Source organism: Acinetobacter celticus (assembly GCF_001707755.1).
GTDB lineage: Bacteria > Pseudomonadota > Gammaproteobacteria > Pseudomonadales > Moraxellaceae > Acinetobacter > Acinetobacter celticus.
Window position 1 is genome coordinate 1 of the sequence record NZ_MBDL01000004.1, and the last position, 49,698, is coordinate 49,698.

Annotated in this window: 44 protein-coding genes; 21 read left to right on the forward strand and 23 right to left on the reverse strand. The window is 39.4% G+C overall.

All coding sequences use genetic code 11. The annotated features are described in order from the left end of the window. Nucleotides 1-209: 209 nt before the first annotated feature. From BBP83_RS03730 to hutC, 9 genes are all read right to left on the reverse strand, one after another. Nucleotides 210-1,442 (reverse strand): hypothetical protein, encoded by a 1,233-nt coding sequence (locus BBP83_RS03730; RefSeq protein ID WP_078055391.1) that lies wholly within the window; start codon nt 1,440-1,442, stop codon nt 210-212. Nucleotides 1,443-1,675: 233 nt separating this feature from the next. Further along, a complete protein-coding gene (locus tag BBP83_RS03735; protein ID WP_245669708.1) occupies nt 1,676-3,268 on the reverse strand; it encodes a BCCT family transporter in 1,593 nt (530 codons plus the stop codon). Between the two features lie 493 nt (nt 3,269-3,761). Beyond that, nucleotides 3,762-5,282, reverse strand: a complete 1,521-nt coding sequence (locus BBP83_RS03740; protein ID WP_068886078.1) for an HAL/PAL/TAL family ammonia-lyase — start codon at nt 5,280-5,282, stop codon at nt 3,762-3,764. Nucleotides 5,283-5,564: 282 nt separating this feature from the next. Then, nucleotides 5,565-6,836 (reverse strand): Glu/Leu/Phe/Val family dehydrogenase, encoded by a 1,272-nt coding sequence (locus tag BBP83_RS03745; RefSeq protein WP_068886079.1) that lies wholly within the window; start codon nt 6,834-6,836, stop codon nt 5,565-5,567. Nucleotides 6,837-6,918: 82 nt separating this feature from the next. Continuing rightward, nucleotides 6,919-7,842: a formimidoylglutamase gene (hutG, locus tag BBP83_RS03750; protein WP_068886080.1), complete on the reverse strand. Its 924-nt coding sequence runs from the start codon at nt 7,840-7,842 to the stop codon at nt 6,919-6,921. 49 nt (nt 7,843-7,891) lie between these two features. Further along, the gene (gene hutI / locus BBP83_RS03755) at nt 7,892-9,097 is read right to left on the reverse strand and encodes an imidazolonepropionase (protein WP_068886081.1); all 1,206 of its coding nucleotides are present in this window, start codon (nt 9,095-9,097) and stop codon (nt 7,892-7,894) included. Nucleotides 9,098-9,262: 165 nt separating this feature from the next. Beyond that, the gene (hutU, locus tag BBP83_RS03760) at nt 9,263-10,936 is read right to left on the reverse strand and encodes a urocanate hydratase (protein ID WP_068886082.1); all 1,674 of its coding nucleotides are present in this window, start codon (nt 10,934-10,936) and stop codon (nt 9,263-9,265) included. 206 nt (nt 10,937-11,142) lie between these two features. Beyond that, complete coding sequence (locus tag BBP83_RS03765) at nt 11,143-11,727, reverse strand: HutD/Ves family protein (protein ID WP_068886083.1); 585 nt, start codon at nt 11,725-11,727, stop codon at nt 11,143-11,145. Next, nucleotides 11,724-12,479 carry a histidine utilization transcriptional repressor HutC gene (gene hutC, locus BBP83_RS03770; RefSeq protein WP_068886084.1) on the reverse strand — a complete coding sequence of 252 codons (756 nt, stop codon included), beginning with the start codon at nt 12,477-12,479 and terminating at the stop codon, nt 11,724-11,726. Before hutC ends, BBP83_RS03765 begins: the two co-directional genes overlap by 4 nt. Before the next feature lie 515 nt (nt 12,480-12,994). Here hutC and BBP83_RS03775 point away from each other — a divergent pair. Further along, nucleotides 12,995-13,705, forward strand: coding sequence for a glycerophosphodiester phosphodiesterase (locus tag BBP83_RS03775; RefSeq protein ID WP_068886085.1), 711 nt, complete (start codon nt 12,995-12,997; stop codon nt 13,703-13,705). Nucleotides 13,706-13,769: 64 nt separating this feature from the next. Here the strand turns inward: BBP83_RS03775 and BBP83_RS03780 are convergent, their stop codons facing one another. Further along, on the reverse strand, nt 13,770-14,297 hold the full coding sequence (locus BBP83_RS03780) for an META domain-containing protein (RefSeq protein ID WP_078055392.1): 528 nt from the start codon (nt 14,295-14,297) through the stop codon (nt 13,770-13,772). 189 nt (nt 14,298-14,486) lie between these two features. Between BBP83_RS03780 and BBP83_RS03785 the strand changes: the two genes are divergently transcribed. The 5 genes from BBP83_RS03785 (at nt 14,487) to BBP83_RS03805 (ending at nt 18,733) form a co-directional block, all read left to right on the forward strand. Continuing rightward, a complete protein-coding gene (locus tag BBP83_RS03785; protein ID WP_068886086.1) occupies nt 14,487-15,650 on the forward strand; it encodes an acyl-CoA desaturase in 1,164 nt (387 codons plus the stop codon). A gap of 110 nt (nt 15,651-15,760) precedes the next feature. Then, nucleotides 15,761-16,090, forward strand: a complete 330-nt coding sequence (locus BBP83_RS03790; protein WP_068886087.1) for a DHCW motif cupin fold protein — start codon at nt 15,761-15,763, stop codon at nt 16,088-16,090. Between the two features lie 78 nt (nt 16,091-16,168). Then, complete coding sequence (locus BBP83_RS03795; protein WP_068886088.1) at nt 16,169-17,614, forward strand: protein adenylyltransferase SelO; 1,446 nt, start codon at nt 16,169-16,171, stop codon at nt 17,612-17,614. 91 nt (nt 17,615-17,705) lie between these two features. Next, nucleotides 17,706-18,311 carry a L,D-transpeptidase family protein gene (locus tag BBP83_RS03800; protein ID WP_068886089.1) on the forward strand — a complete coding sequence of 202 codons (606 nt, stop codon included), beginning with the start codon at nt 17,706-17,708 and terminating at the stop codon, nt 18,309-18,311. A 44-nt stretch (nt 18,312-18,355) separates the two neighbouring features. After that, nucleotides 18,356-18,733, forward strand: coding sequence for an MmcQ/YjbR family DNA-binding protein (locus BBP83_RS03805; protein ID WP_068886090.1), 378 nt, complete (start codon nt 18,356-18,358; stop codon nt 18,731-18,733). Nucleotides 18,734-19,200: 467 nt separating this feature from the next. Here the strand turns inward: BBP83_RS03805 and BBP83_RS03810 are convergent, their stop codons facing one another. From BBP83_RS03810 to baeS, 4 genes are all read right to left on the reverse strand, one after another. Then, nucleotides 19,201-20,556, reverse strand: coding sequence for an amino acid permease (locus BBP83_RS03810; protein ID WP_068886091.1), 1,356 nt, complete (start codon nt 20,554-20,556; stop codon nt 19,201-19,203). A 180-nt stretch (nt 20,557-20,736) separates the two neighbouring features. After that, a complete protein-coding gene (locus BBP83_RS03815) occupies nt 20,737-21,243 on the reverse strand; it encodes a GNAT family N-acetyltransferase (protein ID WP_068886092.1) in 507 nt (168 codons plus the stop codon). A 98-nt stretch (nt 21,244-21,341) separates the two neighbouring features. Next, complete coding sequence (locus BBP83_RS03820; RefSeq protein WP_068886093.1) at nt 21,342-22,028, reverse strand: response regulator; 687 nt, start codon at nt 22,026-22,028, stop codon at nt 21,342-21,344. Nucleotides 22,029-22,038: 10 nt separating this feature from the next. Continuing rightward, a complete protein-coding gene (baeS, locus tag BBP83_RS03825; protein ID WP_068886094.1) occupies nt 22,039-23,712 on the reverse strand; it encodes a sensor histidine kinase efflux regulator BaeS in 1,674 nt (557 codons plus the stop codon). 135 nt (nt 23,713-23,847) lie between these two features. On the opposite strand from baeS, the gene BBP83_RS03830 reads away from it, so the two are divergent. The 4 genes from BBP83_RS03830 to BBP83_RS03845 all read left to right on the forward strand — a co-directional run bounded on the left by BBP83_RS03830 (nt 23,848) and on the right by BBP83_RS03845 (nt 29,607). After that, nucleotides 23,848-24,462 carry a hypothetical protein gene (locus BBP83_RS03830; protein WP_068886095.1) on the forward strand — a complete coding sequence of 205 codons (615 nt, stop codon included), beginning with the start codon at nt 23,848-23,850 and terminating at the stop codon, nt 24,460-24,462. A 295-nt stretch (nt 24,463-24,757) separates the two neighbouring features. Continuing rightward, nucleotides 24,758-26,560 (forward strand): acyl-CoA dehydrogenase C-terminal domain-containing protein, encoded by a 1,803-nt coding sequence (locus tag BBP83_RS03835; RefSeq protein ID WP_068886096.1) that lies wholly within the window; start codon nt 24,758-24,760, stop codon nt 26,558-26,560. Between the two features lie 192 nt (nt 26,561-26,752). Continuing rightward, entirely contained in the window at nt 26,753-28,534 is a 1,782-nt protein-coding gene (locus BBP83_RS03840) for an acyl-CoA dehydrogenase C-terminal domain-containing protein (protein ID WP_068886097.1), read from the forward strand. A gap of 575 nt (nt 28,535-29,109) precedes the next feature. Beyond that, nucleotides 29,110-29,607, forward strand: coding sequence for a phosphate-starvation-inducible protein PsiE (locus BBP83_RS03845; protein WP_068886098.1), 498 nt, complete (start codon nt 29,110-29,112; stop codon nt 29,605-29,607). A 37-nt stretch (nt 29,608-29,644) separates the two neighbouring features. Here the strand turns inward: BBP83_RS03845 and BBP83_RS03850 are convergent, their stop codons facing one another. The 4 genes from BBP83_RS03850 to BBP83_RS03865 form a co-directional block, all read right to left on the reverse strand. Continuing rightward, nucleotides 29,645-30,121: an RcnB family protein gene (locus BBP83_RS03850; RefSeq protein WP_068886099.1), complete on the reverse strand. Its 477-nt coding sequence runs from the start codon at nt 30,119-30,121 to the stop codon at nt 29,645-29,647. A 430-nt stretch (nt 30,122-30,551) separates the two neighbouring features. After that, nucleotides 30,552-31,004, reverse strand: coding sequence for a dUTP diphosphatase (gene dut / locus BBP83_RS03855; RefSeq protein ID WP_068886100.1), 453 nt, complete (start codon nt 31,002-31,004; stop codon nt 30,552-30,554). 30 nt (nt 31,005-31,034) lie between these two features. Then, entirely contained in the window at nt 31,035-33,074 is a 2,040-nt protein-coding gene (locus tag BBP83_RS03860; RefSeq protein ID WP_068886101.1) for a UvrD-helicase domain-containing protein, read from the reverse strand. A gap of 125 nt (nt 33,075-33,199) precedes the next feature. Next, on the reverse strand, nt 33,200-33,850 hold the full coding sequence (locus BBP83_RS03865) for a YiaD family glycine zipper/OmpA-like lipoprotein (RefSeq protein WP_068886102.1): 651 nt from the start codon (nt 33,848-33,850) through the stop codon (nt 33,200-33,202). 247 nt (nt 33,851-34,097) lie between these two features. Between BBP83_RS03865 and BBP83_RS03870 the strand changes: the two genes are divergently transcribed. The 6 genes from BBP83_RS03870 to BBP83_RS03895 all read left to right on the forward strand — a co-directional run bounded on the left by BBP83_RS03870 (nt 34,098) and on the right by BBP83_RS03895 (nt 38,637). Further along, entirely contained in the window at nt 34,098-35,024 is a 927-nt protein-coding gene (locus tag BBP83_RS03870) for an acyltransferase (protein ID WP_068886103.1), read from the forward strand. A gap of 17 nt (nt 35,025-35,041) precedes the next feature. After that, a complete protein-coding gene (locus BBP83_RS03875; protein ID WP_068886104.1) occupies nt 35,042-36,100 on the forward strand; it encodes a hypothetical protein in 1,059 nt (352 codons plus the stop codon). A 121-nt stretch (nt 36,101-36,221) separates the two neighbouring features. Next, nucleotides 36,222-36,941 (forward strand): septum site-determining protein MinC, encoded by a 720-nt coding sequence (gene minC / locus BBP83_RS03880; protein ID WP_068886105.1) that lies wholly within the window; start codon nt 36,222-36,224, stop codon nt 36,939-36,941. Nucleotides 36,942-37,005: 64 nt separating this feature from the next. Next, entirely contained in the window at nt 37,006-37,818 is an 813-nt protein-coding gene (minD, locus tag BBP83_RS03885; RefSeq protein WP_068886106.1) for a septum site-determining protein MinD, read from the forward strand. A 1-nt stretch (nt 37,819) separates the two neighbouring features. Then, nucleotides 37,820-38,092 carry a cell division topological specificity factor MinE gene (gene minE / locus BBP83_RS03890; RefSeq protein ID WP_068886107.1) on the forward strand — a complete coding sequence of 91 codons (273 nt, stop codon included), beginning with the start codon at nt 37,820-37,822 and terminating at the stop codon, nt 38,090-38,092. Between the two features lie 257 nt (nt 38,093-38,349). Further along, nucleotides 38,350-38,637, forward strand: a complete 288-nt coding sequence (locus tag BBP83_RS03895) for a PA4642 family protein (protein ID WP_068886108.1) — start codon at nt 38,350-38,352, stop codon at nt 38,635-38,637. A 66-nt stretch (nt 38,638-38,703) separates the two neighbouring features. Here BBP83_RS03895 and BBP83_RS03900 read toward each other — a convergent pair whose 3' ends face one another. Continuing rightward, complete coding sequence (locus BBP83_RS03900; protein ID WP_078055394.1) at nt 38,704-39,606, reverse strand: AEC family transporter; 903 nt, start codon at nt 39,604-39,606, stop codon at nt 38,704-38,706. A gap of 102 nt (nt 39,607-39,708) precedes the next feature. Between BBP83_RS03900 and BBP83_RS03905 the strand changes: the two genes are divergently transcribed. Both BBP83_RS03905 and BBP83_RS03910 read left to right on the forward strand, forming a co-directional pair. Beyond that, a complete protein-coding gene (locus BBP83_RS03905) occupies nt 39,709-40,596 on the forward strand; it encodes a LysR family transcriptional regulator (protein ID WP_068886110.1) in 888 nt (295 codons plus the stop codon). 90 nt (nt 40,597-40,686) lie between these two features. Next, on the forward strand, nt 40,687-41,235 hold the full coding sequence (locus BBP83_RS03910) for a hypothetical protein (protein ID WP_068886111.1): 549 nt from the start codon (nt 40,687-40,689) through the stop codon (nt 41,233-41,235). A gap of 40 nt (nt 41,236-41,275) precedes the next feature. Here BBP83_RS03910 and BBP83_RS03915 read toward each other — a convergent pair whose 3' ends face one another. Further along, nucleotides 41,276-44,377 (reverse strand): DNA translocase FtsK, encoded by a 3,102-nt coding sequence (locus BBP83_RS03915; protein ID WP_068886119.1) that lies wholly within the window; start codon nt 44,375-44,377, stop codon nt 41,276-41,278. 251 nt (nt 44,378-44,628) lie between these two features. On the opposite strand from BBP83_RS03915, the gene trxB reads away from it, so the two are divergent. The 3 genes from trxB (at nt 44,629) to BBP83_RS03930 (ending at nt 47,241) form a co-directional block, all read left to right on the forward strand. After that, nucleotides 44,629-45,582, forward strand: coding sequence for a thioredoxin-disulfide reductase (gene trxB, locus BBP83_RS03920; RefSeq protein WP_068886112.1), 954 nt, complete (start codon nt 44,629-44,631; stop codon nt 45,580-45,582). An 86-nt stretch (nt 45,583-45,668) separates the two neighbouring features. Continuing rightward, entirely contained in the window at nt 45,669-46,400 is a 732-nt protein-coding gene (gene aat, locus BBP83_RS03925; RefSeq protein ID WP_068886120.1) for a leucyl/phenylalanyl-tRNA--protein transferase, read from the forward strand. Nucleotides 46,401-46,425: 25 nt separating this feature from the next. Continuing rightward, nucleotides 46,426-47,241, forward strand: a complete 816-nt coding sequence (locus BBP83_RS03930; protein ID WP_068886113.1) for an arginyltransferase — start codon at nt 46,426-46,428, stop codon at nt 47,239-47,241. A gap of 43 nt (nt 47,242-47,284) precedes the next feature. On the opposite strand, the gene rimI is transcribed toward BBP83_RS03930, so the two are convergent. The 3 genes from rimI to BBP83_RS03945 all read right to left on the reverse strand — a co-directional run. Next, entirely contained in the window at nt 47,285-47,743 is a 459-nt protein-coding gene (rimI, locus tag BBP83_RS03935) for a ribosomal protein S18-alanine N-acetyltransferase (protein WP_068886114.1), read from the reverse strand. 118 nt (nt 47,744-47,861) lie between these two features. After that, the gene (locus tag BBP83_RS03940) at nt 47,862-48,743 is read right to left on the reverse strand and encodes a metal-dependent hydrolase (protein WP_068886115.1); all 882 of its coding nucleotides are present in this window, start codon (nt 48,741-48,743) and stop codon (nt 47,862-47,864) included. Nucleotides 48,744-48,955: 212 nt separating this feature from the next. Next, nucleotides 48,956-49,698: EF-Tu C-terminal domain-related protein (locus tag BBP83_RS03945; RefSeq protein WP_245669709.1), on the reverse strand; the 743-nt coding region annotated here is incomplete at its 5' end.

Genomic DNA, 49,698 nt, shown 5'->3' on the forward strand with positions numbered 1-49,698 from the left:
AAGTTGNAATGTCATNCCGCTAAATAATAAATAGATTTTTTTTTATTAAAAAAAAAACCGCCATTAACGGCGGTTTTTTTATGATCTCAGCACAAGAATAGAACCAATAAAATATGAACAAATAAAATACAAAAAATCTTATTTTAAATGACTCAAGCCATCTTTAAAATTCGATACTTTTTATTACAACCTATTTTATTCATCATTTTTTAGAAATAATAACCGATATTAATATTCAATTGATTCTCCCATTGGTTACTTCCGCCAGATGCTAGGCTTTGTCCATAATCGCTACCACCAATATATGGATTGTTTTTTCCAAACAACCATTCTGATGCGATATAAAAATTCTTCTTATAGGTAAATGCAGACCCAACAACAAACTGATTAGAATTCAAAAAGTCTTTTTTATCTTTATCATAATAACTATAATGAACATAAACATTAAAATCATTAATATCTTTAATATTTAATTCCGGAATTTTGTAATTTAAATCGGCACTATAAATAACACCTTTATTGGCAACATTAAACTCCCCATCATAAGAACCAAATGTCGTTTGATCATATGGAGTATCAATATGATTAAATAATGTTATTAACTTCAAACCAACACGATCATTATTAACTCCATAATGTAAGCCATAAATTTTTCGACTAGCATTATCATCTTTTTTATTTTCAGCATCTAATTTTGAATAATACCCTGATATGCCATAATTAGCAGTCCAGTCTTCATTTTTTTGTGTGTAGTTATATTGCAAAGCAACAGCATCCTGCTCTTTATATTGCGTACCATTTTCTAAAGACTCATTTGCAGAAACAATTACATTTGAATAATACGCACCATTAGTTGTCCCTTTACCTTTCCAAGCATTCGCAAAATAATAGCCGAGTAATACTTCAGAATTTTCATTCTTATAATTATATTTTAGACCAACGCGATATAAATCTTCAATACCTGCAATATAAGCAATAGATTCGATTACAGTACTTGTATAATACGGTTGAAAACCAATTGGCACCTGATTCAAACCAAATTGCACCGCTTGCTTGTCATCAACGGCATATTCGACATAGGCTTTTTTAGGAAAACTGATGTCACCAATATGGTCTGTATAATCGTAAGGATATGCACCACCTAAAATACGATACTCAAAACTTCCTGATAACTTTTCATAACTAAAATCCGTATTCAAAATTAAAGTATCAAAACTTAATTTACGTATATCTCGGTCTGGATCAAAATCAAAACGAGCCCGTATAGCCCCTCCAAAATCAATATGATTTTTCTTTACCTCAGTTTCATTCATATTTTCATCTGCATAGCTATAGCCCGCAGACATAAATAACAAAGAACATAGTAATAGAGGTACAGATTTAAGCTGACGCTGGGCTAAATCCGATGATTTTACTTTAGCTGTATCATGTTGAATGTCCATATTCTTCCCTTAAATATCTCGGTACACATGTATATTTTGATAACACTTATCCCTTCGAATGAATCGAATGAGTTTTAAATGAAATTTTTCTTAATAAATAATTTTTGCCTGAAGGGCAAAGCTAAAAGTTTACTGACATATATGGTTTATTCCTTTAAATAACCCCCTAAAAAAAGGGGGCGAGGAATTATGCAGAAAGCCTATAATCTAGATTAAGTAAAATATGTTGATCATTACTCAACAGGTTTATCGTAGAAAAAGGTTTTGACAATTGAAACCAGTTGCAACATAAAGATAAAGAGAACGCAGAATCCACCACAAGCAGCTAAATATTTAATGCCGTTAATACCCTGCTCACCGCCACCAAATGCACTCATGATAATCGCAATTGAACCGATTAAAATACCCCAGATAATACGTTGGTATCCTGGTGCTTCTTCTCCAATCGGCACGTTTTTAGTACACATTCCAGCAATCGTAGTGGTCATACTATTTGCAGCAACGGCATAAGCAAACAAACTTAAAACCAGAATCAGTGGAACAATCACCACACCTAATTTAAATGGCAGGTGTTGTAAAAATGCCCACAAACCAGATACAGCGCCATTATCTTTAATCACTTGTACTAAATTCACCGCACCACTTTCTTGTAAAAATAATGCAGTCCCCCCCCAAATAGCGAACCAGACTAAAGCAAAACATGAAGGTAAAATCCAGTTGATAATAATGAATTCTTTAATGGTACGACCATAAGAAATCATCGCTAAGAAAAGGCCCATTAATGGCGCATATGCAATCCACATTGCCCAGTCAAATAATGTCCACCACTGCGTTAATGCTTCTCCACCAATATCACCAGTGTCTAAGCCCCATAAGAAGAAGTTATCCAACCAAATTGCCATGCCAGCAGTGGATGATTTCAGAATATAAATTGTAGGGCCAGTAATAAATAATAAAATAAGTAAGAAGTATAAAACCTTAGATTTAATGCTTGCTAAAACCTTAAAGCCCTTATCCAAGCCTAAATATGATGAGAAAGTAAATAAGAAGGTAGTGAATACCCCTAATGCGACACATAAAGTTGTTGTAATCTGAATGCCATACGCAATTTTTAAACCTGTTGCAACAACGGTTAACCCTGTACCTAAGCCAGAAGCTAAACCCAGCACAATTGCCAGCGTTGCAAGAACATCAATGACGTCAGCCACAATTTTATTTTGCGCATACTTACCCAACAATGGCTCGAGTGTTGCCGAAACAGATAAGCCTCTTTTTTTATTGAAGTACATATAAGCTGCAATTAAACCCGACAAGGTATACATTGCATAAGGAATGAAACTCCAGTTATAAAATGAGCGACCCAGTGCCCAAATTGCAGTCGCATGGGTATTTGGTTCGACACCAATTTTATTGAGTTCACCATAAATATTACCAAAGTAAATCAACGGTTCATTTGCACCATAGGTAATTAAACCGGTTGCAATACCACTACTCAGTGCCATCGCGAACCATCTACCAAAACTCATACTTGGCTTCGCATCTTTACCACCAATACGAATCTGACCGAACTTAGACACCAATAATGTTCCCACTAAAATCAGTGAGACCATGGCAACAATTTGATATAGCCAACCAAAATTTTGTAAAGACCAATTAAAAAATAACTTCGTCAGCGAGATCAGATCTTCACTATGAAAGATACCTAAAATTGCGGTAGAAGAAACCAATAAAAACATGGGAATAAACACCCCCCAACGTACTGTTTTCATCTCGTTTGAAACACCGTCCAAACGTTCTGTTTCCATCTCTTTTGAAACATCTTCCATATACTCATCCTTTTGTATCTATTAGGAGTTAAGTCCATTAAAAATTGAGTTATGTGCAAATAAAATTCCGTTATCTGCATTCTTAGCATGGATTATTATTTTTAAAATCAATCAAATATGGCAATAGCTCAACTTCCCACTGGTAAGGAATTTTTAAGAACTACCTAATATTTTTATGATTTCTATGCAAATTCATTCATCCATCCATGTAAGAAATGATCATCTTGTAGCACATAAATCACATTACATGATTGAACATGTATATACAAGCTGAGTGCGTAAATTTTCTCAAAAAAAAGTTGCCCTTTTTAAACGGTTTTATAGTTTTATTTTTTCTTTTAAGTGGAAAAATAAATATATATTCTTAATTCGATCCATTTCGAATAAAAATTAAAATAGAATCTTAAATCTATATTCATAGAGGATTGAAGCCGAGTTGACTATTTCGACTAAAATAGTCAACTCAAAAATTATAAAAAATGAAAACCTTTATTTAGTTTAATGGACCTATTCTATTTTCCACAATCTCAATAAGTGTTCCATCATGAATAATATTTTTTATTGTATTAATAAAACTATAAATATAGGTATCATGACTTGGAATATTAATACTTTTACCCAACACATTAATAATTTCCTGACATGCTAAGCTTCGCTTTTTCTCTTTCGATAAAAATTGATGGCTATAATATCCAGATAACAACTCAATCGCTAAAATAAACTCTAATTTATCAACAATAGATAATGCTTTCTTAGAAGCATTATATCCCATCGCAACATAATCCTCCTGATTACCACAGGTAGGCGTATTATCGGTTGTTGCTGGATGAGATAATATTCTCATATCATTGAGTAATCCCACCTGAGTATATTGTGGGATCATCAAGCCAGAATTTAATCCTGGCTCTTTAATTAAAAAATATGGAAACCCAGACAAACTACCATCAACTAATCGGTTATTTCTACGTTCTGACATTTTCGCTAAATTCGTTGCAGCAATCGCTGCCGTATCCATGGCTAAACCCACATAAGATGAATCCGGATTACAGGCTGAAATAATCTCTTGCTCATCTAAGTCATGCCATACAATTGGATTATCACAACAAGAATTCATCTCAATTTCTATCGTGACAACCGCATCATTAAAGATTTTTTTAACCGCACCATGCAATTGTGGAATACAGCGTAAAGACAACGCATCCTGCAATTTCGTTGGATGTTTTTGCAAAGCAAATTCTGAATCTTTTAATAAACGGCGAATGTTAGATGCGGTTTGGCTTTGTTCTGGATGTGGTCGTACCTGCATCACTCGCTCATCAAACGCGACTAAAATTCCTTCAAGCGACTCTAAGGTCAGTGCAGCAATAATATCGGCAGATTTAGCCGCTTTTTGCATATCATAAATCGCTAAAGCAGCAAGTGCTGTAGTTGAGGTTGTGCCAGAAATTAACGCTAGACCTTCTTTTGCCAATAATTGAATTGGTTGAATAGCGACAGCCTGTAAAACTTCACTTGCTGCCTGTAATTGACCTTGATAAAAAATTTGACCGTGCCCCATTAAGGTCAATGCAAAATGTGCTTCTGGCGCTAAATAACCAACCGAGCCTTCTCTTGGCATCCATGGGATAAGATTTAAGTTCAAAAACTGACGGATTGTGTCCAACACTTCAATCCGAACACCACTGTAGCCTTGTCCTAAGTTTTGCAGGATCATGAGCATACAAGCACGAACCTGTTCTTCAGTGAATGGTTCACCAACGGATACCGCGTGGGACAAAATTAAATTCTTTTGGAGTTCAGCCGTTTGCTCTAGTGAAATTTTTTCTGAACATAACACACCAAAGCCGGTGTTGATACCATACATTAATTGATCACTTGCGATCATCTCTTCTAAAACTTCTCGCGATTTTTTAACCCGAGAAATATAGTGTTCCGAGAATACAACTGATTTTTTAAAACGGGCAACGTGAATAAATGTGTTTATATCAATTTTATCGCCTAGCATAATGTCCATATTTTGCTCTTACTTTCCAAGTTGTACGTTTTAATTACAGTCATTCATCAATAATCGCTATTGATCTAAAATATCGAATAAAAAAGAAATGCTGAAAACGAAATAGAATAATCAGTCTGTATAAAAGAGGGTGTGATTATAAATAATATAAAATACTAAAATTCATTTTTAAATAGGGTAAAAAGATTGCACTTTTTACCCTATTTTAATCACCAGTCTGTTTGTTTTCACTCACTCTATCTTGTGTAAAAATAAATAAAGTGAGTGATCCAAATCAGATATTTAGCCTGGGAAAATCCCGCGATCTTGACGTGCTTTCAAAATACGGTCACATGCTAAAATATATGCAGCAGTTCTTAAGCTACACACTTTGTCTTCTGCAGTTTGCCATACATCATGAATCGCTTTAATCATGAGTGCGTCTAAGCGTTGGTTCACTTCTTCTTCTGACCAGAAGAAATTTGCCATCCCTTGAACCCATTCAAAGTAACTCACTGTTACACCACCAGCATTACAAATCACATCGGGTACAATCGTCACGCCACGTTCAAGCAGAATATCTTCAGCTGCTGGGTAAGTCGGGCCATTTGCGCCTTCTAAAACCAATTTAGCAGTTAAATTCTGTGCTCTTTCTGGAGTAATTTGTCCTTCTAATGCAGCAGGGATCAAAATATCCATGTCTACAAGCCAAAACTCATCATTGCTAATTTCTTTAGCGCCAGCAAATCCAGCCACACCTTGATGCTGTTCTAAATGTAATTTTAGAGCCTCAACATCCATACCTTCTGGATTATGAACCGTTCCAGTATGATCTTGAATAGCAACAATTTTAGATTGAGCATCAGCAAATAAGTAAGCCGCTTCACTACCTACATTACCAAAACCTTGGACTGCAACTTTGGCATCTTTTAAAGGCAGTTGAATTTTTTCTGCAACTTGTTGACCTGTAATAAACACACCACGACCAGTAGCTTTTACACGCCCTAAAGAACCACCTAAATGAATCGGCTTGCCTGTTACAACGCCCATTACCGTATGGCCTTGACCAGACGAGTAAGTATCCATAATCCAGCCCATAACACGTGGATTTGTGCCAACGTCTGGAGCAGGAATATCTTTTTGTGGCCCAATAATATGGCTAATTTCACTGGTATAACGACGTGTTAAACGTTCTAGCTCGCGAGCTGATAATGTTCTTGGATCAACACGTACACCACCTTTCGCGCCACCAAACGGTAAATTCATCACTGCAGTTTTAATGGTCATCCAAGCGGATAATCCCATAACTTCATTTAAGTCTACATCTGGATGATAACGAATGCCGCCTTTACCTGGACCACGTGAAAGATTATGTTGAACACGATAACCTTCAAAATGACGGATTGAACCATCATCCATCACGATAGGAACATCGACAATCAAAGCACGCTTAGGACGCTTTAAAGTATCAATATATTCTTCAAGATGATCTAAATAGGGTGCTACACGATCAACTTGTGCTAAATAAGTTTGCCATGCACCATTACTGTCATCGATATACGATAAATTAGACATTATTCAACCTTAATGAATTTACAATCTGTTCAACTTTATAAATCAAACATCTGTTTAAATATGATTTACTACCTATTTAACTTTATAAATCAAATATGTAGTTAAATATAATATACGCAGCCAATTTCGCTGTTTTGTGATCCAAATCAAATATTGGATTACACTCCGCAATATCCAGTACTTTAATTTTTTCAGAGCGCTTAATCAATTGCAAAATTGGATCAAAGACCGTTAAATCGATGCCTTTTACAGCAGGCGCACTCACACCAGGTGCAATGCTTGAACTAAATACATCTAAATCAATCGTAATATATAAATAATCCACTTTTTCAATAAAACGACTGACTTTTTCAAACACGCTTTCGATTTGTAAAATATGTACATCACGATCGTAAATATATTCACAATTCAAACGATCTGCTGTTTCAAATAAAAATTTGGTATTGGCATGTTTGGCTACACCAATACATAAATAATGAAACGGCTTTGCATTTTGCTCAGACAATTGTGCAGCTTGTAAAAATGGCGTACCTGATGATGCCTGCTCAGCTTCTCTGAGATCAAAATGCGCATCAAAATTAATAATACCAATGTTTTTTTCAGGTTCATGTTTCTGCAAATATTGAAATAAACCACTGAAGCTTCCAAAAGCCACTTCATGACCACCACCCAAAACAATTGGATGTTGACCTTGTGCCAAAGATTGCGCAACTTGATCTGCTAAACGCGCTTGCGCTTGCTCTAGCAAACCATTTTCACAAATCACATCACCATAATCAGCAATACTGATGGGTTGATGCACAGGTAGATTAGCCAGTTGTTTACGAATCGCATTGGGTGCATCGGCCGCGCCAATACGCCCTTTATTTCGTTGTACACCTTCATCGGAACTAAATCCAATCAGGGCAAAATTCGCCGAATCTGATTGATTCATAATTTGAAAAATACGTCGATGGTTGACTGCTGTACCATCATTTCGTCCATTCCAATCAAATGTACTGGTCATTTTAATTCTCTACTCAAATCTTTCGTCCACATTGTTCAACTCTGTATGGTTAAACGCTGATCTCTTGACCTTGATAAACAATGCGTTTCGATAAATCACCACCGAGCCAATAGGTCAATTCAGATGGATGTTCAATCTCCCACGCAATAAAATCAGCAACTTTGCCTTGCACTAAACTGCCATGCGAATCTTGCAGACCCAAAGCATGTGCCGCATGGATGGTCACCCCTGCCAACGTTTCTTCAGGTGTTAGACGGAATAACGTGCTACCCATATTTAACATCAGACGTAAAGACAACACTGGCGACGTGCCTGGATTCAAATCTGTTGATAATGCAATACGCACCTGATGTTGTTTCAAAAGATCCATCAGCGGTAATTTAGTTTCTCTTAGGAAATAAAATGCACCAGGTAATAACACCGCCACGGTGCCTGAGGCAGCCATCGCTTTAACATCATCTTCGGTGATGTATTCAAGATGATCTGCTGACAATGCTTGATAACGTGCTGCGAGGCTCGAGCCTGCTAAAGAAGATAATTGCTCTGCATGTATCTTCACCGGCAGGTTTAAACTTTGTGCTGTTTTAAATACCCGTTCAACTTGCTCTGGTGAAAATGCTAAATATTCACAAAACGCATCAACAGCATCAACCAAACCTTCTTGATGTAGCTTCGGCAACATTTCAGTGCAAATGTGTTCAATGTAAGCATCACTTTGCTCGTGATATTCTGGTGGTAAAGCATGGGCAGCGAGACAGGTACTTTTAACGGTAATGGGTAGACGTTGACCAATTTCACGAATAACGCGCAGCATTTTTCTTTCATTAATATAATCAAGTCCATAACCCGATTTAATCTCGATAGTGGTAACACCATCTTTGAGCAGGCTTTTGACTCGTCTTAATGCGCTATTAAGTAATTGTTCTTCTGTTGCTTCACGGGTTGCACGTACTGTGCTGGCAATCCCGCCACCTTGGGCCGCTATTTCTGCATAGCTGACACCTTGTAATCTTTTTTCAAATTCGACACTACGGTTGCCACCAAAAACACTATGCGTATGACAATCAATAAAGCCTGGTGTTACCCACGCCTGCTGTAAATCAATGGTTTCATCATATTGCGCTTCAGGTAAATCTTGTTGATCTCCAATCCAATCAATCTTATTTCCTAAAGTCACAATAGCCGCATTTTCAATCATGGAATATCGACCATTTTGCATGGTTGCGACATGACAATTGTGCCAAAGTTTTTTCATGACATCCGCCTTAAGCTTTTAATGTAGCTCTACACAGTGATTTACTTTTTCTTTGTTCATGTTTTAGGAAACAGACCAATCCTTTGTTGAAATTGCATCATCACAATTTCATAAGGCTGTTACCGAACGCATCAATAACAGCCTCTTTTAATGCCTTTTACGCGATTAACCTGTAACCATTGGCAAGTTTAAACCTTGCTCTTTGGCACAGTTCACGGCGATGTCATAACCTGCATCTGCATGGCGCATCACACCCGTTGCAGGGTCATTGGTCAATACACGTGCAATACGTGCAGCGGCTTCATCTGTACCATCACAGACAATTACAACACCTGAATGTTGAGAGAAGCCCATACCTACACCACCACCATGATGTAATGATACCCAAGTCGCACCACCTGCGGTGTTCAATAAGGCATTCAATAACGGCCAATCTGAAACAGCATCTGAACCATCTTGCATAGACTCTGTTTCACGGTTAGGGCTAGACACTGAACCTGAATCTAAATGGTCACGACCAATCACGATTGGCGCAGATAATTCACCACTACGTACCATTTCATTAAATGCTAAGCCTAACTTCGCACGTAAACCTAGACCAACCCAGCAAATACGTGCAGGTAAACCTTGGAAGCTAATGCGTTCACGCGCCATATCTAACCAATGATGTAAATGTGCATCGTCAGCAATGAGTTCTTTAACTTTCGCATCTGTTTTATAGATGTCTTCTGGATCACCTGAAAGCGCAACCCAACGGAATGGACCAATACCACGGCAGAATAATGGACGAATATATGCAGGAACAAAACCTGGGAAATCAAACGCGTTTTCTACGCCTTCTTCTTGTGCCATTTGACGAATGTTATTGCCATAGTCAAATGTTGCAATGCCTTGCGCTTGGAAATCGAGCATCGCTTGAACGTGTTTTGCCATCGACTGTTTTGCCGCTTTGGTCACAACTTGTGGTTCTGTTTTCGCACGCTCTTTATATTCATCCCACGTCCAACCAATTGGCAAATAACCATTTAATGGATCATGTGCGCTAGTCTGGTCCGTCACCATATCTGGGCGAACACCACGACGAACCAATTCAGGTAAAATTTCTGCAGCATTACCACATAATGCGATTGAAATTGCTTTACCTTCGGCTGTGTATTTTGCAATACGCGCTAAAGCATCATCTAAATCAACAGCTTGCTCATCCACATAACGGGTGCGTAAACGGAAATCAATACTGGCTTGTTGGCATTCAATATTCAGTGAACATGCGCCTGCTAAAGTTGCAGCAAGGGGTTGAGCACCGCCCATACCGCCTAGACCCGCAGTCAATACCCAACGACCTGTTAAATCACCATTGAAATGCTGACGGCCAGCTTCAACAAAGGTTTCATATGTCCCTTGTACAATCCCTTGGCTACCAATATAGATCCAAGAACCTGCGGTCATTTGACCGTACATTGCCAAGCCTTTCGCATCTAACTCATTAAAGTGTTCCCAATTTGCCCAATGCGGAACCAAATTCGAGTTTGCAATTAAAACACGTGGTGCATTGCTATGTGTTTTAAACACGCCCACTGGTTTACCCGATTGAACCAATAACGTTTCATCATCTTCAAGTTTTTTGAGTGTTTCAACAATTTTGTCATAACATTCCCAGTTACGCGCTGCACGACCAATACCACCGTATACCACCAATTCTTTTGGATTTTCAGCAACATCTGGATCCAAATTGTTCATTAACATACGCAAAGGTGCTTCAGTGAGCCAGCTTTTAGTATTAAGTTTAGTGCCACGTGGTGCACGGATTTCTACATCACGAAAAATTTCAGCGTTGGTCATGACAGACTCCTTTCTTACAGACTGTTTCATAGTGGTATCTACTACGAAAATTTAAATGTATTAACTTGTATATACATATATATACTATATAAAAATCTACTTTAAAATCCATTTTTAAAATTATTTTTTATATTTATGATTTTTATAGATAAAAAAAAGATGCGTAATGAAAAATACGCATCTTGAAAGGTATAAATATAGGGGATTTATGCTGAAAACAATTCAATCAAACAAAAATTAAACTGATCTTCTGACCTAAAGCTCAAAGATTTGGCTTGAGTAAGTACTGATGTAATCTCTAAAGTTTCATACTCGTGCAGGGATTTCTTTATTCCATTCATTTCAATGTCTAATCGTTTACCCATATTAAATAGAAGAATTTTCTTCGCATCACTAATTACAGGTGATATTTGCACGGTATCAATCCATTGCAAGCGAGCAGCAATTTTCTGAGGGTTATAAATCAGATTAAAATCTCTAATTTCCCCATCCAATAATTCCGCATAGACGTCACTTTCCCCATGAAATGCAAAAAATTGTTTTTGCTTTAAGCTGACTTTTTTATTTTGGTCAATCTGCAAACGCAAGCCTTTTCCTTCAAGTACGCCAAGAATACGTTGCTTGTTTTTAAAATAGGAAAACTGTCCATCTACTTTTACATCTGCAATCGACACGCGCCAATCAAAATCATCCAATCCTTCACCATGACTTCGAGCAACTTCTAATGTAAAACCCTGACCATTTTTCCAAGGCATTTTTTTATAATGTTGTTGTGTCAGCACTTGGATCATGGTGTAAATTTTCCTTCTAAGTGGTAACGATGTCCCGGATAAATCAAACGTGCGCTAGAAATCAGGTTTTTATTGGACCATGTTCGACGACGAATCAGTAAGCAAGGTTCAGCTTTATTAATTTTTAGCCATTTCGCTTCTTGAGTTGAAACTAAAATAGCTTTAATAATATGTTCACCCTCAGTCACTGGTGCATGTGCCATCAAATAAGCATGTGGTGTAATTTGGGTGAAATCTTGTTTTAAGTAATCTGGAACCAAAAATGAGTTAACCAATCGTTCTTCTACTTGAATCGGGATATCATTTTCAAAATGTACAATAATCGAATGAAATAAAGGATGACTCTCTTGCACTTGCATCTGCAAACTTTGTAGCGAATCTGCTTGAATACTTTCTAAAACCAATACTTCAGCGCGATGTTGGTGATTACGTGATGCAATTTCATCTGCAATATTATTAATCTGAAATAATGCCGTTTGCCCTTGGCTTTCAGCAACAAAAGAACCCACGCCTTGTACACGAACCAACAAACCTTCAGCCGTTAATTCCCTCAGCGCTCGATTGACGGTCATTCGACTACACCCCAGTTGATTCACCAATTCACTTTCTGAGGGAATCTTCTGATTTGTGGTCCATACACCTTTATTAATTTGCGAGGTAATCAATTGTTTGACCCGCAGATAAATCGGGATTGGACTATTTTCATCAATAGAAAGCACTAAATCAGATTTAGGCTTCTTTGGATTCGACATATAGATTGCTCATTTATAAAATATTTATTTTAATTAGTTTACGCTGTAAAAAGTTAAAGGTATATACATATAAATACAAGTAAATTTATTGAATTGGCAGGCTTTATTGCAAACGTCTAAAAGTTGAAACGTCCTCAAAATCCATAAGGCCAAGACACTTATATACATTAAAAAATTTTAGAATAAATCCTATAAAAATTAATCTATTCTTTTTACAGAGGAGAAAATTTTATAGGTAAATAACGAGATATCAGCATCATCATTGTTGCGACACTAACGTTACTGAATTTCTTTTTGCAACGAAAAAGAAAAGTATCTATAAAATGGGATACGATTCAAACACCCTAACACTTAAGCGATTTTTTATACATCGATCTATACAATGCAACCTGAACTATCATTCATTACACAGGTTTTATACCATTTACTTTCCAAAGAATTGCTCCTTTAGGCACTTTCCTATTGAAATTATTTAGCGCTACACTGGTTTAAAACCTCATGGACACCAATTTATTATGAAAATTATTGGACATCGTGGCGCACGTGGCGAAGCACCAGAAAATACTTTAGCTGGTTTTCAATACCTTCATGATCTTGGCATTCGCGCAGTTGAATTTGATGTACGCCAGCTTAAAGATGCTGAACTGGTGATTATGCATGATGACAACTTTCTAAGAACAACAAGCATAGATAAAAACCTATATGAATGTAGTAGCACCGAACTTGAAGCTTATAACCAAGCCTATATTTGGATGGATTGGGACAAACAAATCACCCCAACATTAAGCAATGCACTGCACCTTATGCAGGACTTCAATCATCTAGAGGTTGAAGTTAAAGCCGTTGAAACTATGGCAGATGCAGAAAAATTGGTGCTGGCCTTAGAACAACAACTCAAAGGTTTCGAAAAAACCGCGGTCATTACCAGTTTTGACTTAAAAATCCATCACGCTTTAAAGCAAATGAATTCCAAGTTTCAGCGAGGTTTATTGGTTGAAGATGATATTCAGCTCAAAGCCATTGACCAAGCTTTAGAATTGGAGTGTGGCCAAATTGGTTGGATGAATCAACTAGCAACACCTGAACTAATTCGTGCCACACAACATGAAAAACTAAAGATTAGTGTATGGACTGTAAATAGCCTTGAACGCGCACAACAATTACGTGATTTAGGCATCGACGGGCTCATCACCGATTTTCCGAAGCTTATGCTTCAACAGCTTTAAACTTATGTTTGTTTAAAATTAACCCTGCTGTTTACAGGGTTAATTTATCAAATCTTATTCAGCACTACTTTTTTTCTGCTCGTAGCAAGGTTTCTCCGCGTTTATCTTGTAATGTCAGTTGCTTACCATTCACTTGAAAGCGTACTGTATCTTCTAAAATATCCATCAACATCGCTTCTTGTACCAAAGCGGTGTCACAACTGAAATATCCTGCACGTGCATTCATTTTCACACTTGAGCGCCCTGTGTCCATGACATAAGTACCTGTTAGCTCATTACAGCCCGTATTACCACGAATCTGCTTCTGTGCAGAACTAAATTGTAGATAAGGCTGGTTATGAAAATACTTAGCTTTTTGCCCCTGAATTTGGGTAATTTCCCAACGTACATCTTGTATACCATCTAGACTACGATTCACCTGTAAAGGCCGTTCTACCGATGCCGACTTAGCACCTGCCGTGGTATTAGAAAGCTGTGAGTTACTTTGGCAAGCACTGAGTAAAATTACGCCAAAGAGTGTGACCGTAAATCCACAAGTTTTTGTATATTTGTTCTGTTTTTCACGGCAAGATCGAATAACTGTCATTAACATGTTTTAACCTTCGATAAAATCAATAAATAGTCAGTCTTATTCTGTTACTGTTTAGTACAATACAACTGTACAATAAATACTGTAAACAGCTATTTGCACATGCTAATATGCTGAAGTCTTAATCCATATTAAAAATATGGTTTTTACTTTCCATTAAAACCTCCCAAGGTTCTAGGAGTACTGCTGGAGATGTCCGCTCCCCTACCCAAAGCCCCAATAAACTGGATTGCTATCTTCGCTCTGATATTCTTGCCAATTGTGGCAATAATTGCAATTCCGTTATATGCCTATCACCATGATTTCAGCTTCGCTGCTTGGATCAGCATGTTTATTTTGCTGGGCGTCAGTAGTTTGGGCATCACGGCAGGCTATCACCGTCTATGGGCGCACCGCGCTTATGAGGCGACCTTGCCATTAAAAATTATTTTAATGATTATGGGTACGTTTGCCGTTCAAAACAGTATTTTGTTTTGGGCTTCAGGCCACCGTACCCATCACCGCCATGTTGACGATATCGATCAAGATCCGTATTCAATCAATCGTGGTTTTTGGTATGCACACATTGGTTGGATGCTTCGTGATTATCCATCCGGTGCGTCCAATTATAAAAATGCACCCGATTTATTAAACGATAAATTGGTGATGTTCCAAGACAAATACTATGTTCCGCTCGTCATTGCCGTTCATGCAGCCATTCTTGTACCAATTGGCTGGGCTGTGGGTGATATGTGGGGTGTATTGTTATTGGGCGGTCTCATGCGCTTAATTTTAAGCCATCATGTAACCTTCTTTATTAACTCACTGTGCCACATGTGGGGTTCTCGTCCTTATACTGACGAAAATACTGCACGTGATAATTTCGTCCTTGCTATTGCCACTTGGGGCGAGGGTTATCACAACTATCATCATATCTTCCAATACGACTACCGTAACGGTGTGAAATGGTGGCAGTACGACCCAACCAAATGGCTAATTTGGTCATGTTCAAAACTTGGTTTAGCAAAAAACTTGCGTCGTATTCCAAGCTTTAATATTAAAAAAGCAGAATTGGCGATGCGTTTTAAATATGCTGAACAAGACTTGGCTGTATATGGTCACAATGTCAATGAAGATATGGCCTCGGTTAAAATGCGTATTTCACAAGAATACGATGCTTTCTCTCAAACCCTCAATGACTGGGCGAAACTGAAAGAACTAGAAATTCAAGCCAAAAAAGCCTCTGTGGCAGAAAAAATTCACCAAATTGATGACAAGCTAAAAGTTGAATTTCAATTGGTTGAACAACGTCTTTCACATCATCGTCAAACATTGAATTTATTGGTCAGTAGCTTAAAGAAAAAAGCCACGAGTTAATCATTTAGTTAATTTTTTGAATAAAAGAAAAGCCCTGCACATGTAGGGCTTTTCTTTATGCGCAATACGCGATAAAAGTAGATGTCCTCAATCTAAAAGCACATTTTAAAATGGAAATGAACAATATTCCCTTTGGCACGACCAACTGGGATGAAATAGACGCGGTAAAATATGAGGGTGAACAAGGCTACGCACTTTGGCGCACACAACGTTTTGGGCCAATTCGGGTTCGTGTTGTAGAGTATTCAGCGGGTTACAGCGCTGACCATTGGTGTGTGAAAGGTCATATTTTGTATTGCTTAGAAGGCGAACTACATACTGAACTGAAAGACGGTCGCCTGTTTGTTTTAAAAGCGGGTATGAGCTATCAGGTTGCAGACAATGCGGAAGCGCACCGTTCTTATTCAGAGACAGGTGCACGTCTATTTATTGTAGATTAATCGTGGTTAAGTAATTACAGCACATCACGACGTCCAACTTTGCTATAGTTTTCACAATTTAGTTCGTATTCCATACTCATGCACTTTAATTCACGCTATCCAACGCTTTCTTCTAAGCTGTATCACCATCAGCAACCTTTGCCCTTAAAAGGTGCCAAAGCAGGTCATTTCAATATGTCTTTAGCAAATCAATTGCAATGGTCAGAGGAAGACAAAAGCGCATGGGTTGAAATTTGTAGCGGTCAAAAGACCTTTGCCGAATTTGAACCTTTGGCTATGGTGTATGCAGGTCATCAATTTGGTCAGTGGGCAGGACAATTAGGTGATGGTCGCGGTTTATTGATTGCGCAAATCTTGGATCAAAACAATCAAACCATTGACCTACATTTAAAAGGTGCAGGTTCGACTCCCTATTCACGTATGGGCGATGGTCGTGCCGTTTTACGTTCGGTGATTCGTGAATATTTGGCAGGTCATGCCTTGAATGCTTTAGGTGTTCCCTCGAGCAATGCAGTAGGTTTTACCACGTCAGAGCAAGGCGTACAGCGTGAAAAGTTAGAACTAGGCGCCATGATGTTGCGCACTTCAGATTGTCATATTCGCTTAGGACATTTTGAATGGATCAATCAATATCAACCTACTTTATTGTCTGAATTTACCCAAAAATGTATTGAATGGCACTATCCTAAATGTTTAGATGCCGAACAACCTATTTTGGCTTTTGCCACGCAAGTCATTCAACGCACCGCCGTGATGATTGCTCAATGGCAACTGGTGGGTTTTGCACATGGGGTAATGAATACCGACAACCTGAATATTACAGGTTCAACGCTAGATTTTGGCCCTTATGGCTTTATGGAACGCTTCCGCCCGAATTGGATTAACAATCATTCCGACTACAACGCACGCTATACTTATCAACAACAGCCGAGCATTGGCCACTGGAACTTATGGAATTGGCTCAATAACTTAGTCCCACTGTGCCCTGCCCATTATGAAAAAGAACAATGGAAAGAAGATTTGGCGCAATGTTTAGAACATTTTGAGCCAATTTTCCTAGAGCATTATAAACATGGACTAAGTCAAAAAATGGGCTTACCAAGTTTCCATAAAGACAGTTTCGATTGTGCAATGGCGTTCCTACGAATTTTGCAATCCGAGCAATTAGATTACACGCAAAGTTTTATTCGTCTGCAAAATAAGTACTACGACCAAATTAAAGATGATTGCCTAGACCGTCATCAATTTGAAAGTTTCTTCGCACAATATGAAAGTATTCGAGAGCATCAAAATATCGAAGCTTTAGATGCGCAAATGACACTTGCCAACCCGCAATATATTTTGCGTAATCATATGGCGCAGAAAGCCATTGAACTGGCCGAGCGTAATGATTTTTCAGAAGTTGAACGTTTATTTCAACTACTTAGTACACCATTTACAAGACAGCCCGAACTTGAAACAGCCTCAGATTTAGCACCTCTACCGACTGATATTCCAGAAATCATGGTGAGTTGTTCTTCTTAAAAGTAACTCACACTTAACTGTAAAATTGTGGATAAATTAAACGTTATCCACAATCCATACTTGTTTTGGTGATAAATCATTTGAGACAAAAATGAAAAGAAAATACATATTTATTTTAAGTGGAATTTTTTCCATCTGCCTGCTTTCAGCTTATGTATTGTATGACCGCTATGGCAAGTACCTTCCCACAACTGCTAGCGATGTCGCATTTCCAGTGGCGCTAACGGTTGTACAAATACAGTCTATTCGTCAAAACACCCCTATTGATATTATTCACGTCTACAAAAGTCAGCGCTACTTGGTTTTAGAACATCAACACAACATGATTCGTCGTTACCCAATCCGTCTAGGGTTTAATCCTATTGGGCATAAAGCCCAAGAAGGTGATGGAAAAACACCTGAAGGTCGCTATGTCATTGATTGGCGTAATCCTCAAAGTTCTTTTTATAAGTCGCTTCACATTTCATACCCAAACGCGAAAGATCAGCAAAAGGCGCAGCAACTTGGGGTTTCCGCAGGTGGCGATATCATGATTCATGGCTCTGCCACGACCAAACAAGTCAAAGTGTTACCAAATTTGATGCATTATTTTCCTCAAAAAGATTGGACGTGGGGCTGTATCGCTGTACGTAATATTGATATAGATGAAATTTGGCAATTGGTGAATAATGATACGGTGATTGAAATCCATCCATAATGACTTTAGGTCATGGCATATTCATCTTTAAATGAAAAAAAATTATGACAACATTGCATCAATATACAGCGAAGTTTGCCCTTGCTCTGCCTGAAACCCATTGCAGTCAGCCTTTTGGTGAAGGCTGTGATGTCTATAAAGTGATGGATAAAGTTTTTATGCTGAGCTTTTGTTTAAACGGCAAAGCAGCCATTAATTTAAAAGTCATTCCAGACAATGGTGCAATGCTTAGAGATATTTATCCCTACATCCACGCGGGCTGGCATATGAATAAACAGCATTGGATTTCAGTCTTTGAAGATGAAGATTTGGATGAATCTTTGGTGCAAGATTTAGTGCTGAACTCTTATGAATTAGTGGTGTCAAAATTAAAGAAAGCTGAAAGGCAAAGAATTGAATTACTGAGAACAGAGACATTTTAATGGGTAAATAACACAACAGAGATACGCTTTCAATTTCCTGTTGGAAAACCATGAAACATCCATTGTATCCCCCATAAAATAGTGAGGACTAAAATCACAAAAATCATGATTTCCAATTTTTTCATTCTTAAATATTTCTAAAATTAATATATTACACGTTATACAACATTATTTAATTTTGTTATTAAAGATTCATCGATGACTTGTATAAGTCAAACAATGTTCAATATTCATTTAAAAAAATCTGCATGGCCTCATTTGATTGATTGAGTTTTATGCCTTTTTTCGGCTTGATCTCTACTTTTAAAAGTCAAAAAAATCTAATGCCATAAATAAAGCCATTCTAATGATGAGCACAATAAAACCACTTTATAATTTTTTATTCGTTCGAATTAACAATATTGAAACTTATCTAGCTTGAAAAAAAAGGACTCATACTTGAGCCCTTTTATACATTTAACAAATACTTAAGCTTTTCGAGCCCGCAATATCTTAAATATGCCAAACAAGAGTAAAATCCATACGGGCAACATCAGCACTGACAGCATAAATCCCTGACTCCACATAATGTAAAGAATCATCAGCATAAAAGCCAAGACCAAATAATTGGTGAATGGCGCAAATAACGCTGGGAACTTGGTCTGAATACCCTGCTGTTTCATGGCCTTTTTGAATTTTAAATGGATTAAACTGATCATCATCCAATTTAATACTGCAGCTGCCACTACAATATAAATTAAATAACTTAAGGCTTTTTCAGGCACAAAGTAATTCAATAAAACACAGCCAAAAATAAGCAATGCAGAAAATAAAACGGCAGGAACAGGAATTCCTTGTTGAGTAACACGCTTAAAAATTTGTGGTGCATTGCCTTGCTCTGCCAAGCCCAGTAGCATGCGACTATTGGCATACATCCCACTATTACACACCGACACAGACGCCGTTAGAATAATAAAATTCAGTAAATGCGCCGCCCATTCAATGCCCATTTGTTTAAAAATAAGTACAAATGGGCTTTTATCTAGGCCACCCAAATCGAGTTGATTCCAAGGCACCAAAGACAACAAAATGGCTAAAGAACAAATATAAAATAGAAATACCCGAATGACGGTCTGGTTGACGGCTTTAGGAATATTTTGGTCAGGATTTTCTGTTTCCGCAGCGGCCATACTAATCAGTTCAATGCCACCAAAAGCAAACATCATAAAGGCCAACATATAAAATAGACCTTCAAAGCCATGTGGGAAAAATCCGCCATGTGTCCACAAGTTGCTAATAGAAGCCGTTGAGCCTACATCTGCCGTCATCAGCAAATAAATACCGAAAATAATCATTGCCACAATCGCAAGGACTTTAATCATTGACAGCCAAAATTCAGATTCAGCATATAGCTTTACATTGGCTAAATTTGCAAAGGTGACTACCACAAAAAAGACCAATACAGAGATCCAAGCAGGAATATGAGGCCACCAGTAATTGACATATTTTCCAATCGCGGTTAGCTCAGTCATCACGACCAAGATGTAAAGCACCCAGTAGTTCCAACCTGTTAAAAAGCCTGAAAATCGTCCCCAATATTTAAAAGCAAAATAACTGAATGAGCCTGTAACTGGTTCATGCACAATCATCTCGCCCAGTTGGCGCATAATTAAAAATGCAATTAGGCCACCAATCATATAACCCAAAATAATGGACGGGCCAGCCGATTGAATGATATGTGCTGAACCTAAGAACAGACCTGTGCCAATTGCACCGCCCATAGCAATCATTTGAATATGACGGTTCTTTAAACGGCGCTGAAGTTTAGGCGTCTCGCTGTTCAAAACAGACTCTCATTGTATAAAAACGTGAATTGTAAATGTTAAGTGCTGTATAACCTAGCCCATCAATAGAAATCGTTTTTCTTGGTTCACATTTTTTGGGTTCAGATGAGCCATTCGATCAGAAATAGGCTTAAATTTGATCGAATAGCCTCTTATCTACTTCAAGAAAAAACTACACCACTATTCCGTAGCATTAAATGCCTCGTGATAGCTCACCTCCCCTTGAGGGATAGAGCCAACAAAAGAAATCACTTGGAAATATTCTTTTGGAACGTCTGGCAAAGTTAAATCAGGTACAACCTGAAAACCAAAACGACCATAATAATTGGGGTCGCCTAATAAAACACAGCCCTTTGCACCTAAAGTCTTCAGCCTAGCCAAAGTAGCATGCATCAGCATTGTGCCAATACCCAAACCTTGTTTATGCGGTAAAACTGAAATAGGCCCTAAACCATACCAGCCAGTCTCACCTGAAGAAATTTTAACGGGCGAAACGGCAACATGTCCCACAATGGTTTGTTCTTCTTCTGCAACCAAAGAAATGCTTAACTGATGATGTTTTCTTAATTGATTGACAATAAAATGTTCCGTATGACTGGTATGCTCTGCATGCAAAAAAGCCGATTTGGTTAGGGCTTCAATTGTTGCAATATCTTCAACTCTTTCATCTCTAATTGTTATATTCATCGTATTTTTCCTATCCTAGTTTTCGCTCATAACTTTTGCTTCAAATAAAAAGCGGATAAGCCATGACTAATCCGCTTTTTTATACATCCTAAATAAAATTAATCTTCAGGATATTCAAAACGGTAACCTACACCATACACCGCTTGAATCCACTCGTGACGGTTACCTGTTTCGGCAGCATCTGAAATTTTACGGCGTAAGTTTTTAATATGACTGTCAATCACACGGTCAGCCACATCAAAACTGTCTGGGTTAATATGATCTAACAATTGTGCGCGTGAATACACCTGCCCAACATGCTCCAAAAACAGTTCTAATAAACGGAATTCCGTCGGGGTTAAATTCAATGTTTTTTGTTGATACCAAATACGCTGTTGTGCTTTGTCCATACGGAATAAATCATTGCTTTCAGGTTCAGCTTTCCGCTCTAGACGACGTAAAACAGCTTGAACACGAGCCACTAACTCTTTCGGACTAAAAGGTTTACACACATAGTCATCTGCACCCATGTTTAAACCCAGTACACGGTCTATTTCTTCAGTACGTGCTGTCACCATAATAATCGGTAAATCTGACTGTTCACGGACTTTACGGCACATGGTCAAACCATCCATGCGTGGCACCATCAAATCCAAAATCATCAGACTGGGTTTGCGTTGCATAAAGCTTTCATAGGCTTCTTGTCCATCATGAAACATGCTGACTTCAAAACCAGCCGCTTCTAAATAATCACGCACCAGTTGTGCAAGTTCTACTTCATCTTCAACCAGCATGATATGTTTCATGTAAGTGTCCTTATTGTTTCATCTGTTTTGGAAAAGTCAGTTTGCATCGTAAACCGCCCAATGGTGAATGCTCAAAACTCAATTCACCGCCCAAGGCTTTTGCCATTTTCACGGACAATGCCAAACCTAAACCTGTACCACCTGTTGCACGTGTACGCGAATCATCAACGCGGTAAAAACGCTCGCCTAAACGTGCCAACTGTTCAGCAGTCAACCCAAATGGACTGTCATCAACATAGAGTGTCCATTGCGTTGCATTCTGTTCCGTATGTACCTGCACCTGCCCGCCTGCTTCGGTATAGCGAATACTATTGCCCAGTAAGTTCACCATAATTTGCTTAAAGCGGTCTATATCCAATTGTAAAATTTCGCCTTCACCTTGTGCTGTAATCTGTAAACCTGCTTGTTCGAACTTCGGCTTAAAGTTTTCAATTTCCTGTAACACCACATCCCAAGGGTTTATTTCAGTCAAATAGACATTTAATTGTTGCGCTTCTGCCTGCGCCAAATCGGCTAAATCTTTGGTTAACTTTTTCAGGCTATTGACTTGACGCAACATCGACGCAAAGTGTTCTGGCGTTGGCTTACGAATACCGTCCTGCATTGCTTCAATTTGTGCCTGTAACACAGCCAGCGGTGTTTTCAACTCATGCGAAGTATCTGCAACCCATTGGCGACGTGAGGTTTCATGTTGATCTAGAATGACCGCGAGCTGATTCAACTCTTGAGATAAGTCCCCCAATTCATCATTTCGATTTACTTTCACCTGATGTTGATAATTACCCTTCGTCAACTCACGTGTGCCGTTTAATAAACGCTGAATTGGCTGTTTAAAATAGGTCGCTAATAATAATGAAGCAATTAAACTGGCCAAAATGGTTAAGCCATAAACCAAAAGTAAATATCGTTTTTGATTACTAAAGAAGTTAATACTTAAAGCATCATCTTGATCTAATACTGGTTTAAGGCCTAAATAACCCACCACTTGATTCTTGACGACTATCGGTCGATAAGACACAGGATTATCAGAAGGCTCACCCACCACAAACTGATGCTTCTCATCATACAAAGATAGGCGTGAGCTTAGACCTAAACGGTCTGGCATTTGAATAAATTGCTTTTTACCACTGACCGTTTGTGGCGTATTGGTAGGCGTACTTTCTTTTTTCGCGTCTTTGTCATTTGAACGACGGAAAACATTTTGATTGTCACTTAATGGAAATCTCAAACCATCAAAAGGTTGAAATTCAGAAGGTAAATTCAGTTCTAAAGCCTTAAGTTCTTCTTGATCCACAACATGCTTCGTGCCTTGTGATTCAATATTTTTTACAGTAAATAAAGGATTGGTATTTTCCTGAAAATAGCGCTGTTGCAAAGCAATATCATACTGACGACGCAACCACCAACGAGACAAACGATCATAATCATCTGGCCCGGCCTTGCCTTCTATCTGTAAAATTTGTGCCTGAATCGCATTCCCCCAATCATGGTAAATGTCATATACATCCGCTAAATTTCCAATTAAATGATCCAGCTTCTGCATTTCGACATCGGACACATACTTGGTGAAATTGCGTTGCATATTCCAATGAAGCACGCCTAGGCTAACAGTTGTAATGACCAAAGTGGTCAATAAAACTGTTAGAAATAAACGTAAGGCAATGGGGATACGACGAATTTTCAAGATCAATATCTCTATTTTTCTTCTAGATTGACCATTGTAACGAACACTGAATCAAAAAACTCTCCATTGTTTCTACATCATTATTATTTAATCTTTAAGCATTAAATAAACAGCATCTGTAATGGGGAATCTACAATGAATCACATAACAAAAATTGCTTTAGTCAGCGCAAGCCTTTTATCAATGGGTGCATTAACCGCGTGTCAATCGACCAATACCACCAAAGATACGGATCAGCCCCAAAGAATGCACAGTCAAAAACATGACCGTAATATCACGCCCGAACAACGTGAACAAATGCAGCAGATGCGTGCTGAACGTCATGAAATGATGAAGCAAGTTAAGCACGCCTGTGACGGCAAAATTGCGGGTAGCACAGTACAAATCAAAACAGGCAATCAAACGATGGATGGTACTTGTACGACTGTATTTAAAGCTGACCGTAAAAATATGAAAGAGACACACGGCGCACGTGGCGAACACCATGCCATGCATCGTGATAAAAATAGTCCAATGATGATGCATCGTGATGAACCCTTAACCGATGCTAAACGTGCAGAACTTACCAAACAGTTTGATCAACGCTTAGCAGAGCGCCAAGCAAAACAACAAGCCGTTTTAAAAGCATGCCAAGGTAAAGCTGATGGCACCGCAGTACAATTTAAAGTCGGTACACAAACCATTGACGGTAAATGTAAAATCCGTTTCCAACCTAAAATGCCAGCACCTACGCAAGTAAAAATTGCTTAATCCTCTCCCCTACATCAAAAAGGCGCTTTCTGCGTCTTTTTTATTGGACATATTTTTTTACGCTTTTTGACTATTTGTATCATTCCAATTCAAGCAAAACTGTTTACACTCAATGCACTTAGCATTTTCAAGCCATAAATCTTTGACTTTACAGTCACTAAGAAAACCCTTAGAAAAGCTTGTACCTTATTAGAAGATGTTGCACGATTAAGCCATTCAAAGATGCATCTACAAAAATGCATTCAAATGTTGATTAAGATTATAAGCTGGTTAAACCAGTATTGAGGAAACCGATATGCCACAATACAAAGCGCCCTTACGTGATATGCAATTTGTTTTGCATGAATTATTAAATGCAGAAGAACATTATGCAAAATTGCCTGCATTCCAAGACACAGTAAGCCGTGAATTGGTTGACCAATATTTAGAAGCTGCTGCAGATTTCTGTGAAAACGAATTATCTCCAATCAACCAAAGCGGTGACCGCGAAGGCTGTACATGGAACGATGGCGTTGTAACCACACCAACAGGCTTTAAAGAAGCGTATCAAAAATATATCGAACTTGGCTTTCCGTCTTTGTCTGCTGAAGAGCAATACGGCGGTCAAGCTTTACCTGTTTCTTTAGGTAACGTGATTTCTGAAATGGTCGGTACTGCGAACTGGGCATGGGGTATGTACCCAGGCCTATCTCATGGTGCAGTTCGTACTTTAGAACATCACGGTTCAACTGAACAAAAAGATGCTTACTTGCCTAACCTTGTTTCAGGTGTTTGGACAGGAACCATGTGTTTAACAGAATCTCATGCAGGTTCTGACTTAGGCATTATTCGTACTAAAGCTGAACCACAAGCTGACGGTAGCTATGCAATCACTGGTGAGAAAATCTTTATCTCAGCGGGTGAACATGACATGGCAGAGAACATTATTCACATCGTTCTTGCTCGTCTTCCTGGTGCACCAAAAGGTACCAAAGGTATTTCTTTATTCATCGTACCGAAGTTCAACTTAAATGCAGACGGTACTGTGGGTGAGCGTAACGCTGTACGTTGTGGTTCAATTGAACACAAAATGGGTATTCATGGTAACTCAACTTGCGTCATCAACTTTGATAACGCCAAAGGTTTCCTGATTGGCCCTGAAAACCGTGGCTTAAACTGCATGTTCACTTTCATGAACACTGCACGTATTGGTACGGCTGTACAAGGTCTTGCAGCATCTGAAGGCGCATTCCAAGGTGCTTTGACTTATGCAAAAGACCGTTTGGCAATGCGTTCACTTTCAGGTGTAAAAGCGCCAGAAAAAGAAGCCGATCCTATTATTGTGCACCCTGCTGTACGTAATATGCTTATGACGCAAAAATCTTTTGCTGAAGGCGCACGTGCACTGGTTTACTTGTTGTCTTTACATGCAGATATCGTAGAAAAAGGTGCAACAGAAGAAGAACGTAAATCTTCTGACAACATCTTGTCTTTGTTGACTCCAATTGCAAAAGCATTCTTGACTGAAACAGGTTCAGAGTCTGCAAAACACGGCGTTCAAGTGTTTGGCGGTCACGGCTTTATTTCAGAGCATGGTATGGAGCAAATTGTACGTGATACACGTATTGCTTGCTTGTATGAAGGAACAACTGAAATCCAAGCGCTTGACTTGTTAGGTCGTAAAGTTTTGGGTACTCAAGGTGCAATGTTGAAAGACTTCACTAAGATTATTCATAAATTCTGCGATGCAAACAAAGACAATGCAGATTTGAAAGAATTCCTTGAACCACTTGCCGCTCTAAATAAAGAGTGGGGTGACTTAACCATGCAAATTGGTATGAAAGCGATGCAAAACCCAGATGAAGTGGGTGCAGCAGCCGTAGATTACCTCTACTTCTCAGGTTATGTAACCCTTGCTTACCTTTGGGCGCGCATGGCACTTGTTGCACAGCAAAAACTTGCTGAAGGTTCTACTGAAACTGGCTTCTATAACGCAAAAGTAACAACGGCCCGTTTCTACTTCAAGAAAATCTTACCACGCGTGCGTTCACACGTTGAGGTGATTTCGGGTGGCCTAGAGCCATTGATGGCATTAGATGCAGACGATTTTGCATTCTAATTTAAATATCTAATCTGATATTTAAAAAACTGTACTCTAGAGTACAGAAATAGAGAAAGGACGGTCATAGCTTTGACAGTCCTTTTTCTTTATAAAGATACCAAGATTTAACCTTTCATCGGCTCAACACATGTCATGTCATGAATGTGGCCGAATCTATCGAATTGAATTAAACAAAAAACAGGTGACACTATGCCAATTTATAACGCGCCACTTGCCGATATGAAATTCATCTTAAATGATGTTTTTAATGCAGAACAATTCTGGCAAGCCAATGAAAATTTAGCGCATGTAGATGCAGCAACGGCAGAAGCTATTCTTGAAGAAATGGCAAAGTTTGCACAAAACGTGACTCATCCTCTGAACCGCACGGGCGATGAAGAAGGCGCAACTTACAGCAATGGCAATGTGACTACACCTGCGGGCTTTAAAGCAGCTTTCAAACAATATGCAGAAGGCGGTTGGATTGGCTTAGCAGCAGATGAAGAATGGGGCGGTCAAGGCATGCCTAAAATGCTGACTGTACTTGCAGATGAAATGTTGTTCGCAACCAATCCATCATTCATGCTCTACCCGCTTCTTTCTGTCGGCGCAGGTATGGCTTTAAACAGCTATGCATCGCAAGAGCAAAAAGAAACCTACCTTCCTAAAATTTACTCAGGTGAATGGTCGGGCACTATGTGCTTAACTGAACCACATGCAGGTACAGATTTAGGCATTATTAAAACCAAAGCTGAACGCAATGAAGATGGAACGTATAACATTACGGGCACCAAAATCTTCATTACTGGCGGTGACCACGACTTAGCTGAAAACATCATTCACTTGGTTTTGGCAAAAACCCCTGACGCACCTGCAGGTTCACGCGGTATTTCCCTCTTTATTGTGCCTAAATTTATGGTCAATGAAGATGGTTCTGTCGGTGAACGCAATGCAGCTGGCCCTGGTTCTATTGAACACAAAATGGGCATTAAAGCCTCTGCAACATGTGTAATGAATTTTGATGGTGCAAAAGGCTACCTTGTCGGTAAAGAAAATGAAGGCCTAGCCGCGATGTTCGTCATGATGAACTACGAACGTTTGTCTATGGGTATTCAAGGTTTAGGTGCGTCTGAATTTGCTTACCAAAATGCAGCACAGTACGCGACTGACCGTATTCAAGGTCGCAGTGTAACGGGTATAAAATCACCAAACAAACCAGCTGACAGCATTTTGGTTCATGGTGATGTGCGTCGTATGTTGCTCAATGCGCGCGCAAATAACGAAGCATCACGTGCCTTTGCAGTCTATGTTGGTCAGCAACTTGATATTACCAAGTTCTCTACTGACCCAGAAGCCGTTAAAACTGCCAATGACCGTGTGGCACTACTGACCCCTATTGCAAAAGCCTTCTTAACCGATACTGCTTTTGATGCAGTGATTGATGCACAAATGGTGTTTGGCGGTCATGGTTATATCCGTGAATGGGGTATGGAGCAATGTGTTCGTGACTTACGTATTGCGCAAATTTACGAAGGCACCAACGGTGTCCAATCGCAAGATTTAATTGGCCGTAAAACCATTAAATGTAATGGCACATTTATTGAAGAATATATCCAAGAAATTCGTGATTTCGCCAATGGCTTAGATGCAGACTTAAACTTCATTAAAGATGCAACTTTAGATGCTGCCACTGAAGTTGAATCAGTGACTCAATATATTCTTGAAGCTGCTCGTGAAAATCCTGAATTTTCAAATGCTGCCGCGGTCGATTACCTACATGCCGTTGGCCTACTCAGCTTTGCTTATATGTTTGCCCGCATTGCCAATGCAGCCAAAGCAAAAGAAGGCGAGTTTTATCAAAATAAACTGTCTTTGGCATTGTACTTTGTACAGCGCATCTTGCCTGAACTTGCATTACGCATTACCAAAGTTAAAGCAGGCTCAGAAGTGGTCATGAACTTCAGCGAAGATTATTTCACCAATCAAGCTTAATTGTCTTGATGCTAAAAAAGCCTGCTCTATGCAGGCTTTTTTGATGCTTGGATATTTGGCTAATCAATACGTGCCACCTGTGCCAAAGCAGGATTTGAAATGCACAATGCCTCTGTTGCAGGCATTGCATTATGTGCGGTGCAGTGTTGACTCACTTTTAATTTGCCAATCAGAGGACTCAACCTCTATTTCAATTGCTGCAATTTTTTCAAATTATTCTGCTATATAATCATTTGGCACATCACTCATTCTCAATCCATTCTTCCATAGGATTTAGTTTGCAATATACCCTTGGAGCACAACGCTTTCTGTTGTAAATATCTCTAGATAAAGTGAAAGATGATTCACCTCTAAGTCGTTCTCAAATTGCAAAATAATAGCCACTAATGGATAGTAGCGAATCAGCTCATACATCTGCTCTGTATTACTTTTTTCCAAATGGGATACCAATATACAGCGCCTCCTTTTTATCTATTTTGTTTTATATTAAATTTTACTGCATCACGTTCATGTGCATGAAATTTGCTTAGTATTGAATGAGCACACAACCATTAAAACCAATAGGAGGAAAAATCATGACAAATCGTGACCCTAAAGTTGAAAAAATTGAAACACTCCTCGACCGTTTCGGTAATCTTGCCGTAGAAAGCTTTCATTATGTCGCGCTATTTATTATTGGCTGTATGGTTATTTGGTCTGCCGGTCATACCGTTTATGACATTTTGACCGTGAAAAAATTTGCCACCATTGACGATATTCTGTTGTTATTTATCTACTTAGAATTAGGTGCCATGGTGGGTATTTATTTTAAAACCAACCACATGCCTGTTCGCTTTCTCATTTATATTGCCATTACAGCACTCACCCGTTTACTTATTGCCGATATTCAACATACACATAAAGCCAGTATGGATTTGGTCATTATCACTGGTTCTATTTTAATTATGGCATTCGCCATTTTAGTGGTGCGCTATGCCTCTTGGACTTTTCCATCTGTTATACGTGAAAAGCACCGTGAAACCTCACTGCCTGAAGATAAAACCCCTCGCCCACAAGATGATGAATTGGCTTAATAATACTTTCCAAACTATGCATAAGTCGAAGGAGTCTTTACTCATTCGGCACTAAAATATAGCGACCATTTTCAAGAATCCAATACATGCCATTTGGTGGTGCAGGCAAACCTAAACGACGCCAGTCTGTAATCACCACATGCGTCGAACTTTCAATATGTGCAACATTTGGATCGCCATTGACCCAACTATAACTTTGTGAATTTTGAATGATTGTGGTCGGTGCCTGATAATGAAGACTTACCCCACTTTGTGGATAAGGCGGATATGGTCGGCTTGGGTAACTAGGCAATGGACGCGTTGGATAATGAGGCCGATGATTTGGATAGCCAGGACGGTGGCTTGGATAGCTCGGCTGAGGTTTTGAATAACTGGGTTGGTGCATGGGTGCAGGTGGACGATGTGGCGTCATGCTTGCCACAGAATTATTTCCCATTTGCATTTCAGCCAAAACTGAAGCAGATGTACCAAGGAGTAATAAACTGCTGACTGCATATACGATTGCTGTTTTCATTTGAAACTCCCGCGCCTTTTTATAATTCTATACTACAAAATAGTTTAGGATAAAAAATGGATAAAAATTCAAATCATGCAAAAAAATGTAAAACTGACTCTAGGTATAATCATAAACAACACTTTCTACTAAAAATAATGTGAGATAAACTTTATAGCGAGGCTATACAGGTTTTGAGTTAAAGAATTAAAACAATGTACTTTGCAACTCACAACACTGACTCTTAACATTAGAGAAAGAACATCAGTCATTTAGGGAGGCTCATGCCATCTTCAAGTAGAATTCCATTATTCCTTTGCTTTTATTAGTGCCCCTTTCTATAACACCATATTTTATAAATTTTACTAAAATTACACCATAAAAAACGAACTGCCGAAAAACTCCGCAATTCGTTTTTTTAAATCAAAATTTGCTCTAGAGCAAATTTTTCTTAGTTTTTACCCGTGTGACCAAAACCGCCAGCACCGCGTTCTGTTACTTCAAACTCATCAACCAAATCAAACTCAGCTTGCACCACAGGTACTAAAATATACTGTGCCAAACGCTCACCTGGTTCTAAGCTAAATGCTGTTTGACCACGGTTCCAAACAGAAACCATCAATTCGCCCTGATAGTCAGAATCAATTAAGCCAACCAAGTTACCCAAAACAATACCGTGCTTATGACCTAAACCTGAACGTGGTAAAACCAAACCAGCAAAGTTCGTGTCTTGAATATAAATGGCTAAACCGGTTTTAACTAAAACAGTTTGGCCTGGCTCAATCACTGTGGTTTCAGCTACACATGCACGTAAATCTAAGCCCGCAGAGCCAGAAGTTGCATACGTTGGCATTGGCCATTCGTTGCCTAAACGTGCGTCGAGTACTTTTACCTGAACTTTCATGGTTCATTCCTGTTGAAAAATTAATGGAGATTAACGCTTAATCAGCGCACGTAAATTGTCTAAATAATGCTGTGCCTGCTGTTTCGGGTCGATATTTCCCGCCAGCTTTTTCTTACGGCCTAACCATTCCAACTCATCTTCTGGTAGTTCATCTAAGAAGCGACTTGGGGTCATTTGCTTCATCTGCCCGCCCGCTTTGCGTTGTTCCGCCAAGGTAATGGTCAAACCCTGACGCGCACGAGTAATACCTACGTACATTAAGCGACGTTCTTCTTCGACGGTTTCAGCAGCAATCGAGTTCTTATGGGGCAAAAGCTCTTCTTCTAAGCCAATTAAATACACATAAGGAAACTCTAGACCTTTCGATGCATGTAAGGTCAGCAAGTTGACCTTGTCAGTATCTTCATCTTCTTGTTGCTGTTCCAACATATCCAACAGCACCATTTTACGAATGACACTTTCAATGTTCTTTTCATCCACATCTTCAGCACGGTTAATCAAGCTTTGAATACTGCTATATAACACTTCGATATTGTCTAGCTTGGTTTTTTCCTGTGCAGGCGTGGCCGCTGTCTCTTTCACATAATCAATGTAACCCGCTTCTAACATCATTTGACGGATGATTGGCACAGGTTCGTCATCTTCTACCAAGTTACGGGTAAAACGCTCAATAAAGTCAGCAAATTCAGCCAATTGTGTGGTGGCTTTTTTCGGAATCGCCATGGTCAAGCGCTGATCGCCTGCAGCAGTCAATAACGATAAACGCTGTTCTTGTGCAAACAAGCCCAATTTTTCCAAAGTCACAGGGCCAATGGCGCGTTTAGGGGTATTAATAATCCGTAAAAAAGCGCTGTCATCTTCTGGATTAATGATTAAGCGTAAATAGCTCATCATGTCTTTAATTTCAGAACGCGCAAAGAATGATTGTCCGCCCGACAATTTATACGGAATTTGTAATTGGCGAAGGTGGGTTTCCAATACACGGGCTTGGAAATTACCACGGTATAAAATGGCGTAATCTTTCCAACTTTTACCGTTCATCAGCTTATGCGTAATTAAATCTTTGACCACACGTTCAGCTTCATCATCGTCATTACGACAGGTAATCACACGAATGACTTCACCGTGACCTTTATCGGACCAAAGCTTTTTATCAAAAATATGGGGGTTGTTGCCAATTACCGTATTGGCTGCTTTCAAAATACGGCTGGTCGAACGGTAGTTTTGCTCTAACTTAATCACATTTAAATTATGAAAATCTTCTTTTAACAACGCCATATTTTCAGGTTTTGCACCGCGCCATGCATAAATCGACTGGTCATCATCGCCTACGGCTGTGAACTGCCCCATCACACCAACCAGTAATTTCACTAAAATATACTGTGCGGTATTGGTGTCTTGATATTCATCGACCAATAAGTAACGAATACGGTTTTGCCAACGCTCACGAACTTCGGCATTTTCTTGTAACAAACGTGCAGGCATGACAATCAGGTCATCGAAATCGACTGCATTGTACGCACGCAGGTTCCGCTCATACAGTTGATACAAATGTGCCATCTGCACATCATCGGCAGTTTCACACGTTGTATGCGCTTGTTCGGGTGGAATAAGGTCGTTTTTCCAATCCGAAATCATCTTCATGGCTTTGGCAATTAATTCTTTGCTTTCTGCACCCGACAAATTATCACGGTGCATTAAATCCATTAAAATGCGTTTGCAATCATCGGCATCTAAAATAGAAAAATTGGCTTTCAATGGCGTATTTTTTAATTCAATACGCAACATATTAAGACCAAAGGTATGGAATGTCGAAACTGAAAGACCTTTGGATTCTTCACGTGATAACAGTTTGGTCACACGCTCCTTCATTTCACGCGCGGCTTTATTGGTAAAGGTCATGGCGGTAATGCGATGCGCAGGAATGCCACAATGTTTCACCAAATAGGCAATTTTTCGGGTAATAACCGATGTTTTACCCGAACCAGCACCAGCAAGCACTAACAAGGGTCCTTGAGTATATTTCATGGCTTCAAGTTGCTTGTCGTTTAACTGACTTGCGAGTGACATAGTTTTTCCTTTTCCAGATTCGGACTCGATTATAGTCATCTCTGCGTGACTTTCATAATTTAAAAGCTAATTTTACGTTCATAAAAAAACCACCCTAAGGTGGTTTCTCTTACTGAGTAAAAATACTATTTTGCATAAATGCTAATTTCTACACGGCGGTTTTGTTCACGACCTGCAGGTGTTGTATTTGAAGCGATTGGATTTGCAGAACCCAAACCTTGTGCATCAATACGGCTACCAGAAATACCTTGGCCCGCTAAGTAGTTTTTAACTGACTGTGCGCGTGCTTGTGATAATGGAATATTGATGCTGTCATTACCCGTATTATCAGTATAGCCAGTTACTAAAATTGCACTTTTGTTATCTTCAGCTAAAGTTTGCGCAACTTTATTCAATGTTGAATAGAAGTTTGGCTTGATGTTAGATTTGTTGGTATCAAAAGTAATGCTACCAGGCATAATCAGGCCTACAGAGCCATCTGGATTGCGGTTAACTTCTACCCCAGTTCCAGCCATTTGCTGACGTAATTTTTTCTCTTTGTTGTCCAGATAAACACCTGTCGCACCACCTAATACTGCACCAATGGCTGCAGCACGGTTATTTTGCGCGCTTGTATTTGCATTACCTTTAGAAAGACCGTAACCCGCTGCCGCACCTACAAGTGCGCCAATTGCTGATTTGTCATATTCCATACCACCAATATTATTGCCAGTTGATTGGCAACCAGATAATACTAATGCCCCTGCTACCGCTGCTGAAATTGCTAATGCACGCATTGCATGCCTCCTTGTTTGGTGTTTTGTTGTATAGGTGAAATGATGTATTAAAAAAAATGGATCAACCATTGATTTTTTGTTAATAATAAAACGATTACTTACACTTTATAATATTTAGTAGGAGAAATCTCGTTAAGTTCATCACATTTTCTCCATTGTTGAGTTTCAAGACTTTTTTATTTGTTCAACTGTAGCTATATTTATGTTAATCGGCAAATTTTAAACAATTTGATCCTAGGACTTTTATATGTCATGTCAAAGCAAGAAGCAACCAGCCTTAAAAAAAATCACACGCGGGTTAACGGTCGGCTCCATCATTACAGGTAGTACTTTCTTTCATGGCCCACCCGTTTTAGCTTTGGGTCTAACAAAACTGCTTAAGTCATCCTCTAAAGTAGATGAAACCAATATAAAAATTACCAACAGTTGGCTCTCGGTCAATAACTGGCTGATTGACCATGTACTGCCCAACACACAATGGGATATTAGCGTAGATGAACGTCTTGATTTAAATCTGCAAGGTCGTTATTTAATGACCTGTAATCATCAAAGTTGGGTCGATACGACAGTCAATCAATATTTTGGCCTGACCCGTATGCCACTGACCCGTTTCTTTACCAAATGGGAACTTATTTTTATTCCATTTGTTGGTCAAGCCTTTAAAATTTTAGGCTTCCCAATGATGAAGCGTCACAGCAAAGCACAAATTGCCAAAAATCCTGAGCTGAAATACCACGATATGGATGAAGCACGTAAATCATGTGAGCAATTACTCAGCCAGCCCTTTACCTTATTGAACTATTTGGAAGGGACGCGTTTTACCCCAGAAAAGCAGGCACAGCAACAATCACCCTATCAATATTTATTGAAACCGAAAGCGGGTGGCTTAGCACTGGCGCTGGACATTTTGGGTAATGAAATTGATGCCTTAGTCGACATGACCATTGTCTACCCAGACGGCGCACCCGGTTATGGTGAATTTTGGTTGGGCGAAGTGCCACGTATTGCCGTCAATTTACGTAAAATTGAGATTCCAGCATGGGTACTAGCAGGTCATTATGATGAAGATGCCGAATTCCGTGAAAAGTTTCAAAATTGGGTCGATACGCTGTGGGCTGAAAAAGATCAGCTCATTGGCAAAATGAAAGCCACATATCAAACAGCAGTTGAATAAGGTTGAAATAGTTATATATGCCACAGCGAGATTCGGTTAAAAAACATAAATATCATTATCTTGACCCAACCAGTATGGCTTTTAAGCTGTCTTTGGCCTATGACATTTTTATGGTGTTTATTATTATTTTTAACCTATTCTGCTTGGGCATGAACTTCTTTCTCATGAGCCATATTGGCGAATGGTTTTTGAATAGCATTCATCTTTCCAATGTGTTGGATTTTTACCGTGGGCATTTACACCCATGGGTTATTGTGACCGAAGCTTGGTTTATTATTTTTCTAATTGTGGAGTTATTGGTGCGCTGGGGAATCGCTATCATCCATCAGCATCATCAACGGTGGTTCTTTTTCCCGTTTATTCATTGGTATGAAATTCTAGCCATTATTCCGTATTTACGTTTTTTGCGATTATTCCGCGCAGGTATTATTGCTTATCGTTTATATGAAATGGGCTATCAAATTTTCCCCAAATCATGGCAGAACAAAGGACTGTTTTATTATCGAGTGATTATGGAAGAGCTATCAGACCGTGTCGTCATTACGGTATTAGATGGGCTAAAACATGAATTAAATACCAGTACCACACACAAAGATTTAATTAGTAATTTGGTTCAGCATCACCGTGAAATGTTTGCACAAGTATTGGCCGAGATTTTGCAAGAGAATTTAAGCAAAGAATTACAAGCTGACCGTGAGCGTATTGCTAAAAATGTTGGACAAATTGTCAATCAGGCGATTGAAGATACACCTGAACTGACCCAATTGCTCAGACTTATTCCCATTGTGGGTGGTCGTATCGAACAACAGATTCAAAGTATTGGACAGCGCTTAGGTGAAAATATTACGCAGGGCTTAATTGATCCCTTCGCCTACCCGACTCCTTCTAGTAATAATCAACCTAATTTATATGCCGATATATCTAATCGCATTAGCCAAATAGAAGTTGAAAAAAATACACATTTGGACGAATTGGTTCGCTCGGCAGTGTTTGAAAGTTTGGATGCTGTACGTAAACAAGTGAAGGTCAAACAGTGGCAACAAATAATGCAAGAACAGGATCAAGCCAAAGAATGAACATCAAAACAAAATAATTGTTTTCGTGCTAGAGAATTCGTTCAATTTGTTCTAGCATTTGCTGTATTTACGACATCGCTTCGGCATAAAACCAATAGCTCAGAAGTATTAAGGAATAATTATGGCTGACATACGGATAAAAGGCAGAATGGTCAATGCGATTCGCATTAGCTTAGATACGCATGATCATAATGCAATCCGCCAGCAACTCACCCCCATGCTTCAGAAGGGTTTTCCCGCAGGTACTTTAGCCGTTATTGAAAGTAGCGTGGAACAAGAGCTAATAGAGCTGATTCAATTACTCATTAGTCTAGATTTGCAACCGATGGCCGTCACTGAAGGTCTGTTGGCAAAGCAAGCACGTTCCATTCAATTTCCAGTGATTCCTTCTGACCGCCAATTGCAACAAGTCAAAGCCACCAAAGAACAAGTGGTGGAAACGAAGCCTGCAACAGCAGAAAAGAATGAAGTCGAAAATATCGCCCAAGCTGAACCAGCAATTCAGCACATTACCTCTTATCACAATGAAATTTTGCGCACCGGCCAATGCCTTGTACAAAATAATGGTGACATTATTAGCACAGCAGGCATCAACAGTGGTTCAGAAGCAATTGCTTCAGGAAATATACATATTTATGGCAGTGCCCGTGGTAGAGTCATCGCCGGAGCTGGAGGCAACACCGCTGCACGTATTTTCTGTCATTCATTAGAAGCAGAACTGGTATCGATTGCTGGAACATATTGTGTAGCAGATGACATTCCACAACATGTTGCAAAGCAACCTGTGCATATTTATTTAAATGATCAGCAAGAGCTAGTATTTGAAGCTTTGCAATTTTAATGTATAAATAAACACCAAAACCCCCATTCTTATAGGGGGGATTACCATAACAGGAGTGGATTCGGTGGCGAAAATTGTTGTCGTAACATCAGGCAAAGGTGGCGTAGGTAAAACTACAACAAGTGCATCTTTTGCAACAGGTTTAGCCCTACGCGGTCACAAAACTGTTGTTATCGATTTTGACGTAGGTTTACGTAATCTTGACTTAATCATGGGTTGTGAACGCCGTGTGGTGTATGATTTCGTCAATGTATTAAATAATGAAGCGCGATTACAGCAAGCGCTCATTCGCGATAAAGACATAGAAAATTTATATATTTTGCCAGCTTCTCAAACCCGTGATAAAGACGCCTTAACAGATGAAGGCGTAGCACGTGTAATGGATGAGCTTTCGCAAGAATTTGATTATATTATTTGTGATTCACCTGCGGGAATTGAGCGTGGCGCAATTTTAGCCATGTACCATGCCGATGAAGCAATCATTGTAACTAATCCTGAAATTTCTTCAGTACGTGACTCTGACCGTATTATTGGTATGTTAGACAGTAAAACCAAAAAAGTTGAAAACAACGAAGGTCGTATCCGTAAGCACCTGTGCATCACACGTTTCAACCCAGAACGTGCAGATAAACAAGAAATGCTCACCATTGATGACATTTCAAAAGATATTTTACGTGTTCCAACTTTGGGTGTTATTCCTGAATGTAAAAGCGTACTGCAAGCGTCAAATGAAGGTAAGCCGGTTATTTTGTACACTGAGGAATCTGCAGGCCAAGCCTATGATGACTTAGTTGCACGTTTTCTGGGTGAGGAACGCCCATACAGACATATCACTGTTAAGCCTAAAGGCTGGTTAGCAAGACTATTTGGAGGGTAAAATGGCTGGATTCTGGAGTAAACTTTTCAGTAGTGATGAAAAACCATCTAGTGCACAGACTGCAAAAGATCGATTAAAAGTTATTGTTGCGTCAGAACAAGGCCTAGGCAAGCGTTTGAGTCAAGATAAAATTGATCAAATGAAAAAAGAAATTATGCAAGTCGTGAACCGTTATGTAAGCGGTGTAGACGAACAGCATATCCAAATGTCGGTGCGTTCTGAAGCCAATATTGAAATGCTTGAAATGAATATCAATTTGCCTGAAGAGCGATAATCTGATTTCTGATTAGTCAAGCAAATTGAATCAAGGCAAAATATGAGGCTGGATTAGCAAAGTATTACTTTGCCCAGCCGCAAGATAAGAAGCTATGCTTCGAGTGGACTGGATTAGCAAACTTAAAGCAGTGCTTTAAGTATTTACTCAGTTACAAGACAAGAAGCTAGGCTTCAAGTTGGCAAAAGAAAGGACTCCTTTCCTAAACTGACCTTATATTTTGCCTTTTTTATTTTATTCATACCAAGGAGATTGCGATGGCATTATCTCAACCAGCAACGTTTAACGAAGAATGGTCTGATGAGCGTGTATTTGCCTATCTGAATCAGCTGCCTCCTGAAGGCGTGAATGGCGACTTTCATGTCCTATCGCATGCATTTAAACATATGCGCCCAGCAGATTATCAACGCCTGTTGACTCAATTTACTGCGGATGGTCGTGACGTAAATGCACAAAATCCTGAAGGTCAGCGCATTCATGACATCATTGCGCAATACCCGCGCCAAAGCGAAGGTTTCTTAGAAGTATTAGCTCAATTTGCATAATCTAATTGCAAGCCATAAAAAGCCTGCATATGCAGGCTTTTTCATTTTAAAAATTCAATAATTAAATTAATACAGTAACCACATCATCAATGGAAAACTCACTGCAAAACCTAAAGTCTGCATACTAATCACCCCTGCCATTAACTGACTATCGCCCTGAAAATACCGCGTTAAAATATAGGCTGCAGACGCTGTAGGCAGTCCAAAAAATGTGGTGATAATCGCGCTTTCTAAGGTCGCGAGCCCCACCCAAGAACACACCACATAAGCTAAACATGGCATCATTATTAAGCGCCCAACCGTATTGCATGTCAGTTGTCGAAGATTCAGCTTCAGCAATTTAAACTGCAAGGCGGCACCAACGGAAATTAACCCCAAAGGTAAACTCATGGTCGCTAGAATTTTAAGAAGTGACTGCATACCCGCAAATAGACTCAAGCCTGAAAGGTTAAATAAAACCCCAACCACGCAGCCTAAAATTAATGGATTTTTTATAATAGAGAATATTGTTTTCATCAGTTGGCCTTTCTCACCCTGAGAAAAAGACATCACAGATAAAATATTCACCAATGGAATTGCAACCGCAATCAGCATGCTAAACAGTTGCATACCTTTAGCGCCATACAATGTTCCCATCAGTGCCAAACCAATATAAGTATTAAAACGAATATGGCTTTGTAAATACACCCCAAAACGTGCAGGCGGAATAGCATATATTCTTTTGAGTAGCCAAAGTAATGTACTAACGCTAAAAGTAATGATACAAAGGGCCAACAGCATATCTGCTATGGCGTTTAAATCTAAATTGACACTGGCTAAATTGCTAAACAATAAAATAGGAAAAAGAATAAAGTAATTTAATTTCTCTGAATTCCCCCAAAAGGTATCTTGAATGAATTGCGTTCGTTTTAATAAATAGCCCAGTGCAATTAAAGCCACTAAGGGAAATAGCGCGATGATAATGTTCACGAATACATCCATTTGCACATAATATGCACTTCCACTTTGTCTAAGTGCACAATATAATCCTCATTTACATTCATAACAAAATGAGTAAACACTCATATCAAAATGACTTTCACACAACTCGAAATCTTTGTTTTAGTGGCTCAATATCAAAGCTTTACTTTAGCTGCTCAACATCTAAACATTACCCAATCCGCAGTTTCACATGCTTTAAAATCTTTAGAGAAGCACTGGGCTGTTCGTTTAATGATTCGTGAGCAAAATCAGATTGAACTGACTCAAATTGGTCAGCAGTTACTGCTACATGCCAAAGAGGTGTTGAATACTGCACAAATGATGCAACAGCAAGTCAAAGCCTCGCATGGTGTTCAGCAAGGAACCTTACGTATTGGTTCCTTTGGCGCATCGGCATCCATTCACTTACTGCCTGAATTACTCAAAGCCTACCGAATACGCTATCCCCATATTGAAATATTTATTGAGGAAGGCACTGACCTTGAAGTATCCCAGTGGATTCAAGAACGACAAATTGATGTTGGATTTGCAGTATTACCTCGCCCTCACTTAATCACCTATCCCTTATTGCAAGATATTTTTATCGCACTTATTCCTAAAAGTTACCCAATCTCACAACAAATCGCTTTAAATATTCAAGACTTGCAGGACTATCCTTTTATTATGACCAAGGCTGGCAGTCAAACCCACGTAGAACAGTTGTTACGCCAATATCATGTTCAGCCCAAAATTCAATATCAAATGTCCCAGTTATTGACCATTTTAAATATGGTCAATTTGCAGGAAGGCATTGCCATTGTCGCGGATATGTCGATGAGCTCTGAACTCCTACGTTTACATCCAAATGTGGTAAAACGCCCCCTTATACCAAATACACAGCGCCAAATTGGGCTTGCCGTGAAAGACGAAAAGTCCATCAGCCCTGCGACAAAAGCATTTATTCAATTGGCACAAGAAATGTTCTATTTTAAACAGTGAAAGGATATAAGAATCTGGATGACTCACTTTGATTTTTAAGTAATCTCACGCCACCTAAAACTATTGATTAAAAAATAAACCAAAAAAATAATGATCATGCAAAATCTAGAAAATACAGAAACTGAAGCCCACATTCTGAATATTGGCGTTGAAGCACAAAAAATCATGAACCTAAAACGCTTCATCCTCTTATCTATTGGTTCTTTTGGGCTCTATCCCATTTGGTGGACGTTTGAAGCGTGGCGTTTTTTCATGCAGAAAGATCATTTAGATATCATGCCTGCTATGCGGACAATACTCGCCTATTTCTTTATCTATTCGCTTTTTAATAAAATTCAAATGTATGCTGAAGGGCAAGGCTATACACAAAAGTTTTCATCAATATTCATGTGTATCGGTTTTATTGCCTGCTCGTTACTTGTCAAATTACCTGATCCATACTGGCTTATTTCAGTATTCAGTTTTGTTTTTCTCATTCCTGCATTTCAAGCGCTGAATTATGCAAAATTGAACTCGCAAGAGCTTCATACCGTCCAAATGAAAAAATTCAGTCTGCCACAAAAATTCTTGATTGCATTTGGGATTGTTTTTTGGATTTTGATTTTAACGGCTTTATTTATTTTAGAAACGCCACAATAAACCATTGTCTATTGTGGCGCCTTAATCAGAGGACATGCTATTAAACTAAAATCTCACGCTTACCATTCGCGCCCATGCCACTAACAATGCCGTTCTCTTCCATCTGGTCAATAATTCGAGCTGCGCGGTTATAACCCAAACTAAACTTACGTTGCAACGAAGAGGTCGATGCCTTACGAGTTTCTAAGACAAAGGAAACGCACTGATCATACAGCGCATCACGGTCAGAACCACCATCTCCATCTTCAAAACCACGTGACGTAGGTTCTTCATCAAATGGCGTTAAAATTTCATCCACATAATTGGGCGCACCACGTTCACGCCAAGCATCACAAATACGGTTCACTTCGTCATCGGCAATAAAAGCACCATGTACACGTTCTGGTTCAATTTTACCCGGCCCAAGAAACAGCATGTCACCATGACCTAGCAAATCCTCTGCACCGCCCGCATCCAAAATAGTCCGTGAGTCAATCTTAGAGTTCACTCGCAATGCCACACGCGTTGGAATATTGGCTTTAATCAAACCGGTAATCACATCGACCGATGGACGCTGTGTTGCCAAAAGTAAATGAATACCTGCCGCCCGTGATTTTTGTGCTAAACGGGTAATCATCTCTTCGGCTTTTTTACCCACTTGCATAATCATGTCAGCAAATTCGTCCGCCACAATCACAATAGATGGTAACGGTGTTAAACGTGGCGCGCGCTCACCTGCCACAGAGTCACTGGCCTTCCATGTTGGATCAATTAAATCTTCACCATTGGCAATCGCTTCTTCAACCTTACGGTTATAGTCGCTGAGCTTACGAATTTTTAAGAAGGACATCAGTTTATAACGACGTTCCATCTCATTTACACACCAGTTTAGCGCACTGACCGCGTCTTTCATGTCAGTTACAACAGGTGTCAGCAAATGTGGAATATCGTTATAGTTGGCCAATTCGAGCTGTTTCGGATCAATCAAAATAAAACGCAATTGATCTGGTGTGTATTTCAGTAGCATCGATAAAATCATCGAGTTCACCGCTACCGACTTACCTGAACCAGTCGTTCCTGCAACCAACATATGCGGGGCTTTACCTAAATCTGCAATAACCGGATTACCTGAAATATCTTTCCCCATGGCCATCGAAAGAATGCTATTCGGGTCAGTAAATGCAGGAACAGTCAATAATTCAATCAAACGCACCATTTCGCGTGCGCTGTTTGGCACTTCAATGCCAATATAAGGTTTACCCGGTATGACTTCGACCACACGTACCGATGCCATGGACATTGAACGTGCTAAATCACGAGAAATATTGGTGACTTTAGAGGCTTTTACCCCAGGGGCTAAATCTAATTCAAAGCGAGTTACCACTGGGCCGGGCTGAGCTTCAACCACTTTGGCTTTCACGTTAAACTCTTGCAGTTTAATTTCGAGCAATTCAGATAAACGCGCCAGTTGTTCTGCAGTGAAGTTAACCTTTTTATTTAAATCCACTTCATCTAACAAATCTAAACCGGGTAAAGGTGATAAATCTAAACGTCTGTTTGCCACTTGCATTGAACGTGACATTGGACGGCCTGCAGCATCTGTTAATGGTGCATCTAAATCAAAATCGTCTGCTGCATCTGGCGTCGAATCTTCTGGCTTGCCCGCCGTATCTTGCCAAACTTCACGAAAAGCATCTTTATTTGAACTAATTAAGGCTTTTTCTTCTTCAGAAACCAATGCTTTAATTTCTTCAGCGATTGTTGGCACATGCGTTTGAATGGATGCATTGACCAAAGAAGACGATTGCGCATAGCTATTGGTTGTACGCGGTGCTTGTGACACTTCTATATCATCAACCAATAAGTCATCTAAATCATCAAACTCAGTATCTTGTGCTAATTTAGGGGTATGCATTGGTGTAATCGTAGGTGCAACAACAGGTGCTGCCACAACCACAGATGCAGTTACAGGTACGGATGCATCTTCAACAATATGTAATGTCGTAGTTGGAGCAGAGGATGGTGCATTAAAAGGTGTATGCACATCTGTCGCGGTTTTGCTATTTGGTACAGCAGCCAGTAATTCATCAAAAATTTCGTCGTCATCCCAATCGACATTTTTCGGCTTGAGTGTATCTAATTCTTCAAAACCAGCCTCTGGATGTACCACATGCTGAAAATGTTCTGCAGGGTTCTGTGGTAATTCTTCTTCTGCAGCTTTCAATAAGGCATCAATATCTTGTTTATGACGTTGGTCTTCACTCGAGTGTAACGCGCGCCACACTTCACCTGTTGTCACAATACGCTGACTGTCTTGTTCTAAACGATGCGCTTTTTCTAAAGTTCGCTCTAAATCTTCATCTTGCTGTTGGATGTCTAATTCTTCTGGGCTTGGCATTTGCGCAGCGGCCCACTCTTTATGTGCAATATCATCAAATAAACGTTCTGCAGCACGATCACGTACCACAGGGTCAATATCGACTGGCTGATGTTCTAAAACGGGTTCGATAGGGTCACGTGCTCTTGTTGAAGCTACCACCGTTTTCTTCGGTTGTGGTGAGGTTCGATCAAATGCAGATTCTGACTCTGGCACATTGCGGTAAAATAAATCTTGTAAGTAAGCAGGTGAGGCTTTTAAAGTCGCCCAAGTACGATTCCACTTCACCCCAAAAGCCAAAGTAAAGAGCAAAATCCAGAAGACCAACAGAAAGGGTACAGCCCCATAAACTGTTAATAAATGGCTTAAGCTACTGCCTAATTCATAACCAATAATTCCACCAGATGAATTATCTAAAGTATCCGCAGGAACTTGCCAAAATAAAAACAGTAAGCTTGCACTTGCCAATAAAATAAAAAATTGGGCTGCATAACGAAATGGACGGTTCAAAAAGCTGTGTGGCCACCAAACTTGTACGGCTTCTGCAAAAAAATACAACGGAATAAGTAAACTGGCCCACCCGAGAAAACCAAAGAGCAAGTCTGCAATCCAAGCACCTGCTACACCACTGGCATTTGACACCCGCAGAGTATCACTGGAAATATGCATCCAGCCTGGATCAAATGGCGTATAAGTTACCGTAGCAAGGAATAAATAAATCCCAAATGAGACTAAAAATAATGTCATTACTAAGCGCTGTGCATAAGCACTCGACACCGCTGTCATATACTGTCCTGTAGCCAATTCTTGATGAGTATTTTTTTTGCTATTTTGCTTCAAAAAACGTTGCAATAGCGCATTATTATGCACTTGTTATTCAAAAAAAGATGCAGGATTCTTGATGTATGTTGTTAACTTTAACCAATATAGCCGAAATCGATTTGTATGATCAGTAATATCGACTTTAATCTCACACAACAGCCCTACACTTTCACGTATAATTTCATAAATTTCTATATAAAAAAAGGATCCCACGGATGAGCGCTCGTCACTCACGTTTGATTATTCTAGGTTCAGGCCCTGCAGGTTATAGTGCTGCGGTATATGCTGCACGTGCCAACTTAAAGCCAACACTCATTGCAGGTTTACAGTTAGGCGGTCAGCTCACCACGACAACTGACGTAGACAACTGGCCCGGCGACCCAGAAGGCTTAACAGGCCCAGCCTTAATGGAACGTATGCAAGCGCATGCCGAACGCTTTGGTACTGAAATTGTATATGACCATATCAATGAAGTGAATTTAAACGTTCGTCCCTTTGTTCTCAAAGGCGATATGGATGAGTTCACGTGTGATGCACTGATTATCTGTACCGGTGCGACTGCACAATACTTAGGTCTTGAATCTGAAGCTGCATTTATGGGCCAAGGCGTTAGCGCATGTGCCACCTGTGATGGTTTCTTCTATAAAGGCCAAAATGTCATGGTGGTGGGTGGTGGTAACACTGCTGTAGAAGAAGCACTGTACCTTTCTAATATTGCATCGCATGTGACTTTGGTGCATCGCCGTGATTCTTTACGTTCTGAAAAAATTCTGCAAGACCATCTTTTTGAAAAAGAAAAAGAAGGCAAAATCAGTATCATCTGGAATCACCAAGTAGACGAAGTGCTGGGCGATAAAACAGGCGTAACCGCCATTCGTTTACAATCTACAACGGATGATTCTAAACAAGATGTAGCCGTCACAGGTCTATTTGTGGCCATTGGTCATAAGCCAAATAGCGAAATGTTTAATGGTCAATTGAACCTGCGCGATGGTTATATTCAAGTACATAGCGGTACTGCGGGTAATGCCACAGCAACTTCTGTTGAAGGTGTATTTGCAGCAGGCGACATTGCAGACAGCGTATACCGCCAAGCCATTACCTCTGCTGGTTCAGGCTGTATGGCTGCTTTAGATGCAGAAAAATACTTAGATGCGTTAGCGAAGTAATTCCAACGCGTTGAAAAGACCGTCCGCATAGGGCGGTTTTTTTATGTATGCTTATTCGTGATGAAATAAATAGCGACCCAATGCATATGTACACACTGCCTCCTTCAGAATATACCTTTCCCAATCCGATGGAAGTAGATCCCGACGGGCAAGGCTTAATATGCATTGGTGCAGACCTCTCCCCGTCTACCTTATATGAAGCGTATTCAAATGGATTATTTCCATGGTTTTCTGAAGGTGAACCAATTTGCTGGTGGAGCCCTGAACCGCGCTGTGTTATCCGCCCACAAGACTATCACCCCAGTAAATCTTTAGTCCGAAATATGAAAAAGCTAGATTATAAAATTACCATTAATCAGGCTTTTGACCACGTGATTCGTGCATGTGCATTACCGCGTAGTTATGCCGATGAAACATGGATTTCCGAAGAAATTATGGAAGGATACTGCCAACTTTTTGATGCAGGTTATGCGTATAGCATTGAAGTTTGGGAGGAAAATAAAATTGTTGGCGGATTATATGGTGTCACCATTGGACAAGGCTGTTTTGGTGAGTCGATGTTTAGTACGCGAACAGACGTCTCTAAAATGGCTTTTTATAGCCTGATGTTACTGGGACAAGAAAATCAGTTGCCTTGGATTGACTGCCAATTGGTCAATGATCACCTGATGAGCTTAGGTGCTTGTACACTTTCTCGCCAGACATACCTTAATTCGTTACAAGATGTGATAAAACAGCCCCCTATCGATTGGAAAAAGTATCAGGACAGTGTATTTTCAAGTAAAACAATAGCGCAATTTAGCCAATTGGTTGAATGACAATAAGAGCGAGGGATATTTGAAAATGAATTCATATCACCCGAAGTCCCTACTGAATGAATTACAGTATTACATCACGCCACCGCATGATTGCAGTTACTTAGAAAAAAAATCTGCACGTATGGTGTTTTTAGACCCCGTTCACCGCATTGATGTGGTGACACTGTCAGAACTTTCACGCATGGGTTTTCGTCGTAGCGGTGATTTTGTTTATCGACCTGAATGCCATTTATGTCGCCAATGTTTGTCTTCACGTGTCCCTGTCGAAGATTTCGTGATGAGTAGCAAACAAAAAAAGGCATGGAAACGCAATCAAGATTTAAGCCTTAAAATTACTCGCCCCGAAGATGCAACAAACATACATTACACATTGTATGAGCGTTATATCAATGAACGTCATGCCGATGGTGATATGTACCCACCCAGTCACGACCAATTTGAAAAATTCCTACTCCAAAGTTGCACTGATAGTTTCTTTTTAGAACTTTGGAAAGAAGATCGTCTCATCAGTGTTTCGACTTGTGACCCTTTAGATGATGGTTTATCCGCGGTCTATACTTTTTTTGACCCTGATGAACATAAACGCTCATTGGGTGTTTTCGCCATTTTAAAACAAATTGAACATGCGAAAAGTTTAAATCTGGACTATATTTACTTAGGCTATTGGGTTCCTCATTCCAATAAAATGAATTATAAATCTGAGTACATTCCACTGGAATTATTATTAGATGGTCAATGGCGCAAACTAAATCGTGCTCTCACTCATTCAGAAATTGCACAATTGGGCGATTCATTAATGACCACCCTACCCTCAGGCTGGAATAATCCCATTATTAAATAAACCACAGTTTTAAGACAATTTATTGCAATAATTTTAAACCACGTTACTTAAATAACTTGGAAAAATCATCACTACAGGCTTTAACCATAATAATGGCATGTTCCCGTGAACCATCAGCTTGCGGGTAGTAATTTTTCCGCATATCAATTTGATGAAAATCTGACTTTTCATATAGCTTAATGGCTGCAATATTACTTTCCCGCACTTCTAGAAATACCTGTACAGGATCATTTTTCAACATTGCCAATGATGCTTCTAATAATTGGTAACCCATTCCTTTGCCTTGTTGACTCGGATGTACCGCCATCAGTAATAAATTTGCTTCATCCAATACAGGCTGTAAAATACAGAAACCCACTACCTGTCCCTGTTGTTCAATGACCGTTACCTGATACGTATTTACAGAATCTTCAAACTGTTTTTTTGTCCACGGATGACTTTGTACTAAATTTTCAATTTCCGCAACAACTGCGACATCTGAAGCATTCATCAAACGAATCATGTTCATTTATCTTTTTTAATGAAAGGAATGGAGGATTATAAAATCTTTATCAAAAAAATCGAGTAAAAAAAAGAGCGATTTTTATCGCTCAAAGAATAAGGACACTAAAACAGCGCTTTTAGAATCCTAATTTTGCTTTCCACGACACAAGTAATTCATGGGTATCCAAATCATTTGGATGAAACCTAGGTCGGAAGTAGACTAGCATTTCTTTGGTCATGCCAGTAATAACCCCTTTCGATGGGCTATATGCATAGATATAAATATCTTTTAGAGACGTTAAATTGAGTTGTTTATCATCTTGTAGCAGACGTAACACAAAATAACTCTGCACCACAAATAATGTCGCCATTGCCGTAACCAACGACCCTGTTCTTAGTGCATATGCCTTCAAGCCTCTGCCAAAAACACCCTCAAAAACATCATAAGCAACAGCTTTGTGTTCATTTTCTTCAATGGCATGCCAAAGCCACATGGTCTTCATGGTTTCATCGGTCATCAATTCTTGAATATACGGATTCACTAACAGTTGTGATGCAATGGTCGCTGTAAAATGCTCCAGTGCAGTCGTTGCCGTTAGGTCTACCATTTCTTGGGTAATTCCAACGGGCTTCCCCAAAAAAGTAAAGACTTTACGTGTGCTCTGAATCACGCGATCAGTGATACGGTCTAAACGATCTACGTCATGGCCAAACTTTTGTGCAGATGCATTAAAACCGACATGCTCTTGCGTGTGCATGGCTTCTTGACCAATAAATGCACTAATTTCTCGTTGTAATTCTTGATTATCTTTAATTGAGGGATGTTGGCGTACTGCACGTACACTATCAATAAAGAATTTTTCACCTGCGGGAAATAACGCAGACAATGCCGTCATAAAATGGGTTAATCCAGCTGATTTATTCATCCAATACTCTGGCACAGTATCAAAATCAAAATCCATTCGACGTACTGGAAAACTTGCACCTGCACGATTGGTAATGTTTACTTTAGCATTCATATCCAAACTCCTTTAAGTGTTTCTTTCACTTAAAAACTTATATTTGTTTTCATGCTTTTATCTTACGTTTTTATTATTTTGCTATAAGTGCAGTGAAGGTCAGGAAAATATCAGTTCAGGACAGCTTTTATAATTATTGTCTAACAATTATTTCAATTTTTTTCATAAAAAAAGCGCCCCTAAAAGGAGCGCTTTTTTATACTATAAAGCGATTATAGAGTTACTTTAGCAACTACACCAGCGCCTACAGTACGACCACCTTCACGGATCGCAAAACGTAGACCTGGGTCCATTGCGATTGGGTGGATTAATTCTACTGACATTTCAACGTTGTCACCAGGCATAACCATTTCAACGCCTTCTTTAAGCGCGATCGCACCAGTTACATCCGTAGTACGGAAGTAGAACTGTGGACGGTAACCATTAAGGAATGGAGTATGACGACCACCTTCTTCTTTAGAAAGAACGTATACTTCTGCGTCAAATTTAGTATGCGGTTTGATTGCACCTGGTTTAGCAAGTACTTGACCACGTTGAACGTCTTCACGCTTAGTACCACGAAGAAGAACACCACAGTTCTCGCCCGCACGACCTTCGTCAAGAAGTTTACGGAACATTTCCACGCCAGTTACAGTCGTTACTACTGTATCTTTAATACCAACGATTTCAACTGATTCGCCTACTTTAACAATACCTGTCTCAACACGGCCAGTTACTACTGTACCACGACCTGAGATAGAGAATACGTCTTCGATTGGCATAAGGAATGGAAGATCGATAGCACGTTCTGGTTCTGGAATGTAAGAATCAAGCGCTTCAACAAGAGCAACAACAGCTGGCTCGCCGTATTGACCTTGGTCACCGTTAAGTGCAAGAAGAGCAGAACCACGGATAACTGGAGTGTCATCACCTGGGAAGTCATAAGTAGAAAGAAGTTCACGAACTTCCATTTCTA

Coding starts and splice junctions, on each gene's coding strand:
- BBP83_RS03850 (WP_068886099.1), bottom strand. CDS start 30,121: ATGAAAACAGCAATCGTATATGCAGTCAGCAGTTTATTACTCCTTGGT.
- BBP83_RS03865 (WP_068886102.1), bottom strand. CDS start 33,850: ATGCGTGCATTAGCAATTTCAGCAGCGGTAGCAGGGGCATTAGTATTA.
- BBP83_RS03905 (WP_068886110.1), top strand. CDS start 39,709: ATGACTTTCACACAACTCGAAATCTTTGTTTTAGTGGCTCAATATCAA.
- BBP83_RS03875 (WP_068886104.1), top strand. CDS start 35,042: ATGCCACAGCGAGATTCGGTTAAAAAACATAAATATCATTATCTTGAC.
- BBP83_RS03790 (WP_068886087.1), top strand. CDS start 15,761: ATGGAAATGAACAATATTCCCTTTGGCACGACCAACTGGGATGAAATA.
- BBP83_RS03845 (WP_068886098.1), top strand. CDS start 29,110: ATGACAAATCGTGACCCTAAAGTTGAAAAAATTGAAACACTCCTCGAC.
- dut (WP_068886100.1), bottom strand. CDS start 31,004: ATGAAAGTTCAGGTAAAAGTACTCGACGCACGTTTAGGCAACGAATGG.
- BBP83_RS03795 (WP_068886088.1), top strand. CDS start 16,169: ATGCACTTTAATTCACGCTATCCAACGCTTTCTTCTAAGCTGTATCAC.
- hutI (WP_068886081.1), bottom strand. CDS start 9,097: ATGAAAAAACTTTGGCACAATTGTCATGTCGCAACCATGCAAAATGGT.
- hutG (WP_068886080.1), bottom strand. CDS start 7,842: ATGACCAGTACATTTGATTGGAATGGACGAAATGATGGTACAGCAGTC.
- BBP83_RS03930 (WP_068886113.1), top strand. CDS start 46,426: ATGAATTCATATCACCCGAAGTCCCTACTGAATGAATTACAGTATTAC.
- BBP83_RS03800 (WP_068886089.1), top strand. CDS start 17,706: ATGAAAAGAAAATACATATTTATTTTAAGTGGAATTTTTTCCATCTGC.
- hutU (WP_068886082.1), bottom strand. CDS start 10,936: ATGACCAACGCTGAAATTTTTCGTGATGTAGAAATCCGTGCACCACGT.
- BBP83_RS03895 (WP_068886108.1), top strand. CDS start 38,350: ATGGCATTATCTCAACCAGCAACGTTTAACGAAGAATGGTCTGATGAG.
- BBP83_RS03740 (WP_068886078.1), bottom strand. CDS start 5,282: ATGGACATTATGCTAGGCGATAAAATTGATATAAACACATTTATTCAC.
- BBP83_RS03780 (WP_078055392.1), bottom strand. CDS start 14,297: ATGTTAATGACAGTTATTCGATCTTGCCGTGAAAAACAGAACAAATAT.
- rimI (WP_068886114.1), bottom strand. CDS start 47,743: ATGATTCGTTTGATGAATGCTTCAGATGTCGCAGTTGTTGCGGAAATT.
- BBP83_RS03870 (WP_068886103.1), top strand. CDS start 34,098: ATGTCATGTCAAAGCAAGAAGCAACCAGCCTTAAAAAAAATCACACGC.
- BBP83_RS03820 (WP_068886093.1), bottom strand. CDS start 22,028: ATGAAACATATCATGCTGGTTGAAGATGAAGTAGAACTTGCACAACTG.
- BBP83_RS03785 (WP_068886086.1), top strand. CDS start 14,487: ATGTCCGCTCCCCTACCCAAAGCCCCAATAAACTGGATTGCTATCTTC.
- BBP83_RS03860 (WP_068886101.1), bottom strand. CDS start 33,074: ATGTCACTCGCAAGTCAGTTAAACGACAAGCAACTTGAAGCCATGAAA.
- BBP83_RS03830 (WP_068886095.1), top strand. CDS start 23,848: ATGAATCACATAACAAAAATTGCTTTAGTCAGCGCAAGCCTTTTATCA.
- trxB (WP_068886112.1), top strand. CDS start 44,629: ATGAGCGCTCGTCACTCACGTTTGATTATTCTAGGTTCAGGCCCTGCA.
- minC (WP_068886105.1), top strand. CDS start 36,222: ATGGCTGACATACGGATAAAAGGCAGAATGGTCAATGCGATTCGCATT.
- BBP83_RS03840 (WP_068886097.1), top strand. CDS start 26,753: ATGCCAATTTATAACGCGCCACTTGCCGATATGAAATTCATCTTAAAT.
- BBP83_RS03835 (WP_068886096.1), top strand. CDS start 24,758: ATGCCACAATACAAAGCGCCCTTACGTGATATGCAATTTGTTTTGCAT.
- BBP83_RS03910 (WP_068886111.1), top strand. CDS start 40,687: ATGATCATGCAAAATCTAGAAAATACAGAAACTGAAGCCCACATTCTG.
- BBP83_RS03730 (WP_078055391.1), bottom strand. CDS start 1,442: ATGGACATTCAACATGATACAGCTAAAGTAAAATCATCGGATTTAGCC.
- BBP83_RS03915 (WP_068886119.1), bottom strand. CDS start 44,377: ATGACAGCGGTGTCGAGTGCTTATGCACAGCGCTTAGTAATGACATTA.
- minE (WP_068886107.1), top strand. CDS start 37,820: ATGGCTGGATTCTGGAGTAAACTTTTCAGTAGTGATGAAAAACCATCT.
- BBP83_RS03765 (WP_068886083.1), bottom strand. CDS start 11,727: ATGATCCAAGTGCTGACACAACAACATTATAAAAAAATGCCTTGGAAA.
- BBP83_RS03735 (WP_245669708.1), bottom strand. CDS start 3,268: ATGGAAGATGTTTCAAAAGAGATGGAAACAGAACGTTTGGACGGTGTT.
- hutC (WP_068886084.1), bottom strand. CDS start 12,479: ATGTCGAATCCAAAGAAGCCTAAATCTGATTTAGTGCTTTCTATTGAT.
- aat (WP_068886120.1), top strand. CDS start 45,669: ATGTACACACTGCCTCCTTCAGAATATACCTTTCCCAATCCGATGGAA.
- BBP83_RS03940 (WP_068886115.1), bottom strand. CDS start 48,743: ATGAATGCTAAAGTAAACATTACCAATCGTGCAGGTGCAAGTTTTCCA.
- BBP83_RS03805 (WP_068886090.1), top strand. CDS start 18,356: ATGACAACATTGCATCAATATACAGCGAAGTTTGCCCTTGCTCTGCCT.
- BBP83_RS03775 (WP_068886085.1), top strand. CDS start 12,995: ATGAAAATTATTGGACATCGTGGCGCACGTGGCGAAGCACCAGAAAAT.
- BBP83_RS03815 (WP_068886092.1), bottom strand. CDS start 21,243: ATGAATATAACAATTAGAGATGAAAGAGTTGAAGATATTGCAACAATT.
- BBP83_RS03745 (WP_068886079.1), bottom strand. CDS start 6,836: ATGTCTAATTTATCGTATATCGATGACAGTAATGGTGCATGGCAAACT.